This window comes from Glycomyces paridis, from assembly GCF_004912155.1.
GTDB lineage: Bacteria > Actinomycetota > Actinomycetes > Mycobacteriales > Micromonosporaceae > Glycomyces > Glycomyces paridis.
The window spans coordinates 1-57,080 of the sequence record NZ_STGX01000004.1; the positions used below are offsets into that span (position 1 = coordinate 1).

47 protein-coding genes, 2 tRNA genes, 1 other RNA gene, 2 pseudogenes and 1 riboswitch (1 of these 53 running past the window's edge) are annotated in these 57,080 nt (G+C 71.5%); of the genes and pseudogenes, 17 read left to right on the plus strand and 35 right to left on the minus strand.

Features of this window, described 5'->3' with window-relative positions:
• The 4 genes from E9998_RS06095 to E9998_RS06110 all read right to left on the minus strand — a co-directional run.
• Positions 1-186, minus strand: a 186-nt coding sequence (locus E9998_RS06095; RefSeq protein ID WP_204745287.1) for a hypothetical protein, incomplete at its 3' end; no start/stop codon positions are given.
• Complete coding sequence (locus tag E9998_RS06100) at positions 183-749, minus strand: hypothetical protein (RefSeq protein ID WP_136528835.1); 567 nt, start codon at positions 747-749, stop codon at positions 183-185. The genes E9998_RS06100 and E9998_RS06095, both read right to left, overlap by 4 nt.
• Positions 746-1,234 carry a hypothetical protein gene (locus tag E9998_RS06105; protein WP_136528836.1) on the minus strand — a complete coding sequence of 163 codons (489 nt, stop codon included), beginning with the start codon at positions 1,232-1,234 and terminating at the stop codon, positions 746-748. Before E9998_RS06105 ends, E9998_RS06100 begins: the two co-directional genes overlap by 4 nt.
• Positions 1,234-1,800 carry a hypothetical protein gene (locus E9998_RS06110; protein WP_136528837.1) on the minus strand — a complete coding sequence of 189 codons (567 nt, stop codon included), beginning with the start codon at positions 1,798-1,800 and terminating at the stop codon, positions 1,234-1,236. Before E9998_RS06110 ends, E9998_RS06105 begins: the two co-directional genes overlap by 1 nt.
• A gap of 126 nt (positions 1,801-1,926) precedes the next feature.
• On the opposite strand from E9998_RS06110, the gene E9998_RS06115 reads away from it, so the two are divergent.
• Positions 1,927-2,583, plus strand: coding sequence for a response regulator transcription factor (locus E9998_RS06115; protein WP_136528838.1), 657 nt, complete (start codon positions 1,927-1,929; stop codon positions 2,581-2,583).
• An 11-nt stretch (positions 2,584-2,594) separates the two neighbouring features.
• Positions 2,595-3,761, plus strand: a complete 1,167-nt coding sequence (locus E9998_RS06120; protein WP_240037520.1) for a sensor histidine kinase — start codon at positions 2,595-2,597, stop codon at positions 3,759-3,761.
• A gap of 35 nt (positions 3,762-3,796) precedes the next feature.
• Here the strand turns inward: E9998_RS06120 and E9998_RS06125 are convergent.
• Positions 3,797-3,872: transfer RNA gene (locus E9998_RS06125), tRNA-Thr, on the minus strand.
• An RNA gene (ffs, locus tag E9998_RS06130) (signal recognition particle sRNA small type) lies at positions 3,870-3,963 on the minus strand. The genes E9998_RS06125 and ffs overlap by 3 nt, the downstream gene beginning before the upstream one ends.
• Before the next feature lie 162 nt (positions 3,964-4,125).
• Between ffs and E9998_RS06135 the strand changes: the two genes are divergently transcribed.
• A tRNA-Ser gene (locus E9998_RS06135) sits at positions 4,126-4,213 on the plus strand.
• A 402-nt stretch (positions 4,214-4,615) separates the two neighbouring features.
• Here E9998_RS06135 and E9998_RS06140 read toward each other — a convergent pair.
• The 7 genes and pseudogenes from E9998_RS06140 to E9998_RS06170 form a co-directional block, all read right to left on the minus strand.
• Positions 4,616-7,126 (minus strand): annotated as a pseudogene (locus tag E9998_RS06140) (ATP-dependent Clp protease ATP-binding subunit); the annotation flags it as partial.
• Between the two features lie 310 nt (positions 7,127-7,436).
• Positions 7,437-7,793: a histone-like nucleoid-structuring protein Lsr2 gene (locus E9998_RS06145; RefSeq protein ID WP_136528841.1), complete on the minus strand. Its 357-nt coding sequence runs from the start codon at positions 7,791-7,793 to the stop codon at positions 7,437-7,439.
• A 258-nt stretch (positions 7,794-8,051) separates the two neighbouring features.
• Positions 8,052-9,506, minus strand: coding sequence for a lysine--tRNA ligase (gene lysS, locus E9998_RS06150; RefSeq protein WP_136529167.1), 1,455 nt, complete (start codon positions 9,504-9,506; stop codon positions 8,052-8,054).
• A 132-nt stretch (positions 9,507-9,638) separates the two neighbouring features.
• Positions 9,639-10,445 carry an AmmeMemoRadiSam system protein B gene (gene amrB, locus E9998_RS06155; RefSeq protein WP_136528842.1) on the minus strand — a complete coding sequence of 269 codons (807 nt, stop codon included), beginning with the start codon at positions 10,443-10,445 and terminating at the stop codon, positions 9,639-9,641.
• Positions 10,446-10,528: 83 nt separating this feature from the next.
• Positions 10,529-11,686, minus strand: a complete 1,158-nt coding sequence (gene amrS / locus E9998_RS06160; protein ID WP_136528843.1) for an AmmeMemoRadiSam system radical SAM enzyme — start codon at positions 11,684-11,686, stop codon at positions 10,529-10,531.
• A gap of 92 nt (positions 11,687-11,778) precedes the next feature.
• On the minus strand, positions 11,779-12,873 hold the full coding sequence (locus E9998_RS06165; protein ID WP_136528844.1) for an ABC transporter ATP-binding protein: 1,095 nt from the start codon (positions 12,871-12,873) through the stop codon (positions 11,779-11,781).
• A 225-nt stretch (positions 12,874-13,098) separates the two neighbouring features.
• Positions 13,099-13,842, minus strand: a complete 744-nt coding sequence (locus E9998_RS06170) for a hypothetical protein (RefSeq protein ID WP_136528845.1) — start codon at positions 13,840-13,842, stop codon at positions 13,099-13,101.
• Positions 13,843-13,889: 47 nt separating this feature from the next.
• Here E9998_RS06170 and E9998_RS26110 point away from each other — a divergent pair, with 47 nt between their 5' ends.
• Positions 13,890-14,999, plus strand: coding sequence for a UDP-N-acetylmuramate dehydrogenase (locus E9998_RS26110; RefSeq protein WP_136528846.1), 1,110 nt, complete (start codon positions 13,890-13,892; stop codon positions 14,997-14,999).
• 46 nt (positions 15,000-15,045) lie between these two features.
• Here E9998_RS26110 and E9998_RS06180 read toward each other — a convergent pair.
• Positions 15,046-17,127: pseudogene (locus E9998_RS06180) on the minus strand (MMPL family transporter); the annotation flags it as partial.
• Between the two features lie 93 nt (positions 17,128-17,220).
• Between E9998_RS06180 and E9998_RS06185 the strand changes: the two are divergent.
• Together E9998_RS06185 and E9998_RS06190 are read left to right on the plus strand one after the other, a co-directional pair.
• A complete protein-coding gene (locus E9998_RS06185) occupies positions 17,221-17,850 on the plus strand; it encodes a TetR/AcrR family transcriptional regulator (RefSeq protein WP_204745289.1) in 630 nt (209 codons plus the stop codon).
• A 33-nt stretch (positions 17,851-17,883) separates the two neighbouring features.
• A complete protein-coding gene (locus E9998_RS06190; protein WP_136528847.1) occupies positions 17,884-18,222 on the plus strand; it encodes a MazG nucleotide pyrophosphohydrolase domain-containing protein in 339 nt (112 codons plus the stop codon).
• Positions 18,223-18,226: 4 nt separating this feature from the next.
• Here the strand turns inward: E9998_RS06190 and E9998_RS06195 are convergent, their stop codons facing one another.
• The 8 genes from E9998_RS06195 to E9998_RS06230 form a co-directional block, all read right to left on the minus strand.
• Entirely contained in the window at positions 18,227-18,622 is a 396-nt protein-coding gene (locus tag E9998_RS06195) for a type II toxin-antitoxin system VapC family toxin (protein WP_158299708.1), read from the minus strand.
• 14 nt (positions 18,623-18,636) lie between these two features.
• Positions 18,637-18,876, minus strand: coding sequence for a hypothetical protein (locus E9998_RS06200; RefSeq protein ID WP_204745290.1), 240 nt, complete (start codon positions 18,874-18,876; stop codon positions 18,637-18,639).
• A 35-nt stretch (positions 18,877-18,911) separates the two neighbouring features.
• Positions 18,912-19,904, minus strand: a complete 993-nt coding sequence (hemB, locus tag E9998_RS06205) for a porphobilinogen synthase (RefSeq protein WP_204745291.1) — start codon at positions 19,902-19,904, stop codon at positions 18,912-18,914.
• Between the two features lie 25 nt (positions 19,905-19,929).
• A complete protein-coding gene (locus tag E9998_RS06210; protein ID WP_136528849.1) occupies positions 19,930-21,510 on the minus strand; it encodes a bifunctional uroporphyrinogen-III C-methyltransferase/uroporphyrinogen-III synthase in 1,581 nt (526 codons plus the stop codon).
• A 34-nt stretch (positions 21,511-21,544) separates the two neighbouring features.
• Positions 21,545-22,486, minus strand: coding sequence for a hydroxymethylbilane synthase (hemC, locus tag E9998_RS06215; protein WP_136528850.1), 942 nt, complete (start codon positions 22,484-22,486; stop codon positions 21,545-21,547).
• A 15-nt stretch (positions 22,487-22,501) separates the two neighbouring features.
• Positions 22,502-24,067, minus strand: a complete 1,566-nt coding sequence (locus E9998_RS06220) for a glutamyl-tRNA reductase (RefSeq protein ID WP_136528851.1) — start codon at positions 24,065-24,067, stop codon at positions 22,502-22,504.
• A 27-nt stretch (positions 24,068-24,094) separates the two neighbouring features.
• Entirely contained in the window at positions 24,095-24,853 is a 759-nt protein-coding gene (locus tag E9998_RS06225; protein WP_136528852.1) for a redox-sensing transcriptional repressor Rex, read from the minus strand.
• Between the two features lie 472 nt (positions 24,854-25,325).
• Complete coding sequence (locus E9998_RS06230) at positions 25,326-25,589, minus strand: glutaredoxin family protein (RefSeq protein WP_136529171.1); 264 nt, start codon at positions 25,587-25,589, stop codon at positions 25,326-25,328.
• A gap of 411 nt (positions 25,590-26,000) precedes the next feature.
• Here E9998_RS06230 and E9998_RS06235 point away from each other — a divergent pair, with 411 nt between their 5' ends.
• The 7 genes from E9998_RS06235 to E9998_RS06265 all read left to right on the plus strand — a co-directional run bounded on the left by E9998_RS06235 (position 26,001) and on the right by E9998_RS06265 (position 35,019).
• Complete coding sequence (locus tag E9998_RS06235; RefSeq protein ID WP_136528853.1) at positions 26,001-26,783, plus strand: ECF subfamily RNA polymerase sigma factor, BldN family; 783 nt, start codon at positions 26,001-26,003, stop codon at positions 26,781-26,783.
• Between the two features lie 451 nt (positions 26,784-27,234).
• Entirely contained in the window at positions 27,235-28,308 is a 1,074-nt protein-coding gene (locus E9998_RS06240) for a DUF5667 domain-containing protein (protein WP_136528854.1), read from the plus strand.
• A 686-nt stretch (positions 28,309-28,994) separates the two neighbouring features.
• The gene (locus tag E9998_RS06245) at positions 28,995-29,879 is read left to right on the plus strand and encodes an HAD family hydrolase (protein WP_204745293.1); all 885 of its coding nucleotides are present in this window, start codon (positions 28,995-28,997) and stop codon (positions 29,877-29,879) included.
• 27 nt (positions 29,880-29,906) lie between these two features.
• A complete protein-coding gene (locus E9998_RS06250) occupies positions 29,907-31,010 on the plus strand; it encodes a hypothetical protein (RefSeq protein WP_136528855.1) in 1,104 nt (367 codons plus the stop codon).
• A gap of 101 nt (positions 31,011-31,111) precedes the next feature.
• Entirely contained in the window at positions 31,112-31,909 is a 798-nt protein-coding gene (gene folP / locus E9998_RS06255) for a dihydropteroate synthase (RefSeq protein WP_136529173.1), read from the plus strand.
• Between the two features lie 262 nt (positions 31,910-32,171).
• Positions 32,172-32,290, plus strand: a riboswitch (SAM riboswitch).
• Positions 32,291-32,303: 13 nt separating this feature from the next.
• Positions 32,304-33,566 (plus strand): threonine synthase, encoded by a 1,263-nt coding sequence (gene thrC, locus E9998_RS06260; RefSeq protein ID WP_136528856.1) that lies wholly within the window; start codon positions 32,304-32,306, stop codon positions 33,564-33,566.
• 430 nt (positions 33,567-33,996) lie between these two features.
• Positions 33,997-35,019: a GNAT family N-acetyltransferase gene (locus tag E9998_RS06265; protein ID WP_136528857.1), complete on the plus strand. Its 1,023-nt coding sequence runs from the start codon at positions 33,997-33,999 to the stop codon at positions 35,017-35,019.
• Between the two features lie 4 nt (positions 35,020-35,023).
• On the opposite strand, the gene E9998_RS06270 is transcribed toward E9998_RS06265, so the two are convergent.
• The 5 genes from E9998_RS06270 to E9998_RS06290 form a co-directional block, all read right to left on the minus strand.
• On the minus strand, positions 35,024-37,321 hold the full coding sequence (locus E9998_RS06270; protein WP_136528858.1) for an AAA family ATPase: 2,298 nt from the start codon (positions 37,319-37,321) through the stop codon (positions 35,024-35,026).
• A gap of 129 nt (positions 37,322-37,450) precedes the next feature.
• Complete coding sequence (locus E9998_RS06275) at positions 37,451-37,651, minus strand: hypothetical protein (protein ID WP_136528859.1); 201 nt, start codon at positions 37,649-37,651, stop codon at positions 37,451-37,453.
• A 24-nt stretch (positions 37,652-37,675) separates the two neighbouring features.
• The gene (locus tag E9998_RS06280; protein ID WP_136528860.1) at positions 37,676-39,568 is read right to left on the minus strand and encodes a right-handed parallel beta-helix repeat-containing protein; all 1,893 of its coding nucleotides are present in this window, start codon (positions 39,566-39,568) and stop codon (positions 37,676-37,678) included.
• A 239-nt stretch (positions 39,569-39,807) separates the two neighbouring features.
• The gene (groL, locus tag E9998_RS06285; RefSeq protein ID WP_136528861.1) at positions 39,808-41,436 is read right to left on the minus strand and encodes a chaperonin GroEL; all 1,629 of its coding nucleotides are present in this window, start codon (positions 41,434-41,436) and stop codon (positions 39,808-39,810) included.
• A gap of 249 nt (positions 41,437-41,685) precedes the next feature.
• The gene (locus tag E9998_RS06290; RefSeq protein WP_136528862.1) at positions 41,686-42,639 is read right to left on the minus strand and encodes a hypothetical protein; all 954 of its coding nucleotides are present in this window, start codon (positions 42,637-42,639) and stop codon (positions 41,686-41,688) included.
• Between the two features lie 167 nt (positions 42,640-42,806).
• Here E9998_RS06290 and E9998_RS06295 point away from each other — a divergent pair, with 167 nt between their 5' ends.
• A complete protein-coding gene (locus E9998_RS06295) occupies positions 42,807-44,339 on the plus strand; it encodes a peptide MFS transporter (protein ID WP_136528863.1) in 1,533 nt (510 codons plus the stop codon).
• A 5-nt stretch (positions 44,340-44,344) separates the two neighbouring features.
• Here the strand turns inward: E9998_RS06295 and E9998_RS06300 are convergent, their stop codons facing one another.
• Together E9998_RS06300 and E9998_RS06305 are read right to left on the minus strand one after the other, a co-directional pair.
• On the minus strand, positions 44,345-45,751 hold the full coding sequence (locus E9998_RS06300; protein WP_136528864.1) for an ATP-binding protein: 1,407 nt from the start codon (positions 45,749-45,751) through the stop codon (positions 44,345-44,347).
• Between the two features lie 55 nt (positions 45,752-45,806).
• Positions 45,807-47,498 (minus strand): metallophosphoesterase, encoded by a 1,692-nt coding sequence (locus tag E9998_RS06305; protein WP_136528865.1) that lies wholly within the window; start codon positions 47,496-47,498, stop codon positions 45,807-45,809.
• Positions 47,499-47,634: 136 nt separating this feature from the next.
• On the opposite strand from E9998_RS06305, the gene E9998_RS06310 reads away from it, so the two are divergent.
• A complete protein-coding gene (locus E9998_RS06310) occupies positions 47,635-48,108 on the plus strand; it encodes a GNAT family N-acetyltransferase (RefSeq protein WP_136528866.1) in 474 nt (157 codons plus the stop codon).
• A 7-nt stretch (positions 48,109-48,115) separates the two neighbouring features.
• Here E9998_RS06310 and E9998_RS06315 read toward each other — a convergent pair whose 3' ends face one another.
• Positions 48,116-49,264, minus strand: coding sequence for a low temperature requirement protein A (locus E9998_RS06315; RefSeq protein WP_136528867.1), 1,149 nt, complete (start codon positions 49,262-49,264; stop codon positions 48,116-48,118).
• 227 nt (positions 49,265-49,491) lie between these two features.
• On the opposite strand from E9998_RS06315, the gene E9998_RS06320 reads away from it, so the two are divergent.
• Complete coding sequence (locus E9998_RS06320; RefSeq protein WP_136528868.1) at positions 49,492-51,129, plus strand: hypothetical protein; 1,638 nt, start codon at positions 49,492-49,494, stop codon at positions 51,127-51,129.
• Here the strand turns inward: E9998_RS06320 and E9998_RS06325 are convergent.
• Positions 51,016-52,998: a tetratricopeptide repeat protein gene (locus tag E9998_RS06325; protein WP_136528869.1), complete on the minus strand. Its 1,983-nt coding sequence runs from the start codon at positions 52,996-52,998 to the stop codon at positions 51,016-51,018. The genes E9998_RS06320 and E9998_RS06325 overlap by 114 nt on opposite strands.
• A gap of 405 nt (positions 52,999-53,403) precedes the next feature.
• Entirely contained in the window at positions 53,404-54,108 is a 705-nt protein-coding gene (locus tag E9998_RS06330) for an NUDIX hydrolase (protein ID WP_136528870.1), read from the minus strand.
• Between the two features lie 190 nt (positions 54,109-54,298).
• Between E9998_RS06330 and E9998_RS06335 the strand changes: the two genes are divergently transcribed.
• On the plus strand, positions 54,299-55,528 hold the full coding sequence (locus E9998_RS06335; RefSeq protein ID WP_136528871.1) for a glycosyltransferase: 1,230 nt from the start codon (positions 54,299-54,301) through the stop codon (positions 55,526-55,528).
• Positions 55,529-55,763: 235 nt separating this feature from the next.
• Here the strand turns inward: E9998_RS06335 and E9998_RS06340 are convergent, their stop codons facing one another.
• The 3 genes in view from E9998_RS06340 to E9998_RS06350 are tightly spaced (at most 34 nt apart) and all read right to left on the minus strand, a layout consistent with a single transcriptional unit that may run on beyond the window.
• Positions 55,764-56,333 carry a DinB family protein gene (locus tag E9998_RS06340; protein ID WP_136528872.1) on the minus strand — a complete coding sequence of 190 codons (570 nt, stop codon included), beginning with the start codon at positions 56,331-56,333 and terminating at the stop codon, positions 55,764-55,766.
• A 34-nt stretch (positions 56,334-56,367) separates the two neighbouring features.
• On the minus strand, positions 56,368-56,835 hold the full coding sequence (locus E9998_RS06345; protein WP_136528873.1) for a hypothetical protein: 468 nt from the start codon (positions 56,833-56,835) through the stop codon (positions 56,368-56,370).
• Between the two features lie 25 nt (positions 56,836-56,860).
• On the minus strand, positions 56,861-57,080 hold the final stretch of the coding sequence (locus E9998_RS06350; protein ID WP_136528874.1) for a YqjF family protein. The gene runs 518 nt beyond the window's last position; the window shows 220 of its 738 coding nt (coding positions 519-738); the start codon falls outside the window, past its right edge; it ends in the stop codon at positions 56,861-56,863.

The following is a 57,080-nucleotide window of genomic DNA, read 5'->3' on the forward strand; positions in this document are numbered from 1 at the left end:
CTGGGTGAGCGTCTGCGCCACGACCTCGGCGGTCGCGGGCGCGGCGCCGCTGGACTCGGCCTCGGCGGGGCCGCCGAGGGCCGTGAGGTCGAACCCGAAGGCCGCCGCTGCGGCGCCTCCGGCGGCGATCACGATCGCCGTGGCCGCGACCACCCTTCCGGTGCGGCCGCTCCTTCGCTTGCTCATTCGTCGTCTCCTCGCAGGTTGGGCAGGAATTCGGCGCAGGCCTCCTCGGCCGCGGCATACTCGTCGCTGTTCTGGACCTCCTTGGGGACGCCGCCGACGGCGAACCCGCCGCCGGCCTGCTCCTCGGGGTCGGGGAACTCGGCGATGCCGTTGTCCCTCATGCATTCGGCGTAGGCCACGAGCTGCTCGCGGGTCTCCTCGTAGGCCTCGCTGCCGGGGCCCATGCCCGCTTCGAGGATCGGGAAGCAGGCGTCGTGGGCGTCGGTGAACTCCTGGGTGTCCTGGTCGACGCCGGAGCCTTCGAGGCCGCTGGAGATGCCGCCGTCCTCTCCCCACACGGGGTCGGGGTAGTCCTCGATCCCGTTGTCCCTCATGCATTCGGAGTAGGCGACGGCGACGGCCATGGGGTCGTCCCCGGCGCTTTCGGCGGCCTCCGAGGCGGTCTCGGTGCCGAGGCTGGAGACGCCGTCGCCGTCGTCCTCTCGGGTGCAGGCGGCCAGCGCCAGGGGCGCGAGGGCCAGGAGCAGGGCCGCGTGCAGGCGGCGCGTGGTCCGGGTGGTCATCCGACCTGTCCTCTCAGTTCGGGCGGCAGGTTCTCCTTGCACGCCGCGTGTGCGGCCTCGAAGGACTCGCTGCCGGTGTCGATCCCGGCCGCGTCGAGGTCGTCGGCCTTGACGAGCCGGTCGGCCTCGGGGTCGGGGTAGGCGGTGACGCCTTCGGTGCGCATGCACTCGACGTACTCGAGGAAGGCCTCGTAGACGTCGGGGTCGATGCCGTCTTCGTCGTTGAGGCCGGGCAGCAGTTCGATGCAGGCTTCGGCTGCGTCCTGGAATTCGGCGCCTTCGACGTCGATGCTGTCGGGCAGGGTGAGGCCGCCGCCGCCGCTGTCGGGGTCGTCGGCCGGGTCGGGGTAGTCCTCGATGCCGTTGTCCCGCATGCAGGCGGCGTAGGCGCCGACCGTGTCCGTTTCATCCGCGGGCGGGGCTTCGTCGGTGCAGGCGGCGGCCAGGGCGAGGAGGACCAGCGCGGCCGCGAGTCGCGTGCGCATCACTCGTCGCCTTCGCTGAGGTCGCCTTCGCCGTCGCCGGGGCGCAGGTCCCTGCACGCCTCTTCGGCGGCCTTGAACTCGTCGCTCTCGGTGTCGAAGCCCATGTTGGAGTCGATCATGATGCCGCCGTTCGGTTCGGGGTCGGGAAAGTCCTCGACGCCGTTGGTGCGCATGCATTCGGAGTACTCGATGAGGGCCTGGTAGACCTCGGGGTCGACGGTCTCGTCGTCGCCGGGACCGGGCCGGAGGTCCTCGCAGGCCGCCTCGGCGGCCTTGAACTCGTCGCTCTCAGGGTCCACGGACTTGTCGAGGCTCAGGCCGATGCCGCCGCCCTCGTTCTCCTCAGGGTCGGGGAAGCCTTCGATCCCGTTCTCGCGCATGCATTCGGAGTAGGCGAGGGCCTCTTGGAAGGCGTCCTCTTCGCCGCCACCGCCGTCGTCGGCGGCCGATTCGGAGGCGCCCGGGCTGTCGAGGCTGGAGACGCCGTCACCGTCGTCGTCGGTGCAGGCGGCGAGCGGGAAGAGGGCCAGGAGGCCGAGGAGGAGTGCGATGCTGTAACGCCGCATGGGGTGCCTTTCCCGGCTGCCGGGGAGGTCCCGGTGCCGTTGGGCCAGTACAGCGTTCAGGGCGTTGCGCGGCCGTAAGCCGAAGCGGCAATGCCGCGGCAATGCGCGGCGCGCCATGATGGGGTCATGCGAATCCTGGTGGTCGAAGACGAGCCGCTGCTGGCCGACGCGGTCGCCGAGTGGCTGCGCGGGGAGTCCCACGCGGTCGACGTCGCGCTGGACGGGGGCGCGGCGCTCGAACGCGTGGGCGTCAACGACTACGACGTGGTGATCCTCGACCGGGACCTGCCGGTCGTGCACGGCGACCAGGTGTGCCGCGCGATCGGCGCCGCGGGCGGCGGGACGCGGGTCCTCATGCTCACGGCCGCCGCGGACATCGACGACCGCGTGGCGGGCCTGGCGCTCGGCGCCGACGACTACCTGCCCAAGCCCTTCGCGTTCCGGGAGCTCTCCGCGCGCGTGGCGGCCCTGGGCCGGCGGGCGCGCACGGCCGCGCCGCCGGTCCTCGCCCGCGCCGGGATCACCCTCGACGCGCACCTGCACCAGGTGTTCCGCGACGGCAGGTACGTCCCGTTGTCCCGCAAGGAGTTCGCGGTGCTCGCCGAACTCCTGCGCGCCGACGGCGCGCCGGTCTCGGCCGAGCAGCTGCTGGAGAAGGCCTGGGACGAGCACACCGACCCGTTCACGCAGGCCGTGCGCATGTCGATCCTGAAACTGCGCCGCAAGCTCGGCGACCCGCCCGTGGTCCTCACCGAGCCCGGCGTGGGCTATCGCATCCGATGAGAGGCCGCCCCATGCCCCGCTTGACCCTCCGCGCCCGCCTGACGATCGTCTACGGCGGCGTCTTCATCGTCGGGGGCCTCCTGCTCCTGTTCCTGACGTACTCGCTCGTCTCCGACGAGAAGCCGGAGACGACGGTCGGCGGGGAGGTCAACAAGTCGGTCCTCGGCACCGCGCCCCCGAAGGAGGGCGACCCGACCGCGCAGATCTTCATGAGCGAGGAGAACATCAGGTACATCGAGACCGAGGCCTGGACCGAGCTGCTCGACACCCTCAGGAACCAGGGGACACAGGCGCTCCTGCTCGTCAGCGTCGGCACCATCGCCGTCGGCTGGCTCGTGGCCGGGCGGATGCTGCGCCCGCTCAAGCGCGTCACCGAGACCGCCGCCCGCATCGCCGAGGCCCCCGCCGCCGACAAGCGCCTCCACGAGCGCATCCCGATCCACGGGCCCCGCGACGAGCTGCGCGAACTCGCCGAGACCTTCAACCGGATGCTGGAGCGCCTCGACGACTCCTTCGACGGCCAGCGCACCTTCGTCTCCAACGCCTCCCACGAACTGCGCACGCCCCTGACGGTGACGCGCGCCGTGCTCGAAGTCGCCGTGAACCGCAAGGGCGCCTCCGCGGAGGTGCGCCTTCTCGGCGACACCCTCCTGGAGCTCAACGCCCGCCACGAGCGCCTCATCGAGGGCCTGCTCCTCCTCACCCGCTCCGACCGCGAGCTCTCCGAGCGCTCCTACCTCGACCTCGCCGACATCGCCGAGCACGTCGCCGCCCAGACCCCCGCCGAAGGCCTCGACGTCACCGCCGACTGCGCGGAGGCCCCCGTCCTCGGCGAGCCGATCCTCCTGGAGCGCCTCGTCCAGAACCTCGTCGAGAACGCCGTCCGCTACAACACCGCCGAAGACGGCTGGGTACGGGTGGCGACGCGCACCGAAGGCGTCAAGGCGGTCCTGGAGGTCGCGAACTCGGGCCCGGTGGTCCCGCAGTTCGAAGTGCCGGGCCTCTTCGAGCCCTTCCGCCGCCTCGGCACCGAACGCCTCGCCACCGCCTCCAAAGGCGCCGGCCTCGGCCTCTCCATCGTCCGCGCCATCGCCAAAGCCCACGGCGGCGAAGCCACCGCCACCGCCGACCCCGACGGCGGCCTCACCGTCACGGTGACCCTCCCAGCCGCCCCCTGAAGGCACGAAAAAAGGCCCTGCGAGCAGGGCCTTCATGGAGCCGCCTAACGGAATCGAACCGTTGACCTTGTTATTACGAGTAACACGCTCTACCGACTGAGCTAAGGCGGCTGGGTCTCCCACGCACCCGACAGAGCCCGCTTATCCTTGCTGCCTTCCGGCCCTGGGGAGGTTCACAAGATGACGCCGCATGGGAGACGGGCAAAAGCCTACCGCACCGCGGGCTGCGAAGCGAACCGGGAGCGCCTCCAAGGTCACCGGGGTCACGCCCGTGCGCACACCCGGAAAGCGTGCGCGGTGCAACGCAGGTCACCTCCCGCAACCCAGTTGGGACCGGCTCGGGGCGTCGGGTAAGGTACTCCGCGGAGGATTCGCATAGTGGCCTAGTGCGCACGCTTGGAAAGCGTGTTGAGTGAAAGCTCTCAGGGGTTCGAATCCCCTATCCTCCGCCACGAAGTGGCGAGGCCTGAATGCACGGCCTCCGCCACTGGCGAGAAGAGAGAAGCCGGAGCAGGCGCTCCGGCTTTTTTCGTGCCCGCGCCCATGTGCGACACCCCGCCGGACTCCGGGTAGTCCCCCGCCCTCCCAGGGGGGCGACCCCACGCCAATTGTTCTGCGCGGGTACGACAGGAAACCGCCGTCCTTACCGTCGTAAGGAAAAATGTCCCTCGAAAGTGTGAGAGAACGCGACGCGCGCACGCGAAGCGGGGCGGGACCGTTCGGTCCCGCCCCGCTTCATCGTCGTCAGGAGGCTACGCGCCGCCCTGGCCCGCCTGGCTGCCGCGCGGCCCGGCGCCCGGGCTCTTCGGCGGCAGCGTGCCGGTCCCGGCGCCCGGGCTCTTGGGCGCCCGCTCGCCGGCCAGCTCGGCCGGGGGCGTGTCCGGCACGCCCGCGGGCTTGTCGGCGCCCCTGAAGGTCAGGTTCGTCTTCTCCACGTCGGTCGGGTCGCCGTCGACGTCGACGATGACGATCTGGCCCGCCGTGAACTCGTTGAAGAGGATCTTCTCCGAGAGCGTGTCCTCGATCTCGCGCTGGATCGTCCGGCGCAGCGGCCGCGCGCCGAGCACCGGGTCGTAGCCCTTGTGCCCGAGGTACAGCTTCGCGTTGTCGGTCAGCTCCAGGGCCATGTCGCGGTTGGCGAGCTGGTCCTCGATGCGCTTGACCATGAGGTCCACGATCGAGACGATCGCCTCCTGGGAGTGCTTCGGGAACACGATCGTGTCGTCGATGCGGTTGAGGAACTCGGGGCGGAAGTGGTTCTTCAGCTCCTCGTTCACCTTCTCCTTCATCCGCTCGTAGTCGCCGCCCTCGGAGGCGTCGGCCTGGAAGCCCAGCGACACGGCCTTGCCGACGTCCCTCGTGCCGAGGTTCGTCGTCAGGATGAGCACCGTGTTCTTGAAGTCCACGATGCGGCCCTGGCCGTCGGTCAGGCGCCCGTCCTCCAGGATCTGGAGGAGCGTGTTGAACACGTCCGGGTGGGCCTTCTCGATCTCGTCGAACAGGACCACCGAGAACGGCTTGCGCCGCACCTTCTCGGTGAGCTGCCCGCCCTCGTCGTAGCCGACGTAGCCGGGAGGCGCGCCGACGAGCCGCGAGACGGTGTACCGGTCGTGGAACTCGGACATGTCGAGCTGGATGAGGGAGTCCTCGGAGCCGAACAGGAACTCCGCGAGGGCCTTGGCGAGCTCGGTCTTGCCGACACCCGAGGGCCCGGCGAAGATGAACGAGCCCGACGGGCGCTTGGGGTCCTTGAGGCCGGCCCGGGTGCGGCGGATCGCCTTGGAGACGGCCTTGACGGCGTCCTCCTGGCCGATGATCCGCTTGTGGATCTCCTCCTCCATCTTGAGCAGGCGGGAGGTCTCCTCCTCGGTCAGCTTGTAGACCGGGATGCCCGTCCAGTTCGCGAGGACCTCGGAGATCATCTCCTCGTCGACCTCGGTGACCTGGTCGAGGTCGCCGGCCTTCCACTCCTGCTCGCGCTTGGCGCGCTTCTCGTGGAGGCGCTTCTCGGTGTCGCGCAGGCGCGCGGCGGCCTCGAAGTCCTGCGCGTCGATCGCCGACTCCTTCTGGCGTCGCGTCTCGGCGATCTCCTCGTCGATCTCGCGCAGGTCCGGCGGTGCGGTCATGCGGCGGATGCGCATTCTCGCGCCGGCCTCGTCGATGAGGTCGATGGCCTTGTCCGGCAGGAACCGGTCGGAGATGTAGCGGTCGGCGAGCGTCGCGGCCTGCACCAGGGCGCCGTCCGTGATGGACACGCGGTGGTGGGCCTCGTAGCGGTCGCGCAGGCCCTTGAGGATCTCGATGGTGTGCGCCAGCGACGGCTCGGCCACCTGGATCGGCTGGAAGCGGCGCTCCAGGGCGGCGTCCTTCTCGAGGTACTTGCGGTACTCGTCGAGCGTGGTCGCGCCGATGGTCTGGAGCTCGCCGCGGGCGAGCATCGGCTTCAGGATCGAGGCCGCGTCGATCGCGCCCTCGGCGGCACCGGCCCCGACGAGCGTGTGGATCTCGTCGATGAACAGGATGATGTCGCCGCGGGTCTTGATCTCCTTGAGGACCTTCTTCAGGCGCTCCTCGAAGTCGCCGCGGTACCGCGACCCGGCGACGAGCGCGCCGAGGTCGAGCGTGTACAGCTGCTTGTCCTTGAGGGTCTCGGGGACCTCGCCCTTGGTGATCGCCTGCGCGAGGCCCTCGACGGCGGCGGTCTTGCCGACGCCGGGCTCGCCGATGAGCACCGGGTTGTTCTTGGTGCGGCGCGACAGGACCTGCATGACGCGCTCGATCTCGCGCTGGCGGCCGATGACGGGGTCGAGCTTGCCGTCGCGGGCGGCCTGCGTGAGGTTGCGGCCGAACTGGTCGAGCACGAGCGAGCCGGACTGCTGGGCCTCCTGGGAGGTGCCGCCGGCGGTCGCGCCCGCGGGCTCCTTGCCCTGGTAGCCCGACAGGAGCTGGAGCACCTGCTGGCGGACCCGGTTGAGGTCGGCGCCGAGCTTGATGAGGACCTGGGCGGCGACGCCCTCGCCCTCGCGGATGAGGCCGAGCAGGATGTGCTCGGTGCCGATGTAGTTGTGGCCGAGCTGGAGCGCCTCGCGCAGGCTCAGCTCCAGGACCTTCTTCGCCCGGGGGGTGAAGGGGATGTGGCCGGACGGGGCCTGCTGGCCCTGGCCGATGATCTCCTCGACCTGCTGGCGCACGCCTTCCAGGGAGATGCCCAGGCTCTCCAGGGCCTTCGCCGCCACGCCCTCGCCCTCGTGGATGAGGCCGAGCAGGATGTGTTCCGTGCCGATGTAGTTGTGGTTGAGCATCCTGGCCTCTTCTTGAGCCAGGACGACCACCCGTCGGGCACGGTCCGTGAACCGTTCAAACATGCGCTTCTGCTCCTCGCGTCCGCCGCTACTTCGTCGTCGTTACTGGTCGTGGCTTGCAAAACCCTGTGCGTACACCTTATCTCCCGGGTCCGCGGACGACGGGTGCCACGTGGGTGACAACAAGCGTGCACCTTCGGCCATTCCAGGTGATAACAGGTTCGCTCTGAGCGCAATACCCGTTCGACTCCCGTAGCGAACAATGGCGCCGCCGCCGCGCCCGTGAAACGCGAAAACGCCCGCCCCCGAGGGGGCGGGCGCCGAGTCGGTGCGCCGGAGTCCCAGTCGCGGCCCGCACTTGTCGCGGCCGGAACTAGTTGTGGGCGGCGTTGTATTCCTCGACGATCGCCTGCGGGATGCGCCCGCGCGGGGAGACGCGCTTCCCGGCGCGTTCGGCCCACTCGCGGATGGCCTTGTTCTGCTCACGGTCCACAGTCTGGCGTCGGGGCGCGGCGGCGCCGCGCACCGGTCCGCGGGGCGCGCCCAGGCTGTACCGGCCGAGTCTGGTGCCGGCCTCCTGGAATTTCTCCAGGGCGTCGCGCAGTTCCTTCGCGTGCGATGCGGAGAGGTCGATCTCGTAGGCCTGCCCGTCGATGGCGAATTTGACGGTCTCCTCAGCCTTGCTGCCGTCGATGTCGTCGATCAGGATGACCTGTGTCTTCTTCGCCATGGCAAATTCCTCTCGAAATGAAGCGATCGGCGTTAGCGGTACGACCGTCTTACTAGTGCCAGAGCATATACGAGTCCCTTAGAGAAGGGAAAGAGGGTGGCCGGATGAATTTGTGAATGCGCGACTACCCGCCAGGTCACCGGCGACTCGAATACGCCAGACGGACCCCTCTGCGGGCAAAAGGGGACCGCGCCGGAAGACCGGTCCAATGCGCAGAGCGCGGAACTCGGGGACGACCGGCGCGGTCGCATTCCTTTGCTATTCAGGTTTCACCAGCGGGAAGAGGATCGTCTCTCGGATGCCGAGTCCGGTGAGCGCCATAAGGAGCCGGTCGATTCCCATGCCCATGCCGCACAGCGGCGGCAGGCCGTACTCCATCGCCCGGAGGAAGTCCTCGTCGACGCCCATGGCCTCGTCGTCGCCCTTGGCGGCCAGTCCGGCCTGGGCTTCGAGGCGTTCGCGCTGGATCACCGGGTCGATGAGCTCCGAATAGCCGGTGCCGAGTTCGAAGCCGCGGACGTACAGGTCCCATTTCTCGGTGAGTCCGGGAGTGGTGCGGTGACCGCGGGTGAGCGGCGAGGTCTCCTCGGGGTAGTCGAAGACGAACGTGGGCGCGTGCAGATGGTCGGAGACCAGGTGCTCGAACAATTCCTCGGCGAGTTTCCCCGGTCCCCAGATCGGGTCGACGCCGAGTTCGACTTTCTCGGCGTAGGCCCGCAGCGTCTCAAGCGGGGTGTCGACGGTCACTGTTTCTCCGAGCGCTTCGGAAAGGGACCCGAAGACGGTGATCTCGTCCCACTCGCCGCCGAGCTCGTACTCCGAGCCGTCGGCCAGAGTGACCGTCTCGGAACCGAAGGCCGAACGGGCCGCGCCTTGAATGAGCCCTTTCGTGACGGCCGCGATCGTGCGGTAGTCGCCGTAGGCCTGATAGGCCTCCAGCATCGCGAACTCCGGCGAATGCGACGAGTCGGCGCCCTCGTTGCGGAAGTTCCGGTTGATCTCGAATACGCGGTCGATCCCGCCGACGACGCACCGCTTCAAATAGAGCTCGGGCGCGATGCGCATGTACAGGTCGATGTCGTACGCGTTCATGTGCGTCACGAACGGCCGCGCGGTCGCCCCGCCCGGCTGGACCTGCATCATCGGGGTCTCGACCTCGATGAAGCCCTGGTCGTCGAGCTGGTCGCGCAGGGAGCGGACGACCTTGGCGCGGTTGCGGGCGTTCGCGCGGGCCTCGGGGCGCACGATGAGGTCGACGTAGCGCTGGCGCACGCGCGTCTCCTCGGCGAGCGGCTTGTGGGCCACGGGCAGGGGGCGCAGGGCCTTGCCGGTGATGGCGAAGGAGTCGGCCATGACCGACAGCTCGCCGCGCTTGGAGGAGACGACCTCGCCGGTGACGCCGATGTGGTCGCCGATGTCGGCCAGCCGCTTCCAGTCCGCGAGGGCCTCCTCGCCGACCTTGCCCAGGGAGAGCATCACCTGGAACTCGGTGCCGTCGCCGTCGCGCAGGCGGGCGAAGCAGAGCTTCCCGGCGGTCCGCACGAAGATCACCCGTCCGGTGGTGGCGACGGTGACCCCTGAGGACTCGCCGTCGGCGAGGCCCGCGAACCGCTCGCGCAGCTCGGCGAGGGTGTGGGTGCGCGGGTAGCCGAGCGCGTAGGGCTCCTTGCCTTCCGCGAGGAGGGCGGCGCGCTTCTCGCGCCGGATCTGCATCTGCTCGGGAAGGTCCTCGGCGTCAGTGGTCTCTTGCTCGTGCTCGGTCACGTCTTACAGGGTAAATGCCCGGCCGCGGGAACCTCATGCGAGTTTCGCCGCGGCGAGGCCGGATCACACGCCCGCGGGCGGCTATTCGGCGATGGCCGGGCGCTCCACCGCGAAGGCCGGGTAGCCGACGACGCGTTCGGGCGTCCCGGCGGTGTCGGCCGAGGTCGCGAGCGCGAGCTGGCGCGGGCGTCGGCCGGTGGCGTCGGCCCAGGCCACGGTCCCGCGGAGCGCGAAGACGCCGCAGGCGTGCTGGGCGGCGATCTCGCGGGGGCGCAGGGAGCGGATCGCCTCGGCGGTGGCCTCGTCGATCCGGGCGGCGGTGCCCTGGTCGTGGTAGTGCGAGAGGTCGGTCGAGCACAGGAGGACGGCGTCGTCCCCGGCCTCCTCCAGGAGGGCGGCGATGATGCGGGCGGTGTCGGGGGTCTGGCTCATGCCGCAGGCCACCGGGGTGACCTCGACGTCTTCGCCGAGGGCGACCTGGAGGAACGGCAGCTGCACTTCGAGGGAGTGTTCGGCCTCGTGCGGCAGGCGCGAGGAGCCGACGACGGCCGTGGGCGCGGCCGCCACCTCCCCCAGCGGGGTCCGCCAGGCGGCGTAGGGCGCGGCGGCGTGGCCGCGGAGCGGGTACTGGTGGGAGGGGCCGACGAGCACGACGCGCTTGACGCGGCCGCGGTGGGCGGCGAGGCGGGCGTAGACCTCGGCGGCGACGGGGCCGGAGTAGCGGTATCCGGCGTGCGGGACGATGTAGGCGCCCGCGAGCGGTTCGCTCACGGGGCCTACGGCGTCGATGAGCGCGGTGATGTCGGCGCGCAGGCGCTCGGGGTCGGCCGGGTAGAACCTGCCGGCGACGGCCGGGGGCCGCACCGTGTGTGACGTGATCGAAGGCATCGCTGGTCTTCCGGTGGTGGTTTCCTGTGGCGGTGGTGGCGGCCCGGGTGTTCGGGTCGCCGCGACGGGCGGGCCGGCGCTCGTCAGCTGGTCGGTGCCGGGTGTTCGGACGGTGTCGGTGTCTTGGACGGTGCGGCGATGCGGATCGGTTGCCGCCTGGGACCCCAGTCTCCCGCCGGTCCGTCGAAAACGCCGGGAAGGCGGGCACCGCAGGCAGTGCACTGTCCGCTATCCGACACCGCATAACGGTCAATTCGGTACCAATCACGCACTATGAGGGCTTCGCCGCATGCGCACGTGGTCGTCTGCCCCTCCGGGTCGTGCACGTTCCCCGTGTACACGAACCGCAGCCCCGCGTCGAGCGCGATCCGCCGCGCCCGCCGCAGCGTCGCCGGCGGGGTGGGCGGCACGTCCCGCATCTTGAAGTCCGGGTGGAACGCCGTGAAGTGCAGCGGCACCTCCGGGCCGAGGTGCTCGGCGATCCAGGCGCACTCGGCGGCGATCTCGGCGTCCGAGTCGTTGTGCCCCGGGATGAGGAGCGTCGTGATCTCGGTCCACACGTCCGTGCCGTGCACCAGGTATTCGAGCGTGTCCAAGACCTTCGAGAGGGACGCGAACGCGACCTTCTCATAGAAGGCCTCGGTGAACGCCTTGAGGTCGATGTTCGCGGCGTCCATGTGCGCGTACAGCTCCCGGCGCGCCCCGGCGTTGATGTAACCCGCCGAGACCGCCACGGCCCGCAGTCCGGCCGCCCGCGCCGCCGCAGCGCAGTCGACCGCGTACTCCAAGAACACGGTCGGATCATTGTAGGTGAAGGCGATCGAGCGGCAACCCAGGCGTGCGGCCTCCGCCGCGAGGGCCTCGGGACCGGCCGCCGAGGAGAGCGTGTCGATCTCGCGGGACTTGGAGATGTCCCAGTTCTGGCAGAACCGGCACGCCAGGTTGCACCCGGCCGTCCCGAAGGACAGCACCGGCGAGCCGGGCAGGAAGTGGTTGAGCGGCTTCTTCTCGATCGGGTCGACGCAGAACCCCGACGAGCGCCCGTAGGAGGTCAGGACGATCTGGTCGCCGCTGCGCGCCCGCACGAAGCACAGGCCCCGCTGGCCCTCGCGCAGGCGGCAGGCGCGCGGGCACACGGTGCACTCGATCCTGCCATCGTCGAGGGCGCGGTGGTAGACGGTGCCGACGGTGTACTCGTCGGCGCCGGCGGGGATCGGTCTACTGGGGGTGACCGCGGCCATACCCGCAACGGTAGCGCTCCGCGCGTTGCGGCCGCGTTTCGGCGACGGAAAAGGGCCGCGCGGGTACCCGCGCGGCCCTCTCCTCGTGTCGCTTAGTTCAAGCGCTCGCCGGTGGCGGCGTGGAACACGTGCTCGTGGCCCGGCTCGGGCACGACGTACACGGTCTCGGACAGGCGCGGGACGTTGCGCGACTCGGTGCGCACGACGAACCGCTCCGAGGAGCCGTTGTAGGCGGCGTGGCCGTAGACGTACGCCTCGGAGCCCAGCTCCTCGACGAGGTCGACCTCGATCGCGATGCCGCCGGAGCCCTCGGTCCCGAGCTGGCAGTGCTCGGGGCGGATGCCGATGGTGACCTGCTGGTCGCCGCCGTCCTGGGTGGCCGCGTCGCGGACCTCGCGCGAGAGCGGGAGGGTCACGTCGCCGAACAGGCCGCCGGACTCGGTCAGGCTCACGGTCTTGAGGTTCATGGCCGGGGAGCCGATGAAGCCCGCGACGAAGGTGTTCTTCGGCTTCTCGTAGAGCACGCGCGGGGAGTCGCACTGCTGGAGGAGGCCGTCCTTCATGACCGCGATGCGGTGGCCCATCGTCAGCGCCTCGACCTGGTCGTGGGTGACGTAGACGGTGGTGATGCCCAGGCGCTTCTGGAGCGAGGCGATCTGCGAGCGGGTCTGGACGCGGAGCTTGGCGTCGAGGTTCGACAGCGGCTCGTCCATGAGGAACACCTGCGGCTCGCGCACGATGGCGCGGCCCATGGCGACGCGCTGGCGCTGGCCGCCCGACAGGGCCTTCGGCTTGCGGCCGAGGTAGTCGGTGAGGTCGAGGAGCTTGGCGGCGTCCTCCACGCGCTGCTTGATCTCGGCCTTCGGCATGCGGCGCAGCTTGAGCGCGAACGCCATGTTGTCGAAGACGGACATGTGCGGGTACAGCGCGTAGTTCTGGAAGACCATCGCGATGTCGCGCGACTTCGGCGGGAGGTTCGACACGTCGGTGTCGTTGATGAAGATCGAGCCCTCGTCGATCTCCTCCAGGCCGGCGAGCATCCGCAGCGAGGTGGACTTGCCGCAACCGGACGGGCCGACGAGGACGAGGAACTCGCCTTCGTTGATCTCCAGGTTGAGCTTGTCGACGGCGGGCTTCTCGGTGCCCGGGTAGATGCGCGAGGCATCCGAGAATGTCACTGTTGCCATGGTGATGTTCCCTTTCACTGGCAGGTACGTGCCAGACGATCCGTTGTAAAAGGCGGTTGTGCCGTCACGGGACGGGACCTCACCAGGCGGCGCGGCCCTGCGCTGTGACGCGCGCTGCGCGATGCGGGCACCGCGGAGCGTGTGGTGAGCCTAGCGTCGCGAGAATGCCTTTGCCAAGTGGGCCCCGAACGTTTGTCCGGATTCGAGGGAACGTTTACCGAAACGTTATTCGACCCGCAGCGCCTGGAGCAGGCGCTCGTCGCCGACCACGTCGCAGATGCCGAACGGCAGCCGCCCCCACAGCGCCAGCGCGATGTCCGAGGCCGAGCCGGCCGCGCGGGACTGGAGCGCGGTCACCGAGTCGGGCTGGTCGAGCAGCGCGACGCGGCCCTCCCGCAGGCGCACGAACCAGGTCGCGTCCGCGTCCTGCGCGAACAGCTGCACGAGCCCGGAGGCGCCGGGGTGGGCGCCGCGGCGGGCCCCGACGGGCAGGAACGCCTCGAACACCTCCGAGATCGCCTCAGACGCGAGGGCGGCGGGGACGGGCGCGGTGGCGCCGACGGCCATCTGGAGGTCCCAGCGGGCGACGGCGCTGGCGACGGCGACGCGGCGGTGCCAGAACTCGGCGCGCCATTCCACGGGCGCCCAGGTCCAGGCGGGGGATTCGGCGGGGCGGGACTCGACGGCGTCGAGGACGGCGGCGAGGGCCTGGTCGAAGACATCGAGGACGGCCGGTCCGGAGGCGACGGCGAGCGGCGGTTCGGGGAGGTCGTCGTCGGCGACGGGGGTGAGCATCGCGGCCACGGCCCAGCGGTAGAGGCGGGCGAGGTCGAGGAGGATGCCGGCGACCGTGGTGTCGGGGCGCGAGGGCGCGACGCGGTCGAGCACCTCGGGCTCGCAGACCGAGCGCAGGCCCGCGGCCTCGGTCTTCAACTCGGTGAGGTAGTCGGTGATGCGCAGCTTAGCCATGGTGACCGCCGTTCCTCGTAGCCTGCGTAAAGCTTAGGCTTTCGGGTGTGACAGACGCCAGCCCACGGACAACCGCGGACCGTCGGAATTCCGGCAAACCGCTCAGCGCGTACACGACGCTCCGCCTGGGCGGCCCGGCCCGCGACCTGGTGGTGGCCGAGTCCTCGGCGCAGGCGGTCGAGGCCCTGCGGGCGGCGGCGGGCTCGACGCTCGTGCTCGCGGGGGGCAGCAACGTGGTGGTCGGCGACGCCGGTTTCGACGGCACGGTGCTGCTGCTGCGCGGCGGCGGCATCGCCCGCGAGGGCGACGTGGTGCGCGTGGAGGCCGGGCAGGTGTGGGACGAGTTCGTCGCCTGGACGGTGGCCGAGGGCCTCGCGGGCGTCGAGTGCCTCAGCGGCATCCCCGGTTCGGCCGGGGCGACCCCGATCCAGAACGTCGGCGCGTACGGCCAGGAGGTCGCCCAGACGATCGCCGCCGTGCGGGTCTGGGACCGCGAGCGGGACGAGATCCGCGACTGGACGCCCGCCGAGTGCGGCTTCGCCTACCGGCACAGCGTCTTCAAGCACTCGGACCGGTACCTGGTGTTGCGTGTGGACTTCCGTCTCGCCGAGAGCGGGCTTTCGGCGCCGATCGCGTACGCGGAGCTGGCGAAGCGCCTCGGCGTCGACGTGGGCGGTCGCGCCCCGCTCGGCGAGGTGCGCGAGGCGGTCGTGGAGCTGCGGCGCGGCAAGGGCATGGTCCTCGACGAGGACGACCACGACACGTGGAGCGCGGGCTCGTTCTTCACCAATCCGGTGGTCGGCGAGCACGAGTTCCGGAAGCTGGCCGACCGCGCGGGCGGCGAGCCGCCGCACTGGCCCGCGGGCGAGGGCCTGGTCAAGGTGTCGGCGGCGTGGCTCATCGGCGCGGCCGGGTTCGCGAAGGGCCACCGCCGCGGCAGCGTCGGACTGTCCACGAAGCACACTCTCGCCCTGACGAACCGGGGCGGCGCGACCACCGCCGACCTCCTCGCGCTCGCCTACGAGGTCGCCGACGAGGTCGAGATGCGCTTCGGCGTGCGCCTGCGCCCCGAACCAGTCTTCGTCGGCGCGACCTTCTTACCGGCCCGGGGCGTCGGGCTAACTCGCGCAGGCCGATGCGGGCGTGGAGGCGCTTGAGCGGGACCGGCGCCCACCAGTTGCGGTCGCCGGTGAGGCGCATGGCCGCCGGGAGCAGGACGCCGCGGATCACCGTGGCGTCCACCAGGACCGCGACCGCCATGCCGAGGCCGAGCATCTTGAGGAAGACCACGTCGCCGGTCGCGTAGACGGCGAACGTGAAGGCCAGCACCGCCGCGGCGGCGGTGACGAGCGGCGCCGAGCGCTGGAGTCCGACCGCGATCGACCCGCGGCGCTCGCCGGTGCGGTCGTACTCCTCTTTGATGCGCGCGAGCATGAACACCTCGTAGTCCATCGACAGGCCGAACGCGACGCAGAACATGAGGATCGGGATGCTCGGTTCGAAGGAGCCCTGCGGCGTGAACTCGAGGAGGCCCGCGAGGTTGCCCTCCTGGAACACCCACACCAGGGCGCCGAACATGACCGCCATCGACAGTCCGTTCAGGACCAGCGCCTTGATCGGCGCGACGAGGCTGCCGGTCATGAGGAACAGGATCGCGAAGGTGACGAGCGCGATGAGTCCGAGGACGAGCGGCAGCCGGTCCAGCAGCGCGTCGCGGAAGTCGGCGAGGTCGGCGGGGTACCCGGAGACCGCGGTCGCGAAGGGCGCGTCGAGCGAGCGGACCTGGGCGACCATCGCGTACGGGTCGTCGCGCATGGCGGCGACGGTGGGCACGGCCGACAGCCAGGTCGCGTCCCCCGCCCAGGCGAAGCGGCCGGGATCGCCCGCGCCGACCAGGGCGCCGTCCACGAACCGGCCCGTGGCGGCGTCGACCTGCGCGATGCCCTCCACTTCCGACAGCGCGGCGGCGTAGGCCGAGAGGCCCGCCTCGTCGGCGCCCTCGACGCGCACCAGGAGCGCGTCGGTCTCCTCGGCGGTGAAGCCCGCGGTGATCTGGTCGGTGACGACGCGGCTGGGGGCGTCCTCGGGCAGCGCGCGTTCGTCCGGGACGCCGAAGCGCACGCCGGTCAGCGGCGAGGCGAGCACGCCGACGAGCACGAGGGCGGCGAGTCCCCACAGGACCGGGCGGCGCATGACGGCGGTCGCGAGCCGGTGCCAGCGGCCCGACTCGACCGGGCGCGGCGGCCGGCGCCGTTCCACGCGCCCGCCCCAGACCGCGAGGGCCGCGGGCAGGACCACGGTCGCGCCGAGGACCGCGGCGAGGGGCACGACGATGCCCGCGTAACCGAAAGAGCGCAGGAACGGGAACGGCATGAGCAGCAGCGCCGAGAGGCTCGCGGCCACGGTGACGGCGCTGTAGAGGACGGTGCGCCCGGCCGTGGCGACGGTGCGCGCCACCGCTTCGGCGCGGTCATGGAGGGCCGACTCCTCGCGGAAGCGGTTGACGATGAAGAGGCAGTAGTCGACGGCGAGGCCGACGCTCATGACGAGGACGAGGTTGGCGGCGAAGGTGGAGACCTCGGTGGCGGCGGCGACGGCGCGCATGGCGGCGAGGGAGAGCGCGAGGGCGAAGAGGCCGACGCCGATGGTCAGGAACGCGGCGACCGGGCGGCGGTACAGCACGATGAGCAGGATCAGCAGACCGGGGATGACGATGGCCTCGGCGAGGAGGAAGTCCTCGCGGGCGAGTTGCGCCGCTTCGCGGAACAGCTCGTCGGAGCCGCCCACGGCGACCGCGATCGCTCCGCCCTCGCGCGTGAAGTCCGACTTGAGCCGCGGCAGGACCTCCTCGCGCACGTACGTGACGTCGCCGGGGATATAGGCGGTGACCAGCGCCCGCGTGCCGTCCTCGCTGCGGAGGGCCGGCGACGCCGCGTCCCAGTAGGACTGGACGGCCGCGGTGTGCCCGCTCGCGGCGAGTTCGTCGGCGAGGGCCGCTCCGGCGGCGGCGCTGGCCGGGGAGTCGACGTCGCCGTCTACGGCGGTGACGAGGAGGAGGAAGTTGGCGGAGCCGACGCCGAAGTCGCGGTCGAGGCGCTCGCCGGTCGCGATCGACGCCGAGCCGGGGGCTTCGAACCGGGAGAGGACCAGGGCGTTCATGGTCCCGGAGCCGACGATCGCGGCGGCGAGGAAGAGCAGGAGCGAGGCGACGAGGACCGCGCGCCTGCGGCGGACGATCGCATCGCCGAGTCGGCGTGCGGGGCGGGTTGGAGCGGTGGTGGTCATGGGGTCTCCCGACCGGCATAGACTGAATACGAGTGAGCGCTCGCAATCTAAAATACGAGTTTGGACTCGTATTATCAAGTCGGAAGGAGCCCAGTGACCGAGGACACGGTGAAGCCGGCCAGAAAACGCCAGGCCAGGGGCGAGAAGCGCATGGCAGAGCTCCTCGACGCGGCCGAGGAGGTCTTCGCCGCGCAGGGCTACGCGAAGGCGAGCACGAACGCCATCGCGGCAGCGGCGGGCGCCTCGCCGGGCACGCTGTACCAGTTCTTCAAGAACAAGGAGGCGATCGCCGAGGCGCTCATGGCCCGGTACCTCACACGTCTGCGCGAGGCCCACGGCGAGGCCTTCGACCCGGCGGTGGCCGAACTGCCGCTCGCGGCGATGATCGACCGGATCATCGACCCGGTGGTGGCCTTCGACAGGGCGAACCCGGGCTTCTACGCGCTCTTGGCCGACCCGCACCTGGCCGCTGACATGGCGAACGCCAAGCGCCCGGCCCAACAGGCGATGTTCGAGCGACTCGACCTGATCCTGAAGACGAAGGCCCCCGGCCTGCCGCCCGAGCAGCGCGCGCTGACGGCAGAGGTGGCCGTGCACCTGTTCAGAGGCCTACTGCCGATGGTCATGGCGGCGACGGAGGCGGCACTGCCCGCGGTGGTGTCCGAGACGAAGCGGGCCCTCAGCGCCTACCTCGCCACGGCCCTGCCGCCCGGGACGCCCTAGCGGAACGCGCCGCGACCGTGCACCATTGCGGACGTGGAACTCGAAGCACTGCGACAGCAGGCACTGGAACTCGCCGACCGGTTCGACCGACTCAACGCCGCGCAGGGGCAGCAGCCTTGGGGCCCCAAGGACCTGATGCTCGGCCTCTCCGGCGACGTCGGCGACCTCGCCAAGGCGATCCAGGTCGCCGAGAACGCCCGCACCCTCCCCGGCACCTCGATCGAGCACGAGCTCGCCGACTGCCTCTGGTCCCTCCTGGTCCTCGCCGACCGCTACGGCATCGACCTCGAACAGGCCTTCACGACCCTGGTGGACGGCATGGGAGAACGGGTCGAGGCCAAGATCGCCGAAATCGAATCCGAGCCGTCCTAGGCGGTCACAGGTCAGGCGGTGTGAGGAACTCGCATCGCGGCCCGTTGCTTCGGGTGAGCCGCAGGTCGGGCGTCAAGAGCGGCGCCCGCCGCCACTCGGCGACTGCTATGTACGAAGCGTCGTAGGAGGTAACGCTGCCGCGCAACTCCCAGACGCGATCCGCGATCACTGAGAACGGCTCCGTGTGGATCTCCATCGCCATCAGGTCTTGAAAGGCGATATTGGCCGTGGTTCCATCGATCCTGCCCCTGCGATGGTGCACCCGGATCTGATTGGCGACCTCGTAGTGCACCATTTCGGAGGAATAGACGGTGTTGCCTCGAAGTCGTTCGCCGATCCACTCTCCTGTGCCCGCCCCGTCGATCAGAGCGAATAGCAGGGCCGAAGCGTCGACCGCCACGTTCTCCCCGGGGTTCACCGGCGATCGGCGTCTCGTGCTTCGAGAACCTCTTCCACGGTCAAGCGCACACCCGAGTTTCGGGCGCGAACTCGTGCCCGCTCGATGACTTCATCGAGAGGAGGGCGTGCGACGAGGCTTCCAAGCTGGCTGAGCATGTACTCCTGCAAGGACTGCCTCTGACGGGCCGCGCGGGCGGCCAGTTCGTCGCGCCACTCGGCGGGCACGTGCCTGATGGTCATGCTGATTTCACTCATGTCAGCATTATAGCTGCAATGAATGCAAAATAACTTCACTTTAAGCGGAGCAGGGCCGCCGCGTCGAGGGCCGCGTAGGTGGCGATGATCCCGGCTCCGGCACGTTTGATGCTGGTGAGGGACTCCAGGATGGCCGCGTCGCGGTCGATCCAGCCGCGTTCGGCGGCGGCCACGATCTGGGCGTACTCGCCCGAGATGTGGTAGGCCGCAACGGGAACGGGACTGCGCTCCGCTGCCGCTCGCACGATGTCGAGGTACGGCAGCGCCGGTTTGACCATGACGATGTCGGCGCCCTGCTCGATGTCGAGGTCGATCTCAAGCAGCGCCTCGGTCGCGTTCGCCGAGTCCTGCTGGTAGGTGCGCCGGTCGCCTTGGAGCTGCGACTCGACCGCGTCGCGGAAGGGCCCGTAGAAGGCGCTGGCGTACTTGGCGGCGTAGGCGAGGAGGCCGGTGTCGGTGTGGCCCGACTCGTCGAGGGCCGCGCGGACGTAGCCGATCTGGCCGTCCATCATGCCGGAGGCGCCGAGGAGGTCGGCGCCCGATTCGGCGAGGCAGCGGCCCATCTCGGCGTAGCGCGCCAGGCTGGCGTCGTTGTCGACGGCGCCGTCCTCGCGCAGGACGCCGCAGTGGCCGTGGTCGGTGAACTCGTCCAGGCACAGGTCCGGGATGAGCACGAGGTCGTCGCCGATCTCCTCGCGGATGGCGCGGGTCGTGACGTTGAGGATGCCGTCGGGATCGGTCGCGCCCGAGCCGAGGGCGTCGCGCACCGCCGGGATCCCGAACGGCATGAGGCCGCCGATCCCCGCGCGGGCGGCCTCGACCGCGAGCTTGCGCGCCGAGTCGACGGAGTGCTGGTAGACCCCGGGCATGGAGGCGATCTCGACCGGTTCGGTCAGACCCTCCTTGACGAAGAGCGGGAGCACGAGGTCGGAGGGGTGGACGCGGGTCTCGGCCACGAGACGGCGAAGGGCCGCAGTGCGGCGCAGCCTCCGAGGTCGGATCACCGGGAGTTCGGAGCTGTTCGGCACTGCGGCCTCCTACTTTCTGGTAGCTCTAGCGGAACCTCAGGGCGGTGGGGCCCTGGACCTTCTGTCCGCGACGGGTCTTGATGGGTCCTTCGGCGAGGCGCTGCTTCAGCTCCGTCGCGTACTCCGCGAGCGCCTCGATGAGGTCGGGCACGGAGGCGTTCTCGGGCTTGGCGTCCACGCGGAGGCCGAACTCGGTGGCGGTGTCCGCGGTGGCCGGGCCGATGCAGGCGACGACGGTCCGCTGGTGCGGCTTCCCGGCGATGCCCACGAGGTTGCGCACCGTCGAGGACGAGGTGAACAGGACCGCGTCGAAGCCGCCGGACTTGATGGCGTCGCGGATGTCCGCGGCGGGCGGCGAGGCGCGCACGGTGCGGTAGGCGGTGACGTCGTCGACCTCCCAGCCGCGCTCGGACAGGCCCTGCACGAGGGTCTCCGTGGCGATGTCGGCGCGCGGCAGGAGCACGCGGCCGACCATGTCGAGGATCGGGTCGTGCGGCGGGAAGACCTCCAGGAGGCCCTCCGAGGACTGCTGCCCGGTCGGCAGGAGCTCGGGCTCGATGCCGAACTCGCGCACGGCGTCGGCGGTCGCCTCGCCGATGCAGGCGATGCGCAGGCCGCCGAAGGCGCGGGCGTCGAGGCCGTGCTCCTTGAACTTCTCCCAGATGGCCTTCACCGAGTTCTGGCTGGTGAAGACGATCCAGGCGTAGCGGCCGTCGACGAGGCCCTTGATGGCCCGCTCCATCTGGGCGGGCGTGCGCGGCGGCTCGACGGCGATGGTCGGGACCTCGCACGGGATGGCGCCGTAGGCGCGCAGGCGCTCGGACATGATCCCGGCCTGCTCCTTGGTGCGCGGGATGAGGACCTTCCAGCCGTACAGCGGGCGCCCCTCCCACCAGGCCAGCTCGTGGCGGTCGTCGACGCCGGGGCCGATGGTGAGCACGACCTGCCCGGCGTAGCCGAGGGCCGCCTCCACGAAGGTGTCCACGGAGGACGTGGTGGTGTACTCGGTCTCGCCGGTCGCGTCGCCGGTCACGGCCACGGCGGTCTCGCCGGGGACGCCGCCGGAGAGGAGGATGTCGCGCAGGCTGGAGAGGTCGGAGACGTCGGCGGTGACGGTGAGCGAGCCGCGCTTGATCGCGTCGGCGATGACCAGCGGCTCGACGGAGGCGATGTCGTCGATCTCGATGACCGTGCGGATCTCCCCGGGAGGCATGCCCGCGTAGACCGAGACGGCCTGCGCGTGGCTCATGCCGGGGATGACCTCGAAGCGGGCCTGCTCGGCGGAGGCGGCCTTGATCTCGGCGCGCGCGAGGCGGTTGGGGTAGGCGTCGCCGACGATGAGGCGGGTGATGTGCTCGCCCTCGCGCGCGGCGGCGGCCATGAGCTTGCCCTGGTCGCTCGGGGAGGACTCGATGAGCTTGAGCCGCGTGTCGTCGCCGGCGATCTCCTTGGCGGCCTCGATGAGCGACTGGGGCAGCGACCGGTCGTAGTAGATCCGGTCGGCCTCGCGGATCGCGTCGAGGGCGCGCTTGGTCAGCAGTCCCGGGTCGCCTGGGCCGGTCCCCACGAAACGCACGCGGCCCACCGGCTTACGGGCACTGGTCATGTTCTCTCCATCAACAGTCGTCTGAGCTTGCGTCTTACTTCAGTAGTCGCTCGGCCCCGGCTTCGAGCAGGTCCTCGGCAAGCGCCCTCCCCACGGCGGCGGCACGGGCGGCCAGGTCGGCGCCGTCCGTCGCACCATTGTCGGGGAGCGCGGCGGTGGTCGAGAGCCGCTCGACGGCCGAGCCGTCCACGGCGCCGACGAGTCCGCGCAGATACAGGTCGACCTCGCCGGGTTCGGCGCTTTCGGCGACATCGGCGAGTGCGGCGACGGGAGCGCTGCATCCGGCTTCGAGTCGTTGCAGAAGTGCGCGTTCGGCGGCGACGGCGGCCTGTGAGTACCGGTCGTTGAGCATACTTGAGATCCGCGCAGATGTCATGTCGGCTTTGCGGCATTCGACCGCCAATGCCCCTTGTGCCGGAGCCGGAAGCATCACCAGCGGGTCCAGGTACTCCGTCACCTCCGCCTGGCGTCCGACCCGCTTCAGGCCGGCCGCAGCGAGGATCACACCATCGAGGTCGTCGCCGACGCGGGCGATGCGGGTGTCGATGTTCCCGCGGATCGGCACGCACTCGAAGCCGCGGCCCAGCGCGTTGAGCTGGGCGATGCGCCGAGGCGCGCCGGTGCCGATGCGGGCGCCGGGCCCCAGGTCGGCGAGGGTGCGGCCGTCGGCGGCGATGAGCACGTCCCGCGTGTCGGCGCGCGGCGGGACGCTGATGACGAGGTGCTCGGGCTGCGCGGTGGGCAGGTCCTTGTACGAGTGCACGGCGATGTCGATCTCGTCGCGTTCGAGCGCTTCGCGCAGCTGGTTGACGAAGACGCCGACGCCGAGCTGGGCGACGGGCACGGTGGTCCCGTCCCCTGTGGTCTTGATCTCCACGAGCTCGACCTGCTCGCCGGAGACGCGGGCGAGCTCCTCGGCGACCATGCCGCTCTGTGCGAGCGCGAGTTTCGATCCCCTGGTCCCGACTCGGATCACGGGTTGCTTCCCTTCTTAAGGCCGGTGCGGCGATGGCGCTCCCGGCTGCGGCGGGGCGGCGGTCTCTGCGAGGGCGGCGCCCCGGGGGCGCGCGTCGCCGGAGGCCGCAGCCTCCGGCAAGGGGACTCGGTCCCCTTGAGGCGCAATGGAATCGGCGGGAGCCGATCGGGGGGCGGGGGGTCCCGCCAGTGCGGTCGGCACCGCGGCGGACTCGACCGCCGGGTTGACCTTGAGGGCCTCGGCGAGGTCGTGGACCCCGGCGACGGCGGCCCCGTCGAGCGCGAACAGGTCGCGCAGGGCGCGGGCGTAGTCGGGCGCGCCGGGCTGCCCGGCGAGCTCGCGTACGCGCACGGTGGGCTCGTGCAGGAGCCGCTGCACCACGCGGTGCACGGTGCGGGCGACCTCGGCGCGCTGGTCGTCGGAGAAGTCGCCCCGGCGGGCCACGCGCGAGAGCTCGGCGTCGACGATGTCGGCGGCGACGGCGCGCAGCGCGGCGACCGTGGGGGTCACGGCGTCGGCGCGGAGGCTGTCGGTGTAGGCCGCGATCTCCTCGGCGAGCAGGGCCTCGACCTCGGCGAGCGTCTCGGCGGCGGCACCGGCGGCGCCGCCCGCCACGGGGTGCTCGGCGGCGCGGTCGCGCTGGATCTCGGCGATGCCGACGACGGTGACGCCGTCGAGGAGCGCCACCTCCTCGGCCACGTCCTTGGGCAGCGCGAGGTCGCACACGACCAGCGGCGCGGTGCGCCCGGCGAGGTGCGCGGCGCGCAGGATCGGCTCGGGCGAGGCGGTCGCGCACACCAGGAGGTCGACGTCGGCGGCGAGCGCGGCGAGGTCGTCGTAGTCGGCGGGGCGGGCGTCCCATTCGAGGGCGAGGCGCTCGGCCTTGCCCCGGTCGCGGTTGGCGACAGCGAGAGAGGCGACGCCCGCGCGGGCGAGGGTCGCGGTCGCGAGGCCGCCCATGGCCCCGGCGCCGACGACGGCGGCGCGGGCGCGCTTGAGCGCGCCGGAGTCGGGGTCGCCGGGCAGGTCGTTGCCTTCGAGCGCCCGTTCGGCGAGGGCGAGGGCGGCGGTGACGACCGAGGGCGCGGCGGCGTCCACGTCGGTCTCGGCGCGCACCCGCTTGCCCACGCGCAGCGCCTGCTGGAACAGCTCGTGCAGGTGGCGGCCGACCTGGTCGGCCTCGCGCGCGGTCTCGTAGGCCTCGCGGAGCTGGCCGAGGATCTGCGGTTCGCCCGCGACCATCGAGTCGAGCCCGGCCGCGACGCGGAAGGCGTGGGCGACGGCGTCGGCGCCGTGGCGCACGTACCCGCAGGAGGCGAAGTCGAGGGCGGCTTCGGTCTCGGTGAGGCCCCAGACGCGGTGGAGCTCGTCGACGACGGCGGTCAGGCCGCCGTGGAAGGTCCCGGCGGTGGCGTAGACCTCGACGCGGTTGCAGGTCGAGAGCACCACGGCCTCCCGGATCTCGCCGCCGCGCAGGAGCGCGCGGGCGAGGTCGGCGGCGGCATCGGGGCCGACGGCGAGCCGTTCGAGGGTCTCGACCGCGGCACTGCGATGCGAGATGCCGACTACCAGGAGGTTCACTTCACCGTTCCCGTCTCTTCGGGTTGCTCATCTGCGTCTCCGCAGGCGGTCCTCGGGACCGGCCGACTGCCGTCCGGTCCTGCGATACTGCGCCGTCTCGGGCCCGAGCGTCTTGTGATGTTCGTGGAAGGAGAGGATCTGGAGCTCGACCGCCAGGTCGACCTTGCGGACGACCACGCCCTGCGGCACTGCGAGCACGCACGGCGCGAAGTTGAGAATGCTTGTGACACCAGCATCTACGAGAAGGTCCGCCACATGTTGGGCGGCCGCTCCGGGTGTGGCGATCACCCCTATGTTGATGCCTTCGTCACGTACGGCCCGCGCCAGGAGCGCCACGTCGCGCACCCTGATCCCGTCCAGGTCCCTCCCTATGATGCCCGGGTCGGCGTCGAAGAGGCCAACGATGTCGAAGCCGCGGTCGGAGAACCCGGGGTACCTGGCCAGGGCCTGCCCCAGGTGGCCCAGGCCGATGATGGCCACGCGCGAGTCCTTGGTGAGTCCGAGCACACCGGCGATGTGGGTGGCGAGGGCGGCGACGTCGTACCCGACGCCGCGCATCCCGGAGGCGCCGAGCTGGGAGAGGTCCTTGCGGAGCATCGCGGAGTTGACGCCCGTGGCGGCGGCGAGGGTCTCGGAGGAGACGGTCTCGACCCCGGACTCGGAGAGCGCGCCCAGGGCGCGCAGGTACTCGGGCAGGCGCCTGACCGTCGCGGCCGGGAGGTCGGCCGACGCGGCGGGCGGGCCGGCAGGGGCCCGGTGGTCAGTGCCTTCGCCGGTGGTGGTCAATGGTGGAACTCCAGGTCCGTCGGTTCCGTGCCGCCGTTCACCGGCGCGCCACTCAGCTTAGGGCCTGTCCTGTGAATCAGGGAGCGGCGGTATCCGAGTCCGTTCGTTCGCTCGCAAGGCGGAAGGCGGATCGGATACCGGTGTTGTATCCGATTCGCCGACAACGCAGCGAGCGGGCGAACGGGCCGGATAGCGACCGGTCTGATTCGCAGGCCAGGCCCAAGGAGGTGGGCGGGGCGCGGACGCGCACAGACGGCGCTAACCCGGGGCGGGGGCGCACGGATACGGCGGCCCGCGGGACCGGTGCGGTACACCCCCGTAACACTGGGCGAAGCCCAGCTGTACCGAAGTCCGGTTGTTCCCGGCGAGCCGCCGTTGAGAATGATTTTGCACCGAAAATGCAGTCTTGCCCGTTAATCGGAGTTTTTCGGTGTGTCGAGGACGGCCCGGTTTGTCCGTTGACGGGGACCGGTCAGGCCCGGAGGTCGCGGAGCAGCCGCGGGACGTCGACGTCCCAGTACCCGTGCTCGCGGCCGTCGAGCAGCACCACCGGGAGCCGGTCGCCGTACTCGCGCGCCAGTGCCGCGTCGTGCGCGACGTCGACCTCCGACCACGCCTCGCCCGACTCGCGCGTCACCCGGTCGAGTGCCGCTCTCGCGTCGACGCACAGGTGGCAATCCCTTGTGGTCAGCAACGTCAGCCTGTTCACCCTGCTCCTCTCGCCCGCCGCCCCCATCGGGGGAACGCGGGGGCCGCGCAGGGATCGCACAATCTGTGCGACACCCTCTGTCATTCCTCGATCACTATTGAGCCATAACGGGTCCGCGAGCGCGGACCTCCGAACGTATGGGGAGGTAATGGTGGGATTCCGCCCCCGCAACGAAGGGTACGCCGGCGCGCCGAGCCGTCGCCGACATCGACCCGGTCAAAGCCGTCACCGAACGCGACACGCCGAACGCAAATCCGCGGCGAGGGCACTCCTGATTTCTAGACTCAGGCGGGTCAGTCCCTGCGGGACCCGATCGCATGACTCGGCCCGACCCCTCACACGAGGAGGCCACTAGTGCCCGGTATTGCACCAGCCTTCGCCGGCCGAATCCACGGCCTGCACGCTTCGCCGAGCCCGCTCGCGAAGCGGGGCCAGGCAATGTTCACAGCAGACACCGCCCCCTTCCTCCGCGCCCGCGCGATCGCCGAAGCGCTGGCGAACGTGCCGGCATCGACCTTCGAGGGGCTCAAGCAGGCCGTGTGGACGGTCCTGAGCCTCGACACCGGCACCGCCGAGCAGCACCAGGTGGGCGGCGGAGCCGCCTCCGGCGCGGCGGTCGGGGCCCCCGGCCGCGAGCAGCACGACGGCGACCAGGTCGACGGCGACGAGGTCGCCGATCTCGTGGCGCGCGCCCAGGACGGCGATCCGAGCGCGTTCGGGGAGATCTACGACCGCTACAACGAGACGGTGTACCGCTACATCTACTTCCGCGTGAACAACGCGCAGCTCGCCGAGGACCTCGCGTCCGAGACGTTCCTGCGGGCGCTGCGGCGGATCTCCAGCTTCAGCTGGCAGGGCCGGGCCTTCGGGGCCTGGCTGGTGACGATCGCGCGGAACCTGGTCGTGGACCACTTCAAGTCCGGCCGGTACCGGCTGGAGATCGTCAAGCCGGACGTGCTGGGCGCCGACGCGCAGGAGACCGACCCGGCGACCTCGCCGGAGACGGCGGCGCTGGAGAAGCTCACGAACGCGACCCTGCTCACCGCGGTCAAGAAGCTCAACCCCGACCAGCAGGAGTGCATCGTGCTCCGGTTCCTCCAGGGGTTCACCGTGGCCGAGACCGCCCGCACGATGGGCAAGAACGAAGGAGCGGTCAAGGCGCTCCAGTACCGCGCCGTGCGCACCCTCGCGCGGCTGCTGCCGGACGGCTTCCGGGGCTGAGGCCCCGGGGCGTCCCTCCGATCCCCCACCCGTTGACCGCCGCCGACCCCTTCCCGACGCTCAGGCTGCTGTCGGGAACCCGACAGAAACCCGTCTCCTCAACGACTCGCGGGAGTCAGGCCCGCAGTCCAGCAATCCGCAATCCGGCGGGGCCCCGCCCCGACCGGACCGACACTGCCAGGTCAGGGCCGTTCACCGGCCCGATACCGCCGCGCGACCCCACCGTGACCTCCGGGATGAGACCCGGGTCGCAAGGTTCGCGGCGGACCGTAACCTCAGGGGCTACTCGTGCGTTGTTCTCAGTACAGGAGCAGGATCCATGCAGTGAGAGGGGGTGTGCCCGGTGACTTTGAATCCAATGGAGCGCCGCCGCGCGGAGGAATTCGCACGGCTGCTTGACTCCGACGGACCCACCCTCCCTCACTCACGTCGCAGCGTCGACGCATCAGGCATGTCAGACGCGTCCATGGAGGCGTTCGCCGAACTCGTCGGCGTCACCGGGCGACTCGGCGAACTCGGCGGGCAGCTCTCGCCCGCGAGCCGCCCGGCACGCGAGTGGCAGGACGCCACCCGGCGGCGGCTCATGGCCGTCGCCACCGACGAGGGCATCGGCGTCACCGCGCGCCACCGCGCCAGCGCGGCCGTGCCCGCGACCAGGCGCGCGCCCGTCCTCGACGACATGTTCCCGCGCCGTCCGCGCGGCGGTCGCCGTCTCGCGATCGTCGCGGCGCTGCTCACTGGCACGGTCGCGATCTCCGGGGTCTCCGCGGCCTCGGGCGACGCGCTGCCGGGCGAGACGCTCTACAACGTGAAGCGCTCCACCGAGCGGGCGCAGCTGGCGCTCGCGGGGAACGATCTGGGCAAGGCGCAGCTGTACCTGGAGTTCGCGCGCACTCGGATCGAGGAGGCCGCCGCCGTCGGCGACGACGAGGAGGCGGTGGCCGAGGCGCTGCGCGACGCGGCCGTGGAGCTGCGCAGCGGCACCTCGCTGCTCGGGGAACTGGCGGTCGCGAACGAGGACCCGTCGCCGCTGGACTATGTCGACCTGTTCACCAACGAGCACCGCTGGGTGCTCGACGACCTGGTGGGCGGGCTCGACGGCGAGGCGCTCGACGCGGGCGAGGAGCTGGTGGAGGTTCTGGAGGCCGCCGCGGTGCGGTCGGTCGAGCTGCGGGAGTCCCTGGACTGCACGGACGAGGGCGGCGCGAGCGACAACCTGGGGCCGATCCCCGGCGCCTGCGCGCAGAACGCGGTCGACGCCTCGACGCCTCCGGGCGAGGGCGAGTCCGCCGACGCCGAGAACGGCGCCGACGCGGAGGAGGACGGCGGCGAGAGCACCGGCGACGCGCCCGCTACGGCGGCCGACGACGATGCCGCGGCGACCACCGACGCGCCCGCTTCGGACCCGGCCGCCACCGGCGGCGCCAGCAGCCCGGCGGCCGAGAACCCGACCACGGGCGCGGCCGAGGAGGACGACGACGTGCTCGGCGAGCTGACCGGGATCATCTCGGACCTGTTCGGCTAGGAGAGCGCGCAGAACTGCAAGACAGTCAGGAAAGTAAGGTGCGGAGTACGGGCCGGGACGCCGACGGGCGACCCGGCCCGCAGCCGTACTCGCCGAAGCGCGGCGGGGTCACGGGCGCGTCGGCGCGGCGCCGATCGAAACGGTGGGGCGGCGGTTCGTGGAGCGGCGAAGTCGAGGCGAAGAGCGGCGACAGCGGACTTCCGACGGGCGGTCCTGCGGGCGGGCCACCGGGTTCGGCGGGGTCACGGGCGCGTCGGCGCGGCGCCGATCGAAACGGTGGGGCGGCGGTTCGCGGAGCGGCGGGTCGAGCCGAAGGGCGGCGACGGCGGACCTCCGGCAGGCGGGTCCGCGGGCGGGCCGCCGGGCTTCGTAAGAGCGGCGGTTCGCGCCGAGGGGCGGGCGGTTCGGCAGTGGCGTCGGGTCGGGACCGGTTCGCCGGGCTTCGTACGGGCGTTACCGGGCGTTCACTCCGAAGGGGGATTCGCGGGTGCGGAGGGGCGTTCGGAGGACGCGCGGGGCGGGTCCGGGAGGGCCTGGCCTGCGGGGCGCGCACCGGACCGGTGCACCGCAAACGCGCGTCGGCGGCGAAGGAGTCCGTTGGGGCGTAACTGGGCCCACACTGGAAATTCACCGGGCCCGCGTCCTGGCGTTACAGGCCGTCCGCCTGGGGCCGGTAGGCTTTCAGGGTGTCAGAGATCGAGGCTTCCTCCAGCGCCTCCGCCACACCCCGTCCACACACGGTGCGGGCCGGCGGCACCGCGCTCACCCACTCGGTCGTCGTCGAGCCGCTGCTCGACGACGAACTCGCCCACATTCCGTCCGCCGCGTTCTTCGACGTCGACAACACCCTCATGCACGGCGCCTCCACCTACTGGCTCGCCCGCGCGCTCGCCAAGCACGGCGTCCTGTCGGCGCGCGACATCCTCAGCTACGCGTGGAAGCAGGCCCGATTCAAGTTCGGCGCCGAGAACCACGGCCACATCTCCTCGATCAAGAGCTCGGCCCTCGAACTCGTCGCCGGGTTCCCGGTCGACGAGATGCGCGCGCTGTGCGAGGAGGTCGTGGACCGCGACATCTCCCCGCGCATCCTCGCGCCGGTCCGACGCCTCGCCGAACGCCACCTCGAAGCGGGCCAGGAGGTCTGGCTCGTCACCGCCAGCCCGGTCGAGCTCGCCGGGCTCCTCGCCTCACGCCTGGGCCTGACCGGCGCGCTCGGGACCATCGCGGAGATCGAGAACGGCTGCTACACCGGGCGTCTCGTCGGCGACCTCATGCACGGCCCGGCCAAGGCCGACGGCATCGCGGGCCTCGCCGAGGAGCGCGGCTTCGACCTCGACCAGTGCACGGCCTACTCCGACTCGGCGAACGACCTGCCGATGCTTCGCAAGGTGGGCCGCGCCATCGCCGTCAACCCGGACACGCGCCTCGCCCGTCAGGCCCGCCACTACGGCTGGACCGTCCTGGACTACCGGCGCGGGCGCCGCGCCGCGAAACTGGCCCTGCCCGCCGCGACCGCCGCGGGCGTCGGCGCCGGGCTGCTGTACCTGTACAAGTCGCGCGACCGGGACTGACCCGGCGGGCCGACCACGAAGAGGCGGATGGACACTGCGCAGCGGTTCACCCTCGCGGGCACGGCCGTGCTCGCCGTCGCCTGGCTCGTGTGGCCCGCACCGGACCGGCCCGAGGCCGCGACGACCGTGCCCGAGGCGGTCCCGACCGTGTGGGAGACCTGGGACGCCGAGCCGGTCGACTGGCCCGGCACGGTCGACGGCGAGGCCTGGACCCCGCTGACGCAGCTCCACGACGGGACGTTCCTCGGCACCGACGAGTCCGGCGACCTCCTCCACGTGCGCAACCGCACGAGCGAGCCCGGCGAGGGCGGGGAGGGCGCCGAGGCGACCGCCGCGGTCCTGGCCGAGCCCGGCGGCGTCCCCGGGATCGTCGCCACCGCCGCGACCAGGGAGCGCGTCGCGTGGATCGCCTCGGTCCCCGACGAGCGCGGCAGGGTCGTCTCGCAGGTGTGGACGGCCGACATCGGCGAGGACGGGATCGGCGGCGCGCGGCTGCTGACCGGCGACACCGGCGACGTCATCACCTCCGGCAGCGCCTACGACCTCCAGTTCGCCGCCGAAGGCCTCCACTGGCTCGCGACCGCGCAGGGCGCGTCGCTGGTCACCGAGCACCGGTCGGTGCCCGTCGACGGCGGCGAGGTCGCCGTGGTGGGCCACCGCGGCGCCTGGCAGGCCGCGGCCTGGCCCTGGCTCGCCAGCGCCGGCTCGGACTCGCTCGGCGAGGCCCGGCTGGTGCGCACCGACACCGGCGCGGGCCTGAAGGTCTTCTCGGAGGCCGACGAGCTGACGCTGTGCTCGGCGACGTGGTGCCGCCTCATCGTGAACGCCGAGGACGGCGCCCGCATCGACCTCGTCCGTCCTGACGGGACGGACCGGGTGACGGTGGCGGAGGGGTTCGCCTCGGCGGTGTCGCCGGACGTGGGGCTCGTGGACCGCTTCGAACCGCTGGTCGAGCGGGCGACCGCGACGGGCGGGGCGACGGTGTCGCTGTTCGACCTCCGGGATTCGCGGACGTACCTCGTGGCGACGGAGGCGGGCGAGAGCGGCGCGGACTCGCGGCGGCTGTGGTGGTCCACGGGCACGGGCGAACTGCTCGTGTGGCACGTGCTCGACCTCACGGGACTCGCTTGACCGCAGGCGCGCCCGCGTCCGGCGCGGGTAACGTCGATGCCGTGACAGAGCCGCAGACAAGCGCCCCGCAGCAGGACCCCGCCCCGGTCCGGCCGCGGATCATGGGGGTCCTCAATGTCACCCCCGACTCGTTCTCCGACGGCGGGCGCTACCTCGACTTCGGCGACGCGCTCGCCCACGGCGAGCAGATGGGCGCCGAGGGCGCCGACCTCATCGACGTCGGCGGCGAGTCGACGCGGCCCGGCGCCGAGCGCGTCGACGCGGCGACCGAGATCGGCCGGGTCGTGGACGTGGTGGCGGCGCTGACGGAGCGGGGCCTGGCGGTCTCGATCGACACGACGCGCGCGGCGGTGGCCGCGGCGGCGATCGCGGCGGGCGCGCGGTTCGTCAACGACGTTTCGGGCGGCCTGGCCGACCCGGACATGGCGGGGGTCGTGGCCGACACGGGCGTCCACTGGGTCCTCATGCACTGGCGGGGGCACTCCTCGGACATGCAGCGGCTGGCGCACTACGACAACGTGGTGGCCGACGTGAAAGCCGAGCTGGAGGACCGGGTGGAAGCGGCCTTGGACGCGGGTGTGGACCGCGACCGGCTCGTCCTCGACCCCGGGATCGGGTTCGCGAAGACCGCCGAGCACAACTGGCGGCTCTCGGCGCACCTCGACGAATTCGTGGCGCTGGGGTTCCCGGTGCTGTTCGCGTCCTCGCGCAAGTCCTACCTCGGGAAGCTCCTGGGCGACGAGAGCGGAAAGCCGCGCCCGGTCGGGCAGCGGGAGGCCGCGACGCTCGCGACCTCGCTGCTGGCCTTCGAGGCGGGGGCGTGGGGCGTTCGCGTGCACGACGTGGCGGGGACGGCCGACGCGAGGGCGGTGTGGCTGGCGACCCGGGCCGCCCGCTGAGAAATCCTATAGGATATATCCTGTCGGATCGCGGATCGCGGATCGCGGGCCGAGCGCCATGCGCCGCAGGCCGTGAACCGTGCGACTCGCTGACAGATCACCGACAGGGTCCGGTCGGGCCGGAGGGTCCGAGCGCCTTCGAAATCGGGTGCTGCCTGCGGATGGGGCCTTCGATCGCCGGATCGACGCGGTGTCGGCTTCGTCTCGGAACTTGGAACGCGTGTTGCGGGTTCGGTCGTCGCACCCGTAGCATTCGCCTCGTACTTCATCCAGAGCAGCTGAGGGGTCCGGCCCTGTGACGCTGCGGCAACCACCGGCTCGCCCGATTCGGGCGCGGCGGCAGGTGCCAATTCCGGCCCGCTCTCGCGGGGAAGATGAGGGAGGAGCCTTCTCTATGTCCAATGCGCTGTTCAAAGACAGTCCCGCCAAAGGCCTGGTCTGCCGCAACTGCGACGCGACCTACGACCTGATCGCCCAGCACGCCTGTTGGCAGTGTTTCGGTCCGCTCGAGGTCGACTACGACCAGGACGAGCTCGCGAAGGTCACCCGGGCCCAGATCGAGGCCGGGCCCCAGAACATCTGGCGCTACGCGCCGCTGCTGCCCGTCGGCGTCCACCCCGAGGACCGCGTGAGCCTCGACCCGGGCCTCACCCCGCTCATCGACGCGACGAACCTCGCGAAGGCGCTGGGGATGCGCAAGCTCTGGGTCAAGGACGACAGCGCCAACCCGACCCACTCGTTCAAGGACCGGGTCGTCTCCACGGCCGTGTCGGCCGCGATCAAGCTCGGCTTCGACCGGTTCGCGTGCGCCTCCACGGGCAACCTGGCGAACTCGGTGGCCGCGCACGCCGCCCGCGCCGGAGTCCCCTCGATCGTGTTCATCCCCTCGGACCTGGAGCCGGGCAAGATCGTCCAGTCGGCGATCTACGGCGGCACGCTCGTGGCCGTCGAGGGCTCCTACGACGACGTCAACCGGCTGTGCTCGGAGCTGACGGAGACCGACGACTTCGAGTCGACCGCGTTCGTCAACGTCAACATCCGCCCCTACTACGCCGAGGGCTCCAAGACGCTGGGCTACGAGGTGGCCGAGCAGCTCGGCTGGCGCCTGCCCGAGCAGGTCGTGGTCCCGATGGCCTCCGGCGAGCTGCTCACCAAGATCCACAAGGCCTTCGAGGAGACGGCCGAGATCGGCCTGACGGAGCCGGGCAAGGTCCGCGTCTTCGGCGCGCAGTCGGCCGGGTGCAGCCCGATCGCCGACGCGTTCAGCGCCGGGACCGACGTGATCACGCCGGTGAAGCCGACCGGGATCGCCAAGAGCCTCAACATCGGGGACCCGGCGGCCGGTCCCTACGCGATCGAGGCGTGCCGCTCCACGGGCGGCGGGATGGCGAAAGTCTCCGACGACGAGATCCGCGACGGAGTGAAGCTTCTCGCCGCGACCACCGGCGTGTTCGCTGAAACGGCCGGCGGCGTGGTCGTCGCTACGCTCCGTAAGCTCCTGGAGTCCGGGCAGTTGGACCCGGAGGCCGAGACGGTCATCTACAACACCGGCGAGGGTCTGAAGACTTTGGACGCGGTGTCGTCACTGGTCGGGCCGACGCACACGGTGAAGCCGTCGCTGAAGGCGGCAAAGGAAGCCGGCATTCTAGATTCCTGAGTAGACCGGGGGTTCGGGAAGGTTTCCTTGTAAAACGCTTGCCGAACTCCCGAAATTATCACTCAGTGTGACCGTTGTGAAGGCTTGTGTCGGGTACCCGACAAAAAGAAGCCAGTTTCGGGTCTTGACCCTATTCAGTGAATGAGCAACAATTCTTCTTGCGGGAGGCCGCAGTTGTCCTGTCGCCACTCACCCGGTTGACTGCAAGTCCTGGGGCTAGAACGTGTCGAGCAGCGCCAGCCGGTGTCAGGAACTGCGGTCTCCCGACCAACACTCCCCGCCGTGCGCGACCTGAAAACTCAGCGCGCCGTGCGCGTCCCCTGACTCCCAGCGTTCCCTCGCCAACGCGCCCCCAAACCTCCACGCCGGTCCCTTCGCCGTGCCCCGCAACGGGCTTGCCCGGTCCCCGGGTCTGGGCCAGACTCAAGCGATGACGCATTTCGATATCATCCCGCTCTCCGCGGACGACGCCCCGGCCGTGCGCGGCTGGCTGGCGGTCGCCGAGTCCGTCGCGCGCCACGACCTCGGCGGCCTGCGCCCGCGCCACCCGCTCCAGCGCCTGAGCTCGCTCGTCGTGAGCCGCGACGACATCGCCAACGAGCGCTGGCTCGCCGTGTGCGACGACCGCGTCCTGGGGTACCTCCACCTCATGATGCCCGTGCTCGACAACACCCACATGGTGTACTTCGACCTCGCCGTCCATCCCGACGAGCGGCGCCACGGCATCGGCTCGGCCCTCCTGCGCCACCTCGAAGAGCGCGCCGCCGACCTCGGGCGCCACTCCCTCTCGCTGTGGCTGCCGGTCCCCGACGGGCCCGAGTCGAAGGTGAGCGCCGTGGGCGCGAACTTCGCGATCACCAAGGGCTTCACCATGTCCCTCGAAGGCGCCGTGCGCGCCTGCGACCTCGACGCGGTCGACGAAGCGGCCCTCGACCGGCTCTGGGAGGACTCCTGGAGCAAGGCCGAGGACTTCGAACTCGTCGCCTTCGAAGGCGAGCCCACCGAGGACCTGCTCGACGGCATCGCCTACATGCACACGCGCATGTCCACCGACATGCCACTGGGCGACTGGGACTTCCAAGAGGCCGAGTACGACCGCGAACGCGTCCTCGACGAGGTGCGGCGCCATCGCCTGCGCGGCGATCTGCACCTCCAGGCCGTGGTGCGCCACAAGGAGACCGGCAGGATCGCGGGCCACACCGAGATCGTGGTCGAGCCCGGGCAGGAGTACGACTGCATCCAGGGCGACACCATCGTCGACTCCGACTACCGCGGGCACCGGCTCGGCACCGTCCTCAAGATCGCCAACCAGCGCCGCGTCCGCGAATGGCGCCCGAAGATGCGCTACGTCTGGACCGGCAACGCCGTCTCCAACACCCACATGATCGCCATCAACGAAGCGGTCGGCTACCGCCTCGTCGGCATGGAGAACGTCTACCAGAAGAAGCTCTGACGAGTCAGGACTCGCGGTTGTGGGCGTAGTTCTCCAGGTACTCGAGCTGTTCGGCGTCGAGGCTGGGGCGGACTCGTTCCATGGCCTGCTCGACGTGGGCGGCGGTGACGATGCTCGCTTCGAGGGACTCGCGCATGGCGGTCAGGGCGGCCTCGCGGACGAGGGCCGCGCAGTCGGCGGCCGAGTAGAGCCACAGTTCGTCGGCGACCTCGTCCAGGTTCACGTCGTCGGCGAACGGCACGTTCTTCGCGTTGGCGCGCAGGATGTCCGCGCGGCCGTGCGCGTCCGGCGGCGGCACGTACACGAGGCGCTCCAGACGGCCGGGCCGCAGGAGCGCCGGGTCGATCATGTCGGGCCGGTTCGTGGCGCCGACGACGACCACGTCGCGCAGCGACTCGGCGCCGTCGAGCTCGGTGAGCAGGGCCGCGACCACGCGGTCGGCGGTGCCGCCGTCGGTGCCCGCGCCGCGCACCGGCGCCAGGGCGTCCAGCTCGTCGAAGAACATCAGGGTCGGGCTCGCCTGCCGGGCGCGGCGGAACAGCTCCCGTACGTTCTTCTCCGACTCGCCGACCCACTTGTTCAGCAGCTCGGAGCCCTTGACGCTCAACACGTTCGCGTGGCCCTCCCCCGCGACGGCCCGCACGATGTACGTCTTGCCGCACCCGGGCGGGCCGTACAGGAGGATGCCGCGCGGCGCCTCGATCCCCAAGCGCGTGAACGCGTCCGGGTACGTCAGCGGCCACAGGACCGTCTCGGTGAGCGTCTGCTTGAGATCCTCCATGCCGCCGACGTCGGCGAGCGTGAGCCCGCCGAGCTCGACCGAGTCACCGGACATGCTCGTGGGCCGCACCGACTCCAGCGCGCCGTCGAAATCGGAGCGCTGGAGGGCGGTCGCGCCGCCGTCCTTGGCGCGCATGGCCGCCCGCACGCCCGCCTCGCGGACCATCACCGCGAGGTCGGAGGCGACGTAGCCGGGCGCGCGGTGCGCGACGGCCTCCAGCTTCACGTCCTCGGCGACCTTCATGCCGCGCGTGAGGAAGACGAGCAGGTCCCGGCGGGAGTCGCCGTCGGGCATCGGCACGACCACCTCGTGCTCCAGGCGCGAGCGCAGCCCCGCGTCGACGTCTTCGACGCGCGCGGTCGTGCACACCACGGCGTGCTCGCCGGGCTCGGCGAGGACCTCTTCGACGAGGCGGGAGAACATGGTGCCCAACGGGGTCGGCTTCCCGGCCGGGGCGAGGTGCTCGACCCCGCGCACCAGGAGCACGCCCGGGACGGCGAGCGCGGCGACGGCCGCGCGGAGGGCGTCGGCGGCGGCGTTCGCCTCCAGCGCGGCGAGATCGGCGCCGGATACCTCGCTGACCTCGGCGCCGACCGCCTCGGCCACCGAGCGGACGATCGTGGCCTTGCCCGCGCCCGAAGGCCCGGAGACGAGGACGCCCAGGTCCATGTCGGTGCCGACGACCTTGAGGACCTCGCGGTGGTTGAAACCGAGGTCGAGCAGTTCGCGCAGCTCCTCGGCGGGGATGCGCGCGCCCGCCAATTCGTCGTAGGGGATCGCGGGCACCGCGGCAGCGGCCTCGGCCCGCCGCGGCTCGGCGCGGACCGCGCCCGGACGCGCCTGCTCCCGCGCCGCCGTGCGGGCGCCGCCGGAGGCGGGGACGACGGGGGCGGCCGGGCGGCGCAGGTTCGCGACCTGACCGGACGGCAGCGGCACCTCGATCGAGGCGGGCACCGTGTGCTCCCACTCGACGCGCGTGTCGGAGGTGATCATCGCCCCTTGCGCGGGGCTGGCGTCGACCACGTTGAGCACCATGGTGGTCCAGCCGACGCCGAGCGTGTTGTTGAGCGTGCGGCGGGTCGCCGTGACGGCCCCGCGCTGGGCGTCGCCCAGCTCGATCGGCAGCAGCGAGACGTCGTCGCCGACGCCCACGACCTTCGACAGCAGCGCCAGGCGGAGCGTGTCCGGGTCGACCACCGCGACGGCCGAGGCCGGGCCGGACAGGACCACGCGGTCCGCCGCCGCCAGCGACGCGGGCGCGATGAGCACCGGGTCGCCGTCGCGGGCGCCGATGTTCCCCAGCGTCAGGTCGTCGGCGTACAGGGCGCGCCGCGAGGCGTACCGGTCGGCTTCGAGGACGATCGCGGTGGTGCCGCGCCGCCCGGTCAGCTCCACGGCGTCGCCGGGGCGCAGGCCGAGGGCGGTCAGCGCCTCGGGGTGCAGGCGCACGATCCCGCGGCGCGCGTCGAGCCCGGCGCGGGCGCGGGTCGCTGTCAGGGTGAGGGCACCAGAGTCGGTCACGGGCCCAGCTTATTACGGGCGGGCGCGAAGCGGCGACTCCAGCGGGCGGTGCAGGTCACGCGGGGTCACGCGGTGAGCGGCCGCCGTCGGAAGACCGGTTGTTCACGCGGTGAACAACCGCGGCCGCTCCTACTCCTCTGAGCCCTGGAGGTCCATGCGGTAGACCGACCGGCCGTCCTCCAGCAGTTCCACGACCGTCGCGCCGTCGGCGGCGAAGTCGCGCCAGCGCTCGCCCAGCCAGGACTCGGCGTCGCCCTGGCTGCTCAGGTCGCTCTCGGGGGTCTCCAGGGTGTTGCCGTCGGCGTCTTCGAGCTTCCAGGTCCAAGTCATGGGGCTACAGTACGCGACCGACCACTACCAGTCCCACCGGTCGTGCGACGGGGCCGTGACCGGGGTGCGTTCGATCGGGGACGGTTCCTCTTCGCGCCGACGGGGTCCGAAGGCGCTGGCGAGGGCGATGAGCGTCCACAGGGGTAGGAGGACGAGCCACAGCCAGGAGGGCGAGACCGGTGTGGGCGTGACGGTCCACAGGCCGCGGTCGACGCCGTCGAGGACGGCGAGGAGGCCGATGACGCCGGTGAGGAAGCCGAGCGTGCGCATCCCGCAGCGGAACCAGGAGCGCCCGGCGAGGAGCCAGCCGATCCCCCACAGGCCGATGGCGAGGGCCTCGTAGTCGGCGCGCCCGGACCAGACCGCGAGCAGCAGGAGGAGCCCTCCGGCGCCGGTCCCTATGGCGGAGAACGTCATCTGGCCCGCAAGGGGCGGGTCGGGGGCGCGGACGGCGGCGAGCCAGCCTGCGCCGGTGAGGAAGAGGAGTGCGGCGGCGAAGACGGCGGCGGCCTGGAATTCGAGGCGGTCGGTGAAGCGCGCGCCGAACCAGTCGCAGCCGGCGGGGAGGTCGGCGGCGGTGCCGTCGAGGCCGCACTGCCAGGTCTTGAGGGTGCGCAGCGGGTCGGCGAGGAGGCGGGAGGACTCGGGGACGGCGTCGCAGCCGGGCAGCGCGGCGGGGCTGGAGCGGTGCATGCCGGGCTCGTCGAAGCAGTTGCCGGTGCCGACGCCGTCCCACCACAGGTCGAGGCGGTTGCGTTCGCGTCGGCCGTCGTCGCGGACGCCGAAGGTGTTGTCGGCGACGGTGTTGCGGTTGCCGTCGCCTTCGGGGCCGGGCGTGCCCCAGGCGGCGACGGCGGTGAACTCCTGGTTCCAGATCCGGTTGGCGGTGACGCTCACGCCGTCGGTGTCGGCGATGAGGACGCCGACGCCGACGGGGTAGGTCCGGTCGGGGCACAGGTGGCTTTCGGGCCGGTCCGCTCCGGTGTCGCAGGCGGCGGTGCCGGCCCGGTCGTAGTCGTCGGTGTTGTTGTCGTAGACGAGGTTCTCGGCGACGGTGACGTCCGATTGCGGGCCTGCGTCGGTGACGACGAGTCCGGTCGCGTTGCCGTACAGGCGGTTGGCGGTGGCGGCGGTGTTGACGTTATCGCCCGTGATCTCCAGTCCGGCGGTGTTGGCGGTGGACTCGCAGCCGGTGACGTCGGCTTGGGCGTAGGCGATGCGGATGCCCGCGTTGTCGGCGGCTTCGGCGCGGCAGCCGGTGAGGAGGACGCCCACGGAGTCCTCGACGAGGATGCCCGTGTCGTCGCTCTGGAAGGCGGACACGGCGTCGAGGGCGGCGCCGCGGACGCCGACGAGGCGCACGGCCGCGCTCCGGGCCTGCCCGAAGGTCAGGCCTTTGACGTAGAGGCCTTCGACGGCGTAGGCGGTGAGCACGGTGTCGGCGCCGAAGTTCGCGGTGATCTGCACGTCGTCGGGGGTGTCGCCGAGTCCTTCGATCTGGAGGCCGTCGGTCTCGACGAGGACGGCCTCCTCGACGGCGTAGCGGCCGGGGAGGACCTGGATGTTCGTGCCGGGTTCGGCGGCGGCGACGGCGGCGGCGAGGTCGCGGAAGCCGTCGGCGAGGCAGTCCTCGTAGTCGCGCTCGTTCGCGATGCGGTCGTTGTACTGGACGCCTTCGTTGCGTTCGGCGAAGTCCTCGGCGTCGTCGGTGCAGACGAGCAGCTCCGGGCCGTCCTCGCGGTAGGCGGGCGGTTCGGCGTCGGGGAGGGCCGGGAAGGCGTCGGTGGCGGGGAGGCCCTCGACGCGGGAGTTGGCGGTGATGCCGCCGACGTAGCAGGTGAAGCCGAGCACGGCGAGGACGCCGAGGAGGAGCGCGGCGGCGGGCAGCCTGCGTTCGGGGCGGGGGGTGTGGGGCACGGCACCAGGGTAGCCCGGGGCGCACACCGCGTGCGCGGTCGGCTTTCGGATGCATTGCGGCATACCGTCCTTGGAGGGGACGGTATGCCGCTCGCGCGGCGGCTCGCGCCGTCCGCACTGCTGCCGGTACAGAGAAAGGGAGAGCCACTCACTCTACAGTGAGCGGCCCTCCCCTGCCGTTCGCAGTCGGCGCCGTGCGGCGCCGAGGCGGTGCGAGTGGCGGTCCCGGAGGGGACTGCCTACATCATGCCGCCCATGTCGCCCATGCCGCCGCCGGCGGCGCCGGCGCCTTCCTTCTCCGGGGCGTCGGCGACGACGGCCTCGGTGGTCAGGAACAGGGCGGCGATCGACGCGGCGTTCTGGAGCGCCGAGCGGGTGACCTTGGTCGGGTCGGGGATGCCCGCGGCGAGCATGTCCACGTACTCGCCGGTCGCGGCGTTGAGGCCCTGACCGGTGGGCAGGTCGCGGACCTTCTCCACCACGACGCCGCCTTCGAGGCCGGCGTTCTCGGCGATGGCGCGGAGCGGCGCGCCGAGCGAGCGGCGCACGATCTCGACACCGGTGGCCTCGTCGCCGTCGGCCTCGATCTTGTCGAAGGCGATCGCGCCGGCCTGGGCCAGCGCGGTCCCGCCGCCGGCGAGGATGCCCTCTTCGACCGCGGCCTTGGCGTTGCGCACGGCGTCTTCGACGCGGTGCTTGCGCTCCTTGAGCTCGACCTCGGTGGCGGCGCCGACCTTGATGACGGCCACGCCGCCGGCCAGGCGCGCGAGGCGCTCCTGGAGCTTCTCGCGGTCGTAGTCGGAGTCGGAGTTCTCGATCTCGGCGCGGATCTGGTTGATCCGGCCCTGGATCGCGTCCTCTTCGCCGCCGCCGTCGACGATGATGGTGTCGTCCTTGGTGATGACGACCTTGCGGGCCTGGCCCAGGAGGGACAGGTCGGTGTTCTCGAGCTTGAGGCCGATCTCCTCGGAGATGACCTGGCCGCCGGTGAGGATGGCGATGTCGCCGAGCATGGCCTTGCGGCGGTCGCCGAAGCCGGGGGCCTTGACGGCGGCCGACTTGAAGATGCCGCGGATCTTGTTCACGACGAGGGTCGGGAGGGCTTCGCCGTCCACGTCCTCGGCGATGATGAGGAGCGGCTTGCCGGTCTGGGTGACCTTCTCCAGCGTGGGGAGGAGGTCCTTGACCGCGGAGATCTTCTGGTTCGCGACGAGGATGTACGGCTCTTCGAGCACGGCCTCCATGCGGTCCTGGTCGGTCACGAAGTAACCGGACAGGTAGCCCTTGTCGAAGCGCATGCCCTCGGTGAGCTCGAGGTCGAGGCCGAAGGTGTTCGACTCCTCGACGGTGATGACGCCTTCCTTGCCGACCTTCTCCATCGCCTCGGCGATGATGGCGCCGACGGTGGCGTCACCGGCGGAGATGGAGGCGGTGCTGGCGATCTGCTCCTCGGTCTCGACCTCGGTCGAGGTGGCCTGGAGGTGCTCGACGACGGCCGCGACGGCCTTCTCGATGCCCTTCTTGATGGCGATCGGGTTGGCGCCGGCGGCGACCGCGCGGAGGCCTTCCTTGACGAGGGCCTGGGCGAGCACGGTGGCGGTGGTGGTGCCGTCGCCGGCGACGTCGTCGGTCTTCTTGGCGACCTCCTTGACCAGCTCGGCGCCGATGCGCTCGTAGGGGTCTTCGAGCTCGATCTCCTTGGCGACGGAGACACCGTCGTTGGTGATCGTGGGCGCGCCCCACTTCTTGTCGAGCACCACGTTGCGGCCCTTGGGGCCGAGGGTCACCTTGACGGCTTCGGCGAGGGTGTTCATGCCTCGTTCGAGCCCGCGGCGAGCCTCCTCGTCGAATGCGATCATCTTCGCCATGGTCGATGGCTTCCTTTCGGAGAACGTTCGTTGTCGACGGTGAGGCGGCATCCCCGCGACGGTGGGCCGGTTGCAGGAGCGGTCGGCCCGACCACCTCATCGCGTTGTTAGCACTCCCCAGCGGCGAGTGCCAGAACCAGGTATAGCACTCTCGCCTTGAGAGTGCCAATCCGGGGCACGAAACCAGTGGTGGAAAGCGCGCGGAGGCCGGGGGTCGCCCCGGCCTCCGTCGGATCGACGTGTCTTCGGTTACGGCGTGGGCGAAGGGCTCCCGGGGTGGCCGGGCTCGCCGGGGCCGGTGTAGCCGCCCGGGGCGGCCACGCCGGCGGCCTCGGCCGAGAGCGAGGTGGCCGAGACCGACTCCGAGCGACCGCGCAGCCACGCGTAGGTGCACAGGGACGCGGCCAGGACCCAGATCATCGGGACCAGGAGCAGCAGCGCCATGACCGCTTCGGTGAGGACGGTGAGGACTCCGGCGAGCCAGGGCGCGAAGATCCCGTGCCAGATCCCGGCGAGGAGCAGGCCGACGAGCGAGATGACGAGGTTGGCGGCGACGGCCACGAGCACCACGATGACGATGCGGCCCAAGGCGGGCCAGAACGCGGAGTTCGTCAGCTGGATCGAGCGGGCGTAGGGGCTGCGGCGGGCCTCGAAGACCGCGGCGGGCGCCATGAGGCTGAGCGCGAAGATCGCCCACAGGCCCGGCAGGACGCACAGGACGAGGCCGACGACGACGGTGACCCAGGCGAGCAGGAGCCACAGGAAGAACCTGCCGCCGCGCCCGAACCCGAACTTGAAGGCCTCGCCGAGGCTGAGGAAGCCCCCGGCGGCCTCGGCGGCGGCGGTGCGGACGGCGCCAAGCACGGCCGAGCCCGAGACGTAGAGCACGGCGAGGCCGAGGACCGCGCCGATGATCCCCACGGCGATGCCGGGGCTGTACTCGCGGACCCAGGCGCCCCAGTCCTCGGTGACCACGACCTCCTTGTGCGTGGTGCGCGCGTTGTTGTTGAAGGCGCCGAGGACCCAGCGCGGGAGGACGACGCCGATGAGCAGGACGAGTCCGACGCTGCGCCACGAGCGCTGCACGACGTCGAGGGAGGCGTGCCACCAGCCTTCGAAGGTGTCGGTCACGAGGGGGTCGCCGCCGGAGAAGCGGCCCGAGGGCTCGCCGGCCCCGGGGTTCCAGTAAGGATCGTCGCTCATGAAGCGGATCGTAGACCAAGAAGCCCCGCATATCAGACAAACGGGCGCACCGCATCGAATCGGGGACGACTCGTTGCCGCATTCCACTCCCACGGGAAGTGCGAGCCGTTACCGTCGGCAGGTACCGGCGCGCGCCGCGCCGCCCAGCACGGACCACGGGAGCGCCGATGTCCCACCGCGAGTACCCCGCCTCCCGCGAGAAGACGTTCTTCGGGCACCCGCGCGGACTGGCCGTCCTCTTCGGCACCGAGATGTGGGAGCGGTTCAGCTTCTACGGGCTCCAGGGCATCCTCCTCACCTTCCTCACCGCGAGCGTCCTGGAGAACGGCCTCGGCCTCGACGACACCGTCGCCGTCCCCATCGCCTCTCTGTACTCCGGCGCGGTCTACCTCACTTCGCTGCCCGGCGGCTGGCTCGCCGACCGCGTGCTCGGCCCCCGCCGCGCGGTCCTCATCGGCGGCGTCGTCATCATGTGCGGCCACATCTCGATGGCCATCCCCGTCAGCGGCGCCGGACTGGTCTTCTTCGGGCTCTTCCTCGTCGTGCTCGGCTCGGGCCTGCTCAAGCCGAACATCTCGGTCATGGTCGGGCGCCTCTACGACGGCGACTCCGACGCGCGCCGCGACTCCGGCTTCTCCGTGTTCTACATGGGCATCAACCTCGGCGGGTTCCTCGGCATCCTCGTCACCCCCTACCTCGCCGGGGACGACCGCTGGCACCTGGGCTTCGGCGCCGCCGCGGTCGGCATGGCCCTCGGCCTGCTGTGGTACGTGCGCGGCTGGTCGCAGCTGACGAACACCGGCATCGGCCCCTCGCGCCCGCTCGCGGACGCCGAGCGCGGCAAGGTCGTGCGGATCGTCGTGATCGCGCTGGTCCTCACGGCCGTCGCGGTGGCGGTCTGGGCCGCGACCGGGACGCTGACGCTCTCCACGGTGCCGACGGTGGTCACGATCCTGTCGATCGCCGCCGCCGTCTGGTACTTCATCTACATCTTCGGCGAGGCCAAGGACGTCACGCCCGCCGAGAAGGCGGGCCTGCGGGCCTACGTGGGCCTGTTCGTCGCCTCGGTCGTGTTCTGGATGCTGTACCTCCAGATGGGCTCGATCCTCACCGCGTTCGCCTCCAACTCGGTCGACCTCGACTCGTGGGGCTTCCACCTGCCCGCCGGCGGCGTCCAGAACTTCAACTCGATCTTCATCCTGATCTTCTCGCCGATCTTCGGCGCGATCTGGCTCAAGACCGGCGCGGGCTTCGGCACCGCGTACAAGTTCGCGCTCGGCGTCGGCCTCACCGGCCTGTCGTGGGTGCTCCTCGGCTGGCTCCAGGGCCGCGCCGACGGCGGCGTCCTCGTCGGGCTCACCTGGATGGTCGCGGTGTACCTGCTGCTGACCTGGGGCGAGCTGTGCGTCTCCCCCGTGGGCCTGTCGGTGACGACCCAGCTGGCGCCCTCGAACCTCAAGGGCCAGTTGATGGGCGTGTGGTTCCTCGGCCCGGCCGTGGGCACCCCGCTCGGCGGCCAGGCGTACGCGTTCCTGGTGCCCCGCGTCGGCGAGCAGGCGTTCTTCTACATCCTCGCCGGCACCGCGATCCTCACCGCCGTCGTCCTCGCCCTCTTCAGCCCGGCCCTCCACCGCCTCATGGGCCGCGGCGGCCACGGCCCGCAGGCGCCGATGGAGACCCCGAACGAGCCGGTCGCGTAAGGCGGTCATCCAGCGCAGCGGCGCGGCGGGACGAGCTCGGGGGTGAAGATGTCGGCCGCGGTGAAGGCGAAGGTCTCGTCGTCGCCGTACCTGACCTCCTCGCGGGCCGCCACCGCGTAGCGCAACGCCTCGCCGCCGCCGAGTGCGGCGGCCTTGGCGGCCAGCGCCGCCTTTATCCGGTTGGCGTTCACCGACTTGGCCCACTTCGCCTCGCCCGCCAGAATCGGGATCCTGGTCCGTTCGGGCTGCGCGAGCACGACCGCGTCGATCTCGTCCTGTCCGCCGCCGCGCCACCACGGGCCGACCTTTACGACCCGGTCGCCGAGCAGGCCTTCGATCGCGAGCCGCCGCAGATGGGCGCGGAAGGCCTCTTCGAACGCCGTGCCGAAGTGCTCGGAGCTCGCGTCGGTGAGCGCGCCGACGATCCGCTCGCCGGAACCCAGTTCGATCTCCTCGGCGAAGGCCGACAGCGGCCCGAGGTGGAAGGCGAGCAGGTTGTCGGCGATCGCGTAGTGCCTGCGCCGGGTTCGAGCCGACTCGGTCACCGGTGTGACGGACCTGATGAGCCGCAGTTCTTCGAGGCGTTCCAAGGTCCGGGTCGGGTTGGCGCCCACCGCGGTCTGGATCTCGGAGTACTTGGTGGCCCCCTGCCCGACAGCGTGCAGCACCGCCTCCGCCAGCCCGCCCTCACCGGCCTCGGTCTTGAGGACGAACGTCGCCTCGGTCCGAAGCGGGGCTCCGGGACGGCAGGCGAGTTCAAGGAGGTTGTCCTGGAACGACCCGGCCTGGTCCCACATGGACAGGTGCAGCGGCATCCCGCCGCACACCGCCCAGATGCGGGCCCGGTCGGCCGGATCGAAGTCCGGCAGCATCGCGGCGGACTCGGACGGGAGGAAGGGGTGGAGCTGTAGGGCTAGGTCGAAGCGGCCGTAGAGGGGTTCGCGGGAGTCCTGGAGGCTGAACATGGCGCGCACCGCCGATCCGCACAACAGGACCTTGAGCGCGGTCCGGCCCTCCCAGCGGTCCCAGAAGGCCCGCAGGATGCCGGGCAGGGCCGGCTCGGACTTCAACAGCTCGGGGAACTCGTCGAGCGCGAGCAGCGTCGGCGTCGAGACGGCCTGTTCGGCCAGGTGGTCGAGGGCCTCGTCCCAGTCCCGGTAGGGGTTCGCGCCCGCGAGGTCGCGCCGGATCCCAGGGATCTGGGCCGCGACCCTCGTCGCAAGGCTCCGCAGCTCGGCGGCGCCGGGGAGACCCCGGCCCGTGTAGAACACGGCCCGCTTTCCGGAGGTGAAGTGGTTGATGAGCGCGGTCTTGCCGACTCGGCGCCGGCCCCAGATGAGGGCGAAGCGCGAGGAGGTCGTCCACCACCGTTCGAGGCGTTCTGATTCCTCTCGGCGGCCGATGAATTTCATGCACCGAAGGTAACATACATTGGATGTATGTTACGTCGAGCGTATGCAAAAACGGTCAGGCCCGGTCGCGGAACCACTCGCCTGCCTGGGCGACCAGGCGGCGGACCGGGCTCTGGCGGGGCAGGGACGTACTGCTCGGGCCGGGGCGGGCCGCGGGGAAGCCGGGTTCGATGAGGCGGGGCTTGAGCGGCTCGGTGGGCTTGATCCACGAGTGCGTCCCGTCCGGGTCGGCCTCCCAGGACCGCCCGGCCCGGTCGAGGCCCACGGGGTAGACGGTGACGCCGTCCGCGCCGATGCGTAGGCGCAGGAAGCACTTCTGGTCGATCACGGACATGCCCGCGAACAGCTCGTTGGCGTTGACGCCCACCCGGTTGGCGACCACGAGGTACAGGCCCACGAGCCAGGTGCCGACGAGACCGGCCACCGGCAGGTACGCCAGGTAGGTCCAGAAGTTCACCGTCTCCAGCGCGCCGATGGCCTTCGCCCCGGCCCACGCGAGGCCGACCTGCGCCGCGCCGTGCAGGCCGCCGAGCAGGTAGTGCCTGGTGGTGCGCCGGCCCTGGCCGGGGTGGGCGAAGCCGACCCCGGCGCCCAGGAGCACCGCGGCGACCGCCACGAACGTCCCCGTGCCCTCCATGATGGACACGGTGGCGATGAGCGAGACGACGCTCATGAGCGCCACGAAGCCCTTGTTCAGCCACGGCAGCCGGGCGAAGATCCCGAACGCGTACCGCAGCGACCGCGGCTTCGACGGATACGCCTGCGTCAGGCGGTACTCCCGTTCGCGCGCATCCGGTTCGGTCACCGAGCGGCGCGGCGCCGTCAGCTGCTCGGGCAGCGTGTGCGTCGGCGAGAGGTAGGCCCCGCCGCCACCCGCGCCCACGAGGTGGCGCGAACCGTCCACTTCGGCGTAGTGCGCGTAATGGTGGCGGTCCCCGGTGAGCACCAGCGGGACGCGGGCGCCGCGCGCGGCCACCACGTCGCGGATGAAGTGGTCGATCCGGTCGAACGAGCGCGGGTCGTCCTCGGTCCACAGCCACGAGGGCTGCGGCACGCACAGGATCACCCTGTCCCCCTGGCGCATCCGCTCGGCGGCGCGCCGGAAGTACTCGATCTGCGTCTGGTCCAGGTGCGTGTCGAACTGCGCGTCAACCGCGAACAGCCACCACCGGTGCGGCAGCTCCAGCGCGAAGTACGAGCGCTTCTGGAGCGTCCGGTAGCCGCCGACGGTGCGGCCCTCGGTGAACTGCCGGGCGAACGCGGTCAGCCCGTCGAACCAGTCGTGGTTCCCCGGGATCGCGTACAGCGACACCGGTTCGGCGGGGTTCGCGGCCTCGTACGGGCCCTTCATGCGCTGCTCGTACTCGAGCCAGTCCCCCGCCGGGTACACCTCGTCGCCGCCCATGACGAGCACCGAGCCGCGCGGCAGGCGCACCGCCCCGCCCACGGGGTCGGTGACGTCGAGGTGGTCCTGGGCCATGAGGTAGGCGATCGAGTAGGTGGCGTTGAACCCGTCGCCGACGTCGGCCACGTAGTCGAGCCACAGCTCCTCGGCGCCCGAGTGGTCGAAGACGCCCTGCTCCCGGCCGCCGATGATCTCGCGCTTGTCGACGTAGCCGCCGAAGACGCGGGCGAGGCCGAAGCGCAGGCTCGTGTCGAGCAGGGTGCGGGGCGAGAGCCAGCGCACCGGCTGCTGCGGGACGAAGCGGAGCGCTTCCGGCGAGAGGTCCTTGGGGCGGCGGGACATAGAGGCCATCATGGCACGTTCTGCGCGCCTTGGGAAGCCGTCGGTCGCCGCGCCGATGCACTGTGTACCCGCACCGCGCGGGACGTCGCACAAATCGAACGCGCCGAACCGCGCCGCCGGACCGTAAAATCCGGTCATGACGACCGCACGCCACGCCGACCTCGGCGACATCGACGAGATCATCCGGCTCCGCGAGATCATGCTCGCGCCCTGGTTCGACATGTCCGACCGGTCCTGGAAGGCCGAGACCGCCGCAATCCTCCACCGGCGCCTGGACGAGCCGAAGCCCACGATGGCGGTCACCGTCGTCGAGGCCCCCGACGGCTCTGGGGCCCTGGCGGCCTGCGCGACCGGTGTCATCGGCGAGCGGCTGCCGAGCCCGGTGAACCCCTCGGGGCGCTGCGGCTGGATCTTCAACGTCGTCACCGACGACCCGTGGCGCCGGCGCGGCTACAGCCGGGCCTGCACGACCGCGCTCATCGACTGGTTCGGGGACCAGAGCGTCACCGTCCTGGAGCTCCTGGCCTCCGAGCAGGGCGCGCCGCTGTACGAGAACCTCGGCTTCACCGTCTCCGAAGAGCCCGCGATGCGGCTGAACACACTGCGCTGAACGGGTCTCACACGCTCGTCGACGGCAGCCGGAACCAGCCCGAGGCCGCGAGGCTCAGCGCCAGCAGCACCGCGAACGCGAGCGCGGCCAGGACGAGGACCGGCAGCGCGGTCCCGATGAGCCCGACGACGACCAGCGCGCCGATCGCCACGGGCCGCGACGCCGGGACCGTCCCGCACACGGCCCGGTTGAACACGAGGTTCCCGACCAGGTAGACGGCGGGGCCGCCCGCGACGACGAGCACCGTGGCGAGGTCGGCGGTGTCCCACGGGTGGGCGAGGACGAGTTCGACCCCGACGGCGATGACGACGGCCCCGGCGACCATGAACGCGTGGGCGTACGCGTACGCCGAGCGCGAGACCTTCGTGGCCCGCTCGACTTCGACGGTCTCGTGCTCGCCGTTGCCCAGCCGCGCGTCGAAGTACAGGCGCCACAGCACCACGATGGTCGCGAAGCCGAGCACGGCCGCGGTCACGGTGTCGGCCGTCAGCTCCATGTCGGTCAGCGTCGCGCCGAGCATCACGATCGACTCGCCGAGGGCGATGATGAACACGAGCCGGTTGCGTTCGGCGAGATGGGCCTCGCCGAGCGGCCACGTCGACATCGGCGTGCCCCCGCGCCCCGGCAGCCAGAACTCCACGCGCGGGCCGAGGTAGTCGAGCGCCACGGCGACCAGCCACACCCACACCCGCGCCTCCTCCGGCGCGAACAGCCCCGCGACCCAGAAGACCCCCGCTATCGCGCTCCACGCCATCAACTGCGCGTAGTTGCGCGCCATGACCTGCCCGCGCCAGGCCCGCACCATGTACCCCGCGCGGCTGAGCTGGAGGAACAGGTACGCGGCCACGAACAGCCAAGCCCGGTCGCCGTACGCCTCCGGGATCGCCACCGCCATCGCCAGCGAGGCGAACATCCACACCGCCGTCATCGACTGCACCGACCGGTGCCCCGGGTCGAGCCAGTTCGCGGCCCACGCCGTGTAGTTCCAGCCCCACCACACCGCCGCGAACAGCACCCCGAACTCGACCGCCCCCATCGCGTCCAGGTGGTGCAGCAGGAAATGCGACAGCTGCGTGATCGCGAAGACGTACACCAGGTCGAAGAACAGCTCGACCGGCCCGACCCCGACGGACTCCCGCCCCCGCAACACGCTCACCGCCTGATGCTAGGCCCTGCGGCGGCCCTCCCGCGCCCTTTCGCGCGCTCGTTTCACAAGGCGTTGGCGCCCTTGGGATCGCGCCGCCGCGACGCGGTCGCGGGGAGGAGGTCCTCGACGACACGTCGCGACACGCCCACGGAAGGGGGCGAAATCGCGAACCGGAGACTTAATCTGGTACCGCTAGACCCCTGAATCACTCCGACGCAGTAGTGGTGCCGGTTGCCATGAGACTCAGTCCCTCCTCCCCGACGTTTCGCGGGGTCCATCGAATCCTGCTGGCGGGCAAGAACATGCAAGCGCTTGCGCGGCTGTACTACGACCTGCTCCCCCTCCTCGAACGGGACCCCCGCCTGCACCTCGCCTTCACCGTCATCCCGGGTTCGCACTTCGAGTGGGCCGCGCACCGGTTCATCGGGGAGCGCGAGCGGGAGGGCGGCGCGGTGGTGGTCGACTGGTCCAAGGTGGACGGCTACGCGCCGGGGCTCGTCGTCTCGTGCAGCCCGACCGCCGAGCTGTTCGCGCTCGGCGTGCCGTTCATGGTGGTCACGCACGGAGCGGGGAACAACCGGCTGCGCGAGGACCTCAGCGGCGTCTACGGCCTGGCGCCGGAGCAGCTGCTCGGGCTCGGACGCGTGGTCGACTGGCTCCCCTTGGCGGGCCGCGCGGCGCTGGAGCAGCTGGCCGAGGACTGCCCGGGGGCCCTGGAGGCGGCCGAGGTCGTAGGGGACCTCTGCTATCAACGGCTGTGGGAGAGCCGCGACCGCAAGTCCGAGTACCGCAGGGCGCTCGGCATTCCCCGCGACCGCCTCTTCGTCGTGATGTCCTCGACGTGGGGCGAGCTCTCGCTCGTCGGCGAGTCCAAGCTCGACCTGCTCGAACGGCTGTTCAGGGAGCTGCCGAGGGAGCGCTTCACCGTCGGCGCGGTGCCGCACCCGAACCTTGAGCACGGCGAGGGCCCGTCGATCGCGGGGCTCCTCGGGCCGCGGCTCGGGAACGGCCTGGTCATGCCGCAGGTCCATGAAGGCTGGCGGGCGCTGATCGCGGCGGCCGACCTCGTGCTGGGCGACTCGGGCAGCGTGACCCAGTACGCCGGCGCCATCGGCCTGCCGATCATGCTGGCCGCCTTCGGCGCCGAGCAGATGCCCGAGGCCGGGGCCCTCGCCGGCATCGGCAAGACCGCGCCGTGGCTGAGGACGGACCTGCCGCTCGCGCCCCAGCTCATCGCGGCCCACGCCCGCGGGGCCTTCCTCGACTTCGGCGACATCATCGCCCGCGACCTCGACCCCGCCGCGCGCATCGTCGCCAAGTCCTACGAGATGCTCGGGCTCTCCCACCGCGAACCGCCGGCGCCGGAGGCGCTGCCCGACCCCGGGCTCCACGCCCGCTGCGGGCCCTCCCGGTCCTGGCGCGCCGAGGTGCGGTTCGCGCACGGGCGCGCCGACTGCCTGACCTTCCCGGTCTCCGAGCCCGAGGAGGCGCGGGGCCTGGTCGTGGTGCGGTACGACGCCTGCCGCGACCGGCGCCTCCTCGCGAAGGCGAAGGTGCTGCTGCACCACGGCGCGCCGCTGGAACGCGACGAGGCGCTCCTCGTCCTCGACGAGCTGCTCGACCACTGGAGCGGCTGCCGGATCGCGAGCGTGCGCGTCGGCGAGGGGCACCTGATCCTGGCGGTCCGCAACGGACCGTGGTTCGAGGTGCGCTGCGACGCATCGCAGACCGACGTCGTGCCCGCCGTGCTGGAGGCCTGGCTAGGCGAGTTCGCGCCTGATCCTGCGGGCCTGGGCGCTCCCGATGCGCTCGTGGACTTCGAGGGCCGCTTCGAGCCGCCGCCGACGCTCCGGCCCCTCCGCGATCGCCGCTAGCCGCTCCTGCGCGTCGGCCTCGAACCGCGACAGACCGGCCTGGCGCAGCCAGCCGATGACGAGGTCGGCCCCTTCGACCGCGCCGGGGACGCCGAGCCGCGCCCGCAGCACCGTCAGATCGGCCTCGACGAGCAGCACGTGGCGGCCGTCCTCGATGGCGGTGAACGCGGCGAGCGCCCGCTCCAGGTAGTCGGCGGCCCGCTCGGCGTCCCCCGCGTCCCGGTGGGCCCGGCCCAGGTACATCAGCTGGATCGCCGCGGCCCTGGCGTGGCCGCCGTCGCGCGCGTGCTCCAGCGAGGCCTCGTACAGGGCGATCGCCTCGGCGTGGCGGCCCTGCCAGTGCTTCGAGCGGCCGAGCAGTTCGGTGGCCGAGCCGATCAGCTCGGTGTCGCGCTCGGCCGCGGCGATGGCGCGCGATTCGTCCAGCGCGGCCTCGGCCGACTCGTACTCGCCCAGGTCGAGCCGGACGCGCCCGAGGAACAGGAGCATCCTGGCCCGGTCGGCCGGGCGGTTAGTCGCCGCCACCCCGGCCTCGTAGACCCGTTCGGCCTCTTCGGGATAGGGGACGTTGACGTAGAAGGCCCACATCGCCTCGGCGAGCGCCCAGGCCTCGCCGTTCCAGGCGTGGAGCACGGCCATGCGGATCGCGGCGTGGAGGGCGGCGTGGTTCGCCTGGAGCCATGCGAGGGCCTCGGCCCGGTCCTCGAACGGCGGGCAGTCGACGTCGGCGATCAGGTCGGCCCTGCGGAGCCGTTCGCCCATGACGGCGCGGTCGGCGAGCTGGGCGCGCTTGACGTACCAGCGCAGGCTCTTCTCCATGGCCGCCACGAGGTAGACCGGGAGCGGTTCGAGTTCGATCCGGCGGATCGCGTCGCGGGTGACGGAGGGCTCGACGAGGTAGCTGCCGTCGCGGGTCGGCGTGACGAGTTGGGCGTTGACGAGTTCGGCGAAGGCGCTGTCGCCGTCGTGCGCGGGGGTTCGGAGGACCTTGAGGATCGACCGCTCGAACTCGGGTCCGGGCAGGACGCTGAGGAGGCGGTAGAGCCAGGAGGCGGAGTCGGAGAGGGTGCGGTAGGTGGCGTCGAGGAGGTCCGCGGGCGGGTGTTCGAGGAGGTCGCGCAGGTCCGGGTCGAAGGACGCGGGCGCGGCGGCGCGGCGCGCGCGGATGAGCCCGGCGAGCCGCCGCAGCGTTCCGGGCCTCGTCCCGAACTGGTCGAGCAGCGCGGTCAGCGTCCCCTTCGGCATCGGCCCTTCGGGACCGCGCGACTGGCGACACAGCAGGAGCATGGCCGATTCGCGGTCGAGATCGGACAGTGCGAAGTGGCGTGCCTCCTCGCCGCCGCCGGAGCGCAGCGCGAACACCGCCAGCGCCGAGGACGCCGAGGAGGGGGTGAAGTGCAGGCCCTCGGCCGCGTCGTCCACGCCGTCGAGCACGACCAGCATCGACTGGTCGCGCGTGGCGGTGCGGAACTGGGAGAGCAGGCCGCCGAACGTCTCCGAGAGCTGGTCCTTGGGGATGCCGAGTCTCATGAGGGTCGACCTGGTCGAGGAGAGCACGTCCTCGTTCTCAAGGTCGATATAAAGCTGCCCGTCGGGGAAGGCGCCGGCCGCCCGCTCGGCGATCTTGGCGGCGAGCGCCGACTTGCCGGTACCGGTGTCGCCGGTGACGAGCACCGGGAAGCGGTCGCGCCCGGCCAGGTGCCGTTCGACTTCTTGCAGCAGCGCCTCGCGGCCGACCCAGTGCTCCGGCGCGCGCGGCACCTCCATCGGCCTCGGCGGCCGGGGCGCCTGCATCTGGATCACGTGCGCCTGAATGAGCGTGGCAACCTCGGCGCTGAAGTGGTTGTGGAAGGCGGGCCCGTCAGACATGGCGACGCTTCCCCTTCCGTCCCTTGACCGATACTCGCTGTCGCTTCATGATCACACAGGTGTGGAGAGGAATCCGCGAACGGCGGTCCTGGAGGCAGGGGTGTGGTGCATGGGTACCGCCCATTCGATCGCGCAGGGGTTCGGAACTACCGGCGGGTAGCGGTTCACCAGAGTCACGGTACCCGTACCGGAGCACTCTGTAAATAGCCGATGCAGGTTGCACATGTCCTTTGGCGCCTTCGAATGCCGATGCACGCCAACGTGATCAGGACGGGTGAGTCATACCGGCCCGCTCGAACCACGATGGAGCGCGCGACGCGGCGGGCTCGGGGGTGCCGGGTTGACGCGGCGCCGGCGTCATCGATTCGGCCCCAACGTGAAACGCGCCACCGGCCGACCCGGGTCTCAGGACAGGGGCGGCGGATCGGTGAGGAGGGGCGCCGCTGTGCGGAGGGTTTCGGTCGGCCGCTGGTGGATGCGGGCGGTGGCGGCGAGGGGACCGCCTGCTGCGACGGCCGCTCCGGCTGCGGCGAGTTCGGCGAAGGTCGGGGAGGTGTCGAGGCGGGCCCAGGCGGCGAGGGGCATCCAGACGAGGGCGGCGATGTCGGGGTCGTCGGGGGTGAAGCGCGGCGAGGGGTCGGCGAGTTCGGCGAGGAACAGGCAGAAGTAGGTGAACGGTCCGGCGGGGAGGCCCGGCTTGTAGGGCGTCGCGGGGTCGGCGTTCCGGGTGCGCTGCACGATGAACGGGGCGGGCCGGTCGGTGCTGCGCGAGCGGCGGAGGTCGCCGCCGTCGAGGTCGTGGAGGTGGGTCTGCGGGGAGTGGAGGAGGCGGACCGGGACGCCGAGTTCCTCGCGGGCCTCGCGGCGCGCGCAGTCCCAGGGGTCCTCGCCCGGTTCCTGGCCGCCGCCGACGCCGCCGACGAACCAGTCCGTGCCGCTCGCGTCGACCGCGTCGACGCCGTCGGCGCTGAAGGCGGTGAGCAGTCTGCCCTCGCGCACCACGAGGACGCCGGCGCAGAAGGGCCGGTCGCCGGTGAGGAGGCGGATCTGCGCCTCGCCGGAGCCGGCTTCGCGCCAGAGCCGTTCGTCGGCGGTGTCGAAGTGGGGCATGAGGGTCCTCTCGCGCGCCGGTGGGTGCCGAACGCCGCTGCGGGGCCGCACGGCACGGAAAAGGGGCGGTGTTCGGCCGCCCCTTCATTATTTATAGCCGGGAGCGCGGGAAGCGGTACAGCGGGTTGCGGAGATGGCCTTTGAGCTGGGGCAGAATGGCCGGTCGACACCGGATGACAGGAGACTGGGTATGCGCGTACTGCTGACGAGCCGCGGGTCCCGCGGGGACGTCGAACCGCTCGCGGCGCTCGCCGTGGCGTTGCGTGAGGGCGGGGCCGAGGTGCTGGTGGCGGCGCCGCCGGACCGCGAGTTCGCGGAGCTGCTCGGGGGCGTGGGGGTGCCGCACCTGCCGATCGGCGCTTCGATCCGGGCGCTCGTCAAGGAGGTGCGGACGGAGGGGAAGGCGCCGCGCACCTCGGCCGACATGCGCCCGCATGTGGAAGGGCTCATCGCCTTCACCGCCGAGGCGCTGGCCGAGGCGGCGCAAGGGTGCGAGGCGATCGTGGCGACCGGGCTGTTCCCGAGCGTCGCGGTCTCGCACGCGGTCGCCGAGCGGCTGGGCGTCAGGTTCGCGGCGGCGTTCCTTCAGCCGACCACGCTGCCGTCCTTCGACCACCCGCCGCACCCGATGCCGGGCTGGCCGCTGCCGCCGGGCGTCACCGACAACCGGGAGCTGTGGGACCGGGACGTGGCGGTGATGAACGACCTGTTCGGCGGTCCGGTGAACGCCTACCGGGAGTCGATCGGCCTGGCGCCCTTGGCGAACGTGCGCGATTCGGTGTACACCGACCGGCCGTGGCTGGCGACCGACCCGCTCCTGGGCCCGTGGCGGCCGATCGGGCTCGACGTGGTGCAGACCGGCGGGTGGGTGCTCCGGGACGAACGGCCGCTCCCGGTGGACCTGGAGGCGTTCCTGGACGCGGGCGAGGCGCCGGTGTACGTCGGTTTCGGCAGCATCCCGGTGCGCGACCCGAAGGAGGCCGCCCGCGCGGCCGTCGCGGCGGCGCGGGCGCACGGGCGGCGCCTCGTGCTCGGCCGCGGCTGGGCCGATCTCGAAGCGGTGGACGGGGACGCGGACTGCTTCGTCGTCGGCGAGGTCAACCAGCAGGCGCTGTTCCCCAGGACGGCGGCGGTGGTCCACCACGGCGGGGCGGGGACGACGACGACCGCGGCGATGGCCGGTGCGCCGCAGGTCGTGGTGCCGCAGATCGTCGACCAGCCGTACTGGGCCGGACGGGTCGCCGAGCTAGGGATCGGTGCGGCGCACGAGGGTCCGGTGCCCACGGCCGAGTCTCTGACTTCCGCGCTCGCGATGGCCCTGGACGCGAAGACCGCCGAGCGCGCGGCCGAGGTCGCCGGACTGGTCCGCCGTGACGGCGCGGAGCGGGCGGCGAAGCTGCTGCTCGACGGGAAGGTCTGAGCGGAAGGGCAGCCCGGGTCAACGCTTCGACCGGGTCGCCCACCTCGGAGTGCGGGGAGTCGCCAGCTGTGCCTGCCGGCGGCGACTGCCGGCGCGGCGCGGCCCGAACCGCACCTATCCGTGACGGGCGGAAGCGGTCCGGGACCCCGGTCGTTCCGGGCCGCTCACCTCGGCGCGCGAGACGTCGCCGGTCGGCGCCCGCCAGCGGCGCGCACCACGGCCCTCGCCCATCCGTTCAGCCGTTCCCGTTCCACTTGGCGCGGTAAAGGTCGCGCAGCAGGCAGATCTCCGCGCCGTGGGCCATGAGTTCGCGGCTGAGGTGGAGGACCAGGGCGGCCATCGGGTCCTTCGCGAACCACTCGCCCTTCGGCCCGATCGGCGCCTCCATGCCCGCGAGGTCGAGGGCCTTGACGCCGGCGAGCCAGTGGGCGTAGGCGGCTTCGAGCATGGCGATCGCGTCGGCGGCGGTGCCGGGGAGCGGATCGGGCCACAGGCGGCGGTCGAACATGTCGGCGTCCTCAAGGCCCTCATGGGGTCCGAAGAACGAGCGGGCGCGGATGCCGAAGACGTCGCGTCCGATGTGGACCATGCGCCAGGCGATGGTGGTGACCGGCGGCGGTTCGGGCGGCGTCTCGGACTCGTCGGCGACCAGCGCGCCGTCGGGGCCCGGCCGCACGCTCCAGCAGCCCGCGACCGGCTCCCACAGGTACTCCTCGTCGGTGAGCCCTTCGAGGCGCGGTCGCAGGTGGAAGTCCCAGTAGAACTCCATCTGCCCGATGATCGCCGCGGGCCAGTCCATCGTCATCCCCCGACACTAGAGCAAGGGTGCGACACAGGGGTCACAGCGGCGCGATGCCGTACTGCTCGCGGACCCGGCGGGTGCGGACGGGGTCGATGCTGACGCGCTTGAGCGTCCCGTCCGCGTAGCCGCCCCCCACGATCAGGGCGATGAGCAGCAGCGGGAGGAGCAGTGTGCGCACGAGCATCGCCCACGGGCCCTTCGCGCCGACGCGGCCGCCATCGCGCGTCCGCACGAGGCGGGTGCCGGTCACGACCGCGCCGAGGGACCTGGCGCGGACGAGGAGGAGTCCGTACAGCAGCGGCACCACGATGAACAGCGCGAGGGTGCCGATCACCACCACGCTCTCGCTGACGGCCACCGCCGTGCCGACGCCTGCGAACACGACAAAGCCGAAGGCGACGCCGAGCAGGTAGACGACGAAGTCGACGAGCCAGGAGAAGAACAGCCGCCAGCCTCCGGCCTCGATGTACGGGGTGCCGTCCGCGAAGGTCTTCTGGGAGGTCATGGCCCGAACCCTATCTCGGCGCCGCTCACCGCCCGACCGCCTGCGGCGGGCCGAAGCGGACCGCGACGCCCGGCGAATACAGGACGCTCATCGGGCCCCCGGAGGTCGGCAGGCCCGCGGCGGCGACCAGTTCGTCGTCGCATTCGAGGAGTTCGGCGCGGTGCAGGGGCCACTGCGGGTGCTCGTTGGGCAGGTACACGGTGCGGTCGCCGACGCCGTTGTGCAGACCCCAACGCGCGGTGAGG

What these genes read in the sequence shown, in the direction of transcription:
- E9998_RS06100 (WP_136528835.1), bottom strand. Translation starts at nt 749, where the DNA reads ATGACCACCCGGACCACGCGCCGCCTGCACGCGGCCCTGCTCCTGGCC.
- E9998_RS06105 (WP_136528836.1), bottom strand. Translation starts at nt 1,234, where the DNA reads ATGCGCACGCGACTCGCGGCCGCGCTGGTCCTCCTCGCCCTGGCCGCC.
- E9998_RS06110 (WP_136528837.1), bottom strand. Translation starts at nt 1,800, where the DNA reads ATGCGGCGTTACAGCATCGCACTCCTCCTCGGCCTCCTGGCCCTCTTC.
- E9998_RS06115 (WP_136528838.1), top strand. Translation starts at nt 1,927, where the DNA reads ATGCGAATCCTGGTGGTCGAAGACGAGCCGCTGCTGGCCGACGCGGTC.
- E9998_RS06120 (WP_240037520.1), top strand. Translation starts at nt 2,595, where the DNA reads ATGCCCCGCTTGACCCTCCGCGCCCGCCTGACGATCGTCTACGGCGGC.
- E9998_RS06145 (WP_136528841.1), bottom strand. Translation starts at nt 7,793, where the DNA reads ATGGCGAAGAAGACACAGGTCATCCTGATCGACGACATCGACGGCAGC.
- lysS (WP_136529167.1), bottom strand. Translation starts at nt 9,506, where the DNA reads ATGCAGATCCGGCGCGAGAAGCGCGCCGCCCTCCTCGCGGAAGGCAAG.
- amrB (WP_136528842.1), bottom strand. Translation starts at nt 10,445, where the DNA reads ATGCCTTCGATCACGTCACACACGGTGCGGCCCCCGGCCGTCGCCGGC.
- amrS (WP_136528843.1), bottom strand. Translation starts at nt 11,686, where the DNA reads ATGGCCGCGGTCACCCCCAGTAGACCGATCCCCGCCGGCGCCGACGAG.
- E9998_RS06165 (WP_136528844.1), bottom strand. Translation starts at nt 12,873, where the DNA reads ATGGCAACAGTGACATTCTCGGATGCCTCGCGCATCTACCCGGGCACC.
- E9998_RS06170 (WP_136528845.1), bottom strand. Translation starts at nt 13,842, where the DNA reads ATGGCTAAGCTGCGCATCACCGACTACCTCACCGAGTTGAAGACCGAG.
- E9998_RS06200 (WP_204745290.1), bottom strand. Translation starts at nt 18,876, where the DNA reads ATGAGTGAAATCAGCATGACCATCAGGCACGTGCCCGCCGAGTGGCGC.
- E9998_RS06210 (WP_136528849.1), bottom strand. Translation starts at nt 21,510, where the DNA reads ATGACCAGTGCCCGTAAGCCGGTGGGCCGCGTGCGTTTCGTGGGGACC.
- E9998_RS06230 (WP_136529171.1), bottom strand. Translation starts at nt 25,589, where the DNA reads ATGGGGGCGGCGGGCGAGAGGAGCAGGGTGAACAGGCTGACGTTGCTG.
- E9998_RS06235 (WP_136528853.1), top strand. Translation starts at nt 26,001, where the DNA reads ATGTTCACAGCAGACACCGCCCCCTTCCTCCGCGCCCGCGCGATCGCC.
- E9998_RS06240 (WP_136528854.1), top strand. Translation starts at nt 27,235, where the DNA reads ATGTCAGACGCGTCCATGGAGGCGTTCGCCGAACTCGTCGGCGTCACC.
- E9998_RS06250 (WP_136528855.1), top strand. Translation starts at nt 29,907, where the DNA reads ATGGACACTGCGCAGCGGTTCACCCTCGCGGGCACGGCCGTGCTCGCC.
- folP (WP_136529173.1), top strand. Translation starts at nt 31,112, where the DNA reads ATGGGGGTCCTCAATGTCACCCCCGACTCGTTCTCCGACGGCGGGCGC.
- thrC (WP_136528856.1), top strand. Translation starts at nt 32,304, where the DNA reads ATGTCCAATGCGCTGTTCAAAGACAGTCCCGCCAAAGGCCTGGTCTGC.
- E9998_RS06265 (WP_136528857.1), top strand. Translation starts at nt 33,997, where the DNA reads ATGACGCATTTCGATATCATCCCGCTCTCCGCGGACGACGCCCCGGCC.
- E9998_RS06275 (WP_136528859.1), bottom strand. Translation starts at nt 37,651, where the DNA reads ATGACTTGGACCTGGAAGCTCGAAGACGCCGACGGCAACACCCTGGAG.
- groL (WP_136528861.1), bottom strand. Translation starts at nt 41,436, where the DNA reads ATGGCGAAGATGATCGCATTCGACGAGGAGGCTCGCCGCGGGCTCGAA.
- E9998_RS06290 (WP_136528862.1), bottom strand. Translation starts at nt 42,639, where the DNA reads ATGAGCGACGATCCTTACTGGAACCCCGGGGCCGGCGAGCCCTCGGGC.
- E9998_RS06295 (WP_136528863.1), top strand. Translation starts at nt 42,807, where the DNA reads ATGTCCCACCGCGAGTACCCCGCCTCCCGCGAGAAGACGTTCTTCGGG.
- E9998_RS06300 (WP_136528864.1), bottom strand. Translation starts at nt 45,751, where the DNA reads ATGAAATTCATCGGCCGCCGAGAGGAATCAGAACGCCTCGAACGGTGG.
- E9998_RS06305 (WP_136528865.1), bottom strand. Translation starts at nt 47,498, where the DNA reads ATGTCCCGCCGCCCCAAGGACCTCTCGCCGGAAGCGCTCCGCTTCGTC.
- E9998_RS06310 (WP_136528866.1), top strand. Translation starts at nt 47,635, where the DNA reads ATGACGACCGCACGCCACGCCGACCTCGGCGACATCGACGAGATCATC.
- E9998_RS06320 (WP_136528868.1), top strand. Translation starts at nt 49,492, where the DNA reads ATGAGACTCAGTCCCTCCTCCCCGACGTTTCGCGGGGTCCATCGAATC.
- E9998_RS06325 (WP_136528869.1), bottom strand. Translation starts at nt 52,998, where the DNA reads ATGTCTGACGGGCCCGCCTTCCACAACCACTTCAGCGCCGAGGTTGCC.
- E9998_RS06330 (WP_136528870.1), bottom strand. Translation starts at nt 54,108, where the DNA reads ATGCCCCACTTCGACACCGCCGACGAACGGCTCTGGCGCGAAGCCGGC.
- E9998_RS06335 (WP_136528871.1), top strand. Translation starts at nt 54,299, where the DNA reads ATGCGCGTACTGCTGACGAGCCGCGGGTCCCGCGGGGACGTCGAACCG.
- E9998_RS06340 (WP_136528872.1), bottom strand. Translation starts at nt 56,333, where the DNA reads ATGACGATGGACTGGCCCGCGGCGATCATCGGGCAGATGGAGTTCTAC.
- E9998_RS06345 (WP_136528873.1), bottom strand. Translation starts at nt 56,835, where the DNA reads ATGACCTCCCAGAAGACCTTCGCGGACGGCACCCCGTACATCGAGGCC.